Below are 57671 nucleotides of genomic sequence, written 5' to 3' on the forward strand. Positions count from 1 at the left end.
GAGCGCGGGTGGCCATCTCGGGCCGTCACGCCGATGCCCTGCGCGAGACCGTGGCGGAGTTTCCGGTCGACTCGACACTCGTGCTCGAGGGCGACATGGCGGTACGCTCCGACGTCGAGGAGTGCGTTGCGGCCGCCGCCGCGGTCTGGGGTGGCATCGACATCGTCGTCGCCAACGCGGGGCTCTCCGAAGCCGGCACGATCGACGAACTCACGGACGAGTCGTGGCAGCGCATGCGCTCGCTCAACGTCGACGGCATGATCTACCTGGCCCGGGCATCCGTTCGCTGGCTTCGTGAATCGCGCGGCTCGTTCACCGCGATCTCGTCGATCGGCGGACTCGGCGGAGACTGGCGTCAGGTGGGCTACAACGCCACCAAGGGTGCCGTGAATACGCTCGTGCAGAGTCTGGCGCTCGACCTCGGTCGTGACGGGGTGCGAGTCAACGCGATCGCGCCGGCGTTCACCGCAACGCGCCAGACCCAAGAACGGCTGGATGACCCGGTCTTCTGGTCGGCGTTGCGCGATCGCCTAGCGCTCGACCGCCCCGCGACCCCCGACGACGTGGCCCGCGCCGCCCTCTTCTTGGCGAGCCCCGATGCCGCCTACATCACCGGAGTCATCCTCCCCGTCGACGGCGGCACCACCGCCTCGTCGGGAACCCCGCGCCCCCTCGGCTACTGATGGGTCAGGGAGCCGTCACCGGAGTGAGGGAGGCGGTGAGAGCGGCGTCGGCCTCGAGCAGAACCGCGGCGGCGACCTCGAGGCCCTCGATGCGGCCGAGTTCGACGTCTTCGTGTTCGATGTTGACGAGCATGTCGGGGTCGACCTCGTGCAGGGCGCGCAAGAACTCGGTCCAGTAGGCCACGTCGTGGCCCTTGCCGAGAGCGACGAAGTCCCAGGCGGCCGGCTTCGGCCACTCGTTCGCCCACTCGTCACCGCCGAGGTTGGTGCGCGGTTCGTCGGGGGAGAGGCGGCGAAAGCGGTTGTCGAGCACGCCGTACAGGGCCGCCGTCTCGGGGTTCATGCGAACATCCTTCGCCGCGGCGTGAAAGATCAGCGGGCCGAGATGACGGATGACCGCGACCGGATCCATCTGCTGCCAGAACAGGTGCGAGGCGTCGAGCTCGACGCCGACGTTGGTGGCGCCGGTGAGTTCGACGAGCTTCACGATGTCGGCTGAGTTGAACACGATGTTCTGCGGGTGCAACTCGAGCGCGACTTTGACGTCGTGGTCGGCGGCGAGCCGGTCTGTTTCGCGCCAGAACTCGGCCGCGACGCCCCATTGGTAGTCGAGCACGTCGAGGGCCGCGGAGTTCCAGGCGTTGACGATCCAGGTGGGTTGGGCCGCGCCCGGCTCACCGCCCGGCAGACCCGACATAGTGATGACGCGGTGTTGGCCGAGACGGTGGGCGAGACGGATGCTACGGCGAATGTCTTCGGCGTGCTTCTCGCCGATCGCGCGGGTCGGGTGCAGGGGGTTGCCGTTGCAGTTCAGCCCGGCGATGCTCACGCCAGTTGCCTCGAACAGGCCGAGAAAGTCGTCGCGCGCTGCGTCGGAGACCAGAATGTCGTCGAAGGTCGGAATGTGCGTCGCAGGGAGAAACCCGCCTGAGTTCAGTTCGATACCGGTGAGGCCGAGGTCCGAGATGACCGTCAGGGCTTCGGGCAGGCTCCGGTCGTGCAAGATCGCGTTGTAGACACCGAGCTTCATCGTGATTTCTCCTCGTCATTGAAGGGTGAGACTATGTAAGAATTACTATGTAAGAATGTAAAGACAAACTGTCCGACCCGGAGGTCAACCCCATGCCACTCGTTCGCATCGACCACAGCGACGCCCGCACCAACTCCGCCGAGATCGCCGGCGCGATCCACGAGGCGATCGTCGCTGTCTACGGCATTCCCGTTCGCGACCGCTTTCAGGTGATCACGTCGCGCGGGGCGGCGACGATCGTCGCCGAAGACGCCGGGCTCGGATTCGACCGCACAGACCCGGTGATCATCCAGATCTTCACTCAGCGTGGCCGTACCGATGAAGCGAAGCAGGCCCTCTACGCCGAGATCGCCACGCGACTGGGTGCTGTCGGCGTCGCGCCCGAAGACGTGTTCATCGGCTACGTCGAGAACGGGCCGCAGGACTGGTCGTTCGGATTCGGCCGCGCGCAGTATCTGACCGGCGAGCTGGCCGTTCCCGCGGCGCCGGTCTCGGTCTAGCGTCTGCGCGGCCACTGGCGCCGTGAACGACGCGATCAACGAGGTCACCGACATCGTCACCGACGCCGTGCCGGCTGCACGTCGATGGTACTGATCGCCTGGGTGCGAAAGTCGTTCTCGATCTCTTCGAGTGAGCGCCCCTTCGTTTCGGGCACGGCCCGTGTCACGAAGATCAGCGAGATGATGTTGATCAGCACAAAGAGAGCGAACGTGCCGGTCGAGCCGAGGGCCGCGTTCACAATCGGGAACGCGAAGGAGATCGCGGCGTTGACGGTCCAGAGCACGAAGACCGCGATGCCCATGGCGAAGCCGCGAATGGCCAGCGGAAAGATCTCGCTGAGCAGAAGCCAGACACACGTGCCGATGAAGCACTGCACGAACGCGACGAACAGCATCATGCAGGCCAGAATCAGATAGCTGACGGCATCGGATTGCGGCAGGGTGAAGGCGAGCGCGAGCAGCGCCTGCGCACCGACGACTCCCGAGAATCCGATGATGAGCATCTTCTTGCGCCCGACGAAGCCGAGCAGCCAGATACCCAGGATGGTCGTCACAACGCTGGTCGCACCGACGCCGATCGTCGCGACGAGGGCCGCACTCACGCCCAATCCGCTGGACTCCAGGATGGTCGGGGCATAGTAGTTCACGGTGTTGATGCCGGTCGCCTGCTGCACGATGGCCAGCCCGCAGCCCACGTAGAGCAGACGGCGCATCCAGCGGTTGTTCTTGAGGTCGCGCCAGGCCTGGCCTTTTTCGCGTTCGGCCTCTTTGCTGCTGCGCACGATCTCGTTGAACTCGCGCTCGGCCTCGTCGGCGCTGCGGCTCAGCTCGAGAATCTTGCGCGACTGCGCCCAGCGCTCTTTGATGGCCAGAAAGCGCGGGGATTCCGGCAGAACGAGCATTCCGATCAGCAGCGCGATCGCGGGAATGGTTGCGACACCGAGCATGACGCGCCAGACCGAGGGGTCGTGGATGAGCGCGTCGAGCGCGGCGTTGATCGCGAAGGCGAGCAGCTGGCCGGTGACGATCATCAGCTCGTTGATCGTGACCATACGCCCGCGCAGGTGGGTGGGGGCCATCTCGGCGAGATAGAGCGGGCAGGTCACCGCGGCGGCGCCGACGCCCAGGCCGAGCACGATGCGCGCGATGATCATGATGGTGACGGTCGGGGCGAGCGCGCAGCCGAGGGCGCCGACGAGAAAGGTGATGGCGCAGGCGATCAGTGTGCCGCGCCGGCCGATCTTGTCGGCGAGGCGTCCGCCGATGAGCGCGCCGCCCGCGGCTCCCGGAAAGAGCAGGGCAGAGACGACGAGTGCCTCCTGCAGGGCATCCATCTGCAGGGCGTCTTTCATGTAGAGCAGGGCGCCCGAGATGACGCCGGTGTCGTAGCCGAAAAGCAGGCCGCCCAGGGTCGAGATGATGGTCAGTTTGACGAGATAGCCCCGGTGGGCCCCGCCGACTCCGACTGAAGCGAGTGGTGATGCTGACATGTCGATGAACCTCTCCGTTGAGATGAATCGGGCGCCGCAGAGCCCATTCTCATAAGTCCTAATGTATTGACATAGTACTCTTTTTCGGGCGGGCTGTGGCGCCGGGGCGGGCGCGACGGGGTCGGACGCTCAGCTGCCGAGGATGCGCAGCAGCTGGCGGTGGTCGGAGATCGTGTGATCGGGAACGCAGTCGCGGTAGTGTTTGGTGCCCTGATCGGATTCGAATAAGACCGTTCTCATGCCCGCTTCACGGGCACCGAAGATGTCGCGGTGCATGTCGTTGCCCACGTAGAGAGCGTGTTCGGGCGCCACGCCGACGGCGTCGAGCGCCGCGTGAAAGAGCCGGGCGTCTGGCTTGCGGTATCCGTGGTCGCCCGAGATCACAATGGAACGAAAGTACTGCGCGATGCCGACCTTGTGCAGCTCGCCGCGGGCGTAGCTCGATTGGCCGTCGGTGACGATCACCAGCTCGTACCGCCCCGCGAGCTGCTGCAGCACCTTTCGCACGTGCGGGTAGAGCTTCAGCCGACGGCGGCTCACCCCGCGGTAGCATTCCGCCAGCAGCAGCGGCAGCTGTGCCAGCTTCTCGGGCGGCAGACCGCGGGTGAAATCGGTCGCGGTCATTTCGATGAGCGTTCGCCAGACCTGAGCGGCGTCGAATTCGGGGTAGGTCTCTGCACTGCTGCGCTGCTGCGCCTTGAGAATGCGGAAGTAGAGTTCGCGTACTTCATGCCGCCGCAGGTCGATGCCCTGGTACGTCAGCAGATGCCCGACGGCACGAAAGGCGTCGTCGGAGTGGTCGTCAGTGTGAATGCGCACGAGGGTGCCGTTGACGTCGAAGGCGATCGCACGAACATCCACTGCTCACCCCTTTCTCGAGCGGCTCGAGAGCACCATCAATCTAACGCGCGTGCAATCTAACGCGCGTGCAACAGGCGTTTGGCCTGCGCGAACAGCCTGCCACGGTAGCCATCGGCGATGTAGTCGTTGCGCGCGATGCGCAGCAGGTTGAGACCCATGTAGAAGGGCAGCCGAGACGTGAGGGATTCGAATGTCGCGCACTGATCGGGGAAGTGGCGGGCGTACTCCCAGAGAAAGTGGCCGATGAAGGGTTCGGCCCGGCGTTGGTCTCCGGTAGCCGACATGAAGGCGTGCTGCAGTTCGCCTGCCACGCGGCCGACGTCGAACATGCGGTCGCCCCGTGTCATACGCTCGAGGTCGATCGCTGCGACGTCGAGACCGTTGCCGAACAAGAAGTTGGCGGGCGTAGCATCGCCGTGCAGCCAGACCTGGCGATCGCACCACATGCGCGGGCGTTCGAGCCACAGGTCGCGCAGCCAGAGCAGCTCGTCTGCATCCCAATTTCCGATACGGTTCTGCCGGCGCATTCGCTCGATGAGGCTCTCGAAATAGCGGCTGTCGATGCTGAAGTCGACGGTGCTTCCGTTGGCCGTGCGGTTGTGCAGAGTGGCGAGAAAGTAGGCGAGCGCCTTCAGCCGCCAGTACAGATGCGCGTCGTCGCCGTTCTGCGTGCAGCGCCGGATGGCCTGGCTGAACTGTTCGCCGTCGTAATACTCCACGGCGAGCACGCCGTTCGTGTCACGATCGACCGCGAGCGGCCGGATCACGTGGTGGGGTGACCCCACGAGGTTGTATTCGCGCAGCCGGTGCAGGCTGTCGAACTCGCGTGACGCGGTGCGAGCGGCCTTGTCACGATCCCAGCCGTACTTCGTGCCGTAGAACTTGCAGATGACGCGAGTTCCGGTGAATTTCTCCTCGTAGCCGTAGACCTCGTTGCTGCCGGTGAGGCGGAACGCGCGAAAGGCGGGCTGGTCGACCCGAACGCCCAGCTGGTCGTGCATGATGGCGTCGAGAAAGCCGTGCAGGCGGTCGTCGCCGCTCACGAACCCCACATACGTGCCGATCATGTGCTACTCCCACGGCCCGGCTCGGCCGGTGCGTCAGCAGAATGTTCACTCAGTATTCATAGGGTAGACGCCAAGGGTTTCCGCGGCGTTTCTGAGAGGTCACAGCTGTGCGCCGGGTAGCGGATGCCCGGGCTGGCATTCGCCGCCGAGCGCACCTGGGTTTATGTCATATTGCTCTATGAAATAGCAAGAATTCACGGAATTCGCGGGCATCAGTCGATCTGCGCCGTAGCGACGATGACTGCGCGGCCGAGTTCGTGACCGAACATCGAGAAGCCCAAGAAGGCGGGGCTGGCGTCGGCGCCCACACCGAGGTCGGCCACGTCGAGGGCGTGCACCACCACGAAATACCGGTGCGCACCGTGGCCGGCCGGCGGAGCGCCACCGATGTACCGGGCCGCACCGCCGTCGTTGCGCAGCTGCACGGCCGACGCCGGCAGCGCAGAACCCGTGTCGTCGCCGGCGCCCTCGGGCAGCTCGGTGACGTCGGCGGGGAGGCCGGTGACAGCCCAGTGCCAGAACCCCGACCCGGTCGGAGCATCGGGGTCGTACATCGTGACGGCATAGCTGAGGGTGCCCTCGGGGGCGCCCGACCAGCTCAGCTGGGGAGAGGCGTCGTGGCCACCGGGAACGCCGAAGATGCCCGACATCTGGGCCGACGGAAGAGGCTCGCCGTCGCTGATCGAAGAACTGGTGACGGTGAACGCGGCGACCTCGGGCAGTCGCGCAAAGGGATCGTTAGTCATGACTCCAGTATCGTCTGCGGGCCGCTTCGGTGAGACCTCTTGCGGCGCGGGCCGTATCGTGTGAGCCCGGTACCCGGTGAGCCGGTGCCCCGTGGGCGCGGTGCCTCGTGCGCGCGTTACTGCGTGAGCCGGTCGGCGAACCACTCGGCCGTCAGCCGCACTGCCGCGCGGGCCGGCGCGGGGTCGGTCTCGAGAGCCCGGAAGATGTGATCGCCGCCCGCGAGCATCCGCAGTTCGATGTCGCGCGAGCCTGCGCGGGCGATGAGATCGAGCGAGGCCTGCGGGGGTACGACGTCGTCGTCTGAGCCGACCACGGCGAGAAGCGGATGCCCGTACCTGCCGATCGCGTCGCCGAGGTTCAGGCTGCTCGCCCCGCCCGGGTCGCCCGGCCCGCCAACCTCGCCCGGGTCGCCCAGCTCGCTCGGCTCGTTCAACGCGCTCGCCTCGCGCCACCACTCGCGTGAGAACGTGAAAGTCGTGTAGCCGAGGTCGATCGTGACGGCCTCGCCGCTGTTGTTCTCGAAATACGGCGCGAACGAGGTGAAGGCGCCGCCGGGTACGATTCCCGACGACCAGAGGGTGAGCGCCGCGACCTCCTCGGGGGCCCTGCCGGCCAGCAGAGTCGCGATCATGCCACCTTGAGAGAACCCGAGCACGGCGATGCGGGCGGCATCGACCCGGGCATCCTGAGTCAGCCAGGCGAGTGCGGCGCGCGCGTCGTCGAGCTGGCTGGTGACGGTGAACTCGGTCTGCGGCCGAGTGCTCGCGCCGCAGCCGGCGAAGTCGATGCGCAGCGAGGAGACTCCGCGTGAGGCTAACGCGTCTGCCAGCTGCACGAAGAGGCCGGCGACTTCGTCGCGGGAGCTCGCTGTTCCGTGCAGCAGGAGCACGGCCGGGGCTCCGGGGCTCGCGATGCTGAGAGTGGCCGGAATCGGGCGGGCTCCGCTGATGGTCAGCTGCTCGGTCTGCACGGTGCGGGGCCTCTCGGTCGGTTCTGGGTTGGTGCTCGGTGGGTTCTCGGTGAGTTCTCGGTGAGTGATGCCGTGTTCGATCGATGCTACCGAGGGTGATGCGGTGCGCGCCCCGTGCGCGGGGGGCACTCGGGGAGGGGCACCCGCGCAGGGGGCCCTCGCACTGGGACAAGCCGTCGGGCGGGTGCAGCCAATAGCCTGGACGCGACTCGAGATGTATGCCTCGACCACCTCACCCCGACGAAGGTATTCGCTGCCATGAGCTCAGACAACTCCGAACCCGAATCCGGCAGTGCAGGCGCCCACAGCGACGCCACCGATGGCACGGCCAAGACGAAGCGCGGCATCACGCGCCGCGAAGTGATGACGGCCTCGGCGTGGGCGGCACCCGTGGCGGCGCTCGCCATGGCGTCGAACTGACCCCGCGGGCCTAGGCCGCGAGCCTGGATGCCCGGGCGCAAGCCCTAGGTTCCTGACGCGCGGCTGGTAACTTGGGGGTCTATGGCGAAAGTTGCACCCTGGCGCTTCGACCCGAACCGCCGACGAGTCGGTCGTGTCGTTGCGATCGCTGCGGCCGCTGCCGCATTCGCGCTGCTCGCCGTCACCTCGCTCGCGCCGCCGCCGCTGCCCGTCAGTCAGACGTACGCCTTCGCCAGCAGTCAGGGCACGGTGCAGGTCATCGCTGTGCCGGGCTCGGCTTCCGGGGTGATCGTCACGCGCGACGACTATGCGTCGACGCCGGGGCTGCAGACCTACGAATCCGGTTCGACGAACCGCGATTGGGCGACCCTGGTGATGTTTCTGGCGGGTTTTCCGACGACCGACTCGAACGTCACCGTCATGATGCGCTGGATGCGGCAGGAGAACGGGCCCAACGACTGGTGGAACCGTAATAATCCGCTCAACAACGGCTGGGGATCCGGCGGCGGCAGCGGATTCGGCAGCTACGACAACCTCGTCACCGCGGCCGTGAACTGCGCCGAAGCTCTGCACAGCGTGGGCGGCTACTCGGGCATCGTGGCGGGCTTTCAGGCCAGTGCTCCCACGGCGCAGATCGAGTCGGCCATCTGGGCCTCGCCCTGGGCGGCCAGCCATTACGCCAACGGATCGCACTGGTCGTACGCGCCCGTCCCCGTCTACGCCTCGCCGGCCGGTACCTGGGGCTGAAGCGGTGGGCGCGCGGTAGTTCGGCGCAGGCGCGGTCGTTCGGCGCTTGGGCGGTAGTTCGAACCACCGCGCGAGCGCCGAAGCACCGCAGATCGTCGCGAGAGCGTGAGGGCGGGCATCCGCTCGCCGCCCGACCGTGGTGGGATTGCTACAAATGCTCAGGTCGATATTTGGCCGGTCGACGGGGCTCGCTGCTCGATGCCGAATGTTTCAGTTGAGGGAGTACACAAAGGAGAACCGTGAAGCCTCTACTGAACCGAACCGTCGCCGTGACCGGAATCGGCGTCGTCACACCTGCCGGCGTCGGCGTCGACGCGTTCTGGCAGAGCTTGTTCGAGCCGGGCAGCGACGAGGCCGTGCGCCGCGTCGACGAGGGGTCCCTGAACGTGCGCCGCGTGATGACGCACAAGGCAGCCAAGAACTCCGACGTCAACGTGCACTTCGCGGTGGTCGCGGCCGACGAGGCCCTGCGCGATGCGGGGCTGCTGGCGGATGCCCGTGGTGAGGGTCCGGCCGAATCCGACGAGCAGGCGCTCGTCGACACCGTCGACCTCGACCGTGCGGCCGTGTCGATGGGAACGGGCATCGGCGGTATCCAGACCTTCGCCGCGCAGGCCGACGTTCTGCGCGACCGCGGGGAGCGGCTCGTGTCGCCGCACACTGTGCCGATGGTGATGCCGAACGCTGCGGCGGGGGCATTGAGCATCCGCTTCGGTATGCGGGGCACCGCAACCACGGTCACGACCGCCTGCGCTGCCGGCACCGACGCCATCGCGAACGGCGCTCGCCTCATTGCGCAAGGCGTAGCCGACGTGGTGCTCGCCGGAGGAACCGACTCGAGCCTGACGCCCGTGTGCATCGCGGGGTTCGGCAACATGAGGGCGCTGTCGAAGTCGGGCATCTCCCGCCCATTCGATCGTGACCGCGACGGCCTCGCCGCGTCAGAAGGCTGCGGGATGCTCGTGCTCGAGCCGCTCGACCAGGCTCTGGCCCGGGGTGCGCACGTGTACATGACGATCGAGGGTGCGGCGTCTACCGCCGACGCCTACCACGTCACCGCGCCGGCGCCCGAGGGCCGTGGGGCCGAGCGCACCATGCGGCTCGCGCTCGACGACGCGGGGCTGAAGCCCGAAGACATCACGCATATCAACGCGCACGGAACCTCGACCGGTCTGAACGACGCCGCCGAGAGCCAGGCCGTTTCGCGCCTCTTCGGGGCATCGCGGCCGGTGCTCACGAGCATCAAGGGCGTGACCGGGCACTCGTTCGGTGCGGCCGGCGCCATCGAGGCCGTGGCTGTTGCGCTGACGATCGCGAACTCGACGGTTCCGCCGACGGCGGGGCTGGTGAACCAAGACGAGGCGATCGACCTCGACATTCCGACCGAGGCGCGCCCCTGGCAGCCCGGCCCGGTGCTCTCGAACAGCTTCGGTTTCGGTGGTCACAACGGCAGCCTGGTGTTCGTGCCTGTGCTTGTCTAGTGCGCCGCCGCCTCTGCGGCGCACGGTGCGGGTGGTCGTTCGGGGCTCCGTATTGGCCGCTACCAACGCTGAAAGCGACGAGCGCGGTCGCCGCTTCCAGCCGACCTCGTTTGGTGCGCCGCCGCCTCTGCGGCGCACGGTGCGGGTGGTCGTTCGGGGCTCCGTATTGGCCGCTCCCGACGCTGGAAGCGACGAGCGCGGTCGCCGCTTTCAGCCGACCTCGTTTGGTGCGCCGCCGCCTCTGCGGCGCACGGTGCGACGGGAAGTTCGCGCCGAGGTCTTGGCCGCTACCAACGCTAGAAGTGGGGCGACCGCTGAGCGGTCCAGACCCAGGTCCAGGTCCAGGCCCGGCGCAGTGCCGGCAGTTGTCGTGCGTCAGCGGGCGACGCCGGCCGCGGCGTAGATGGCGTCGATGAGGCGCATGTTCGCGATGGGGTCGGCGCCCTCCGTGGGCAGCGGGGCGCCAGAGGCGAGCGCGTCGACGACGGCGGCGAGCTGGTGGTCGTAGGTGGTGAGGCCCGCGATGGTCGAGACATAGTCCAGGCCGTCGAGGGTGAGCGTGATGCTGTGTCCGGCCGAGGGAAACACGACGTTGTCCACGTGCAGGCGGCCCAGGGTGCCCTCGACGTCGAGGGATGAATTGAGTCCGACGCCCTCGGCCATGCTCGAGGTGACCTGGGCAACGACGCCCGACGGGAAGAGCAGCCGGGCATCCATCGTCAGATCGGCGCCGAGCGGATTCAGGGTGGCTTCGGCCGAGGTTACCGTCGGCTCTTCGCCGAGCAGGGTGCGCACCCAGTGCACGGGGTAGCAGCCGAGATCCATCAGCGATCCGCCGCCGACGGCGGGGTCGTGCCGAATCGAGCGCGGGTCGTATGGGTTCGAACCCGAGAAATCGGCCCGCACCGAGACGATGTCGCCGAGGGCACCGGATGCCCGGATGCGCCCGATCTCCGCGCTCAGCGGGTGGTACCGGTCGTGAAAGGCCTCGATGAGGCGCAGCCCGGTCGCGGCGGCGACCCCGGTCATCCGTTCGGCCTCGGCCTCGCTCATGGCGAACGGCTTCTCGCACAGCACGTGTTTGCCGGCCTCGAGCGCGGCGATCGACCACGGCATGTGCTCCGATGGCGGCAGCGCGTTGTACACGAGGTCGATGTCGGGGTCGGCGAGCAGCTCGGCGTACCCGCCATACGAGCGGGCGATGCCGTGCGTCTCGGCGTACTCGGCGGCAGCGGATGCCCGGCGTGACGCCACGGCCAGAATCACCGTGTCGGGCCGGCGCCGGGCGGGGCGGATGATCGCAGACGGAGCGATACCGGCGGCGCCGAGGATTCCGATGCGGAGCGGGGTGGATTCGGCCATGGGTCAATCGTGTCAGATGCGGGTCAGACCGGTCGCCCGTCGGTGACCGGGATGGTGACGGTGGCGTCTTCTGCAGAGATGGTCGCGGTCGTCACGGAGTCGGGAACGTCTGTGGGGTTCTTGTTCGCGAAGCCTTCGTCGCCATAGGTGGTTGCCGTGTAGATGAGGCTGCCGGGGTTCAGGGTCCAGGTGACGACGACATCGTCGACCGGAGTGATGCCCTGGCGAACGTACGCCTCGAGGGTGAAGACGCCGTCGGTGCCCCAGCCGGCGTGCGGTTGATAGATCGAGTAGACGGGAGTCGCTGAGGCGGCGGCCGCGGCTGGAGCGGAAACCGCGAGGGCGACGACGGGGGTCGACCAGGCGGCGGCTTTCAGGGCGGTGCGGCGGGTGATTTCAGTCATAGGCGCCAAGCTTACGTGCACCGTGTGACTCGATCGGGGGGTGCAGCAATCGAGGGCGCGGTCGTCTACGATGTGCGCATGGAAGCCGAAACCGGGGCCGCAGCCGAAGCCGGGGCCGCAGCCGAAGCCGTAGCCGGTGCCGCGGCCTCCGACGAAGCGGTGCAGCGCGATGTGGTGCTTGCCGACGGCCGAGCGTTGCGCGTGTACGAGACGGATGCCGGTGATGGGTCTCGTCGATTTCGCCTCACTGTGCTGTGGCAGCACGGATCGCCGCAAACAGGTGCGCTGCTCGAACCACTTGTAGCGGCGGCGGCGCTGCGGGGCATCCGTTTGGTGTCGTACGGTCGACCGTCGTACGGGGGCTCGACGCCGAACCCGGGTCGCACCGTGTTCTCGGCTGCCGCCGATGTGGAGCAGCTGGCCGACGCCCTCGCGCTCGAGAGGTTTGCCGTGATGGGTGCGTCGGGCGGCGGCCCGCACGCTCTCGCGTGTGCCGCCGGGATGCCCGAGCGTATCGTCGGTGTGGCGACTCTCGCCGGTATCGCCCCCAGCGACGCCGGCGGGCTCGACTTCTTCGAGGGCATGGCAGATTCCTCCGGCCTGCGCGCCGCCCAGCGCGGACGGGATGCCCGGCAGCAGTACGAGCTCACTGCCGAGTTCGACCCCTCGTCGTTCGTCGACCGCGACTACGCAGCACTGAACGGTTCGTGGGCCAGTCTCGGCGCCGATGTCGGGCGCGCGACGGCAGACGGGCCGGCCGGGCTCGGGGGACTCGTCGACGATGACGTCGCGTTCGCGCACGCGTGGGGTTTCGACCTCTCTCAGGTAATCGCGCCCGTTCTGCTCGTTCAGGGTGGTCTCGACCGGGTTGTTCCGCCGACGCACGCCGAGTGGATGCTCGCACACCTGCCGCACGCCGAACTCTGGTTGAGGCCGCTCGACGGCCACATCTCGGTGCTTGAAGCGTGCCCCGTGGTGATGGACTGGCTGCTGGCGCTCGGTGGTTGACCGTACTCGGTTGCCCCCCGCGGCCAATCCGCGGAGTTATGCACAGAACCTTTCAGTGCGCCCTTCTGGCTGGTGGCCGAATGATATTTTTCTACCTCCAAACCAATCGGAGGTAGAATTATGCTCATGGGTCTCAACCTGAAAGACGACGAAACCGTTGCACTCGTTTCAGAGGTCGCCAGGCGTCTCGGTCTGACGAAGACCGGCGCCGTGCGCGAGTTGGCGCGAGCCAAGCTGGCCGATCTCGACGCGCAGAGCGCCCTCAAGAGCTCCACTCTGCTTCGATATCTCGAGTCAGAGGTGTGGCCGCACACCGTCGGCGCACCTGTGTCGAAGACCGAGCGCGAGAGCATTGTCGGTTATGACGAAATGCTCTCGGTGTGATTCTCGACACGTCGGCTGTGATCCTCGACACGTCGGCTGTGGTCCTCGACACGTCGGCTGTGATCGCGCTGGTCAACCGAGAGCCCGAGTGGCGCGCGGTGTTCGATCGCATCGATGGTGCAGGCGAGGTACGGATGAGCTCCGTGAGTCTCTTGGAGTTGTCTATCGTGCTCGGTTCTCCGCGATTCGGCATGAGCCGAAGCGAGGTCGCGGCCCTTCTTGAATCGATGGGCGTGGCGACCGTTGCGTTCACCCCAGACCACGCCGTGCTGGCTGCCGAGGCCTACGCCCGCTACGGCAAGGGCAACCATCCGGCCCGGCTGGACTTCGGCGATTGTGCGGCGTATGCGACGGCCGTGCTCGACGGCGGCAGTCTGCTGTTCGTCGGCGAGGATTTCGTCCAGACCGACGTGCGCTCGGCGCTCGGCGAGTAAGGCGCCGAGCTATTCGGCGAGAAACGCGTCGAGGGCGGCGAAGGTCGGGTCGGGCTGCTCGAGGTGGGGCAGGTGACCTGCTTCGTCGATGATGGTGAGCCGGGCATCCGGTATCGCGCCGGCGAAGGCCGCGCCATAGGCCGGAGTCACGATGCGATCGCTCTCGCCCCAGATGACGAGCGTGGGAACGGTGATCTGTGCAAGCCTGCCCAGCAGCGTCGGGTCGATCATGCCGTTCGCCGTCAAAGAGGCCATCGTCGCCATGTTGCCGCGCTGCGCAGCCTGCTGGGCGGCGGGCATTGTGGCCGGGTCGACGTAATACCGCTCGGAGTCGTGCCAGGCGTATTCGGCGACCCCGCGCGCGTCGAGGCCGAAGAAGTCGCGGATCGGCGCCTCGGGTGCCTCGATGCCGACCGCGTCGATGAGCACTAGTGCGCTGATGCGGTGGTCGGTGTCGCGGGTTGCCATGTCGGCGCCGATCCAGCCGCCGAGCGATGATCCGACGACGAGAACGTCGTGCAGATCGTGCTCGGCGAGGTAGTCGAGGTACAAGGTGGTGAGGTCGGCGACGGTCGAAATGGATTCAGCACGCGGGGTGCCGTTCCATCCAGGGTGCGTCGGCGCGGTGACGTCGAAGTTCATGCCCGTCAGATGCTCGGCGAGCGACGCGACGGTGAACGGGCCGCCACCACCGTGCAGAACCAGGGCGGGGCGAGGAGTGGTGGAGGTCATGATGCTGCCTTTCGTCGATATCAGCGGGCGTTGGCCCCGCTGTGATCTACCGTAAATCAATATGCTTATATACGCAACCTTATATGTTGTGTTAGCGTCGCTTTATGGCCACTGATCTTGAAGCCCTCGGGCGCGCCGTGAAGGTCGCCCAGTATCGGCACCACCGGGCGATGGATGCTCGGCTCTCCACCGTCGGAACGACCCTTGTTCAGTGGGACGCCCTGCGCGCCATCGGTCGTGCGCCCGGCGCCTCGGCGCACGATCTGGCCCTCACCACGTTTCAGAGTGACCAGTCGTTCGGCACCCTCGCCACGCGGCTCGTCGCGCAGGGTCTCATCGATCGTGTGCCCGGTCGCGGGCGGCGCATCGAGCACCACCTGACCGACGCAGGGCGCGCCATGCTCGCCGCCGGCGCGACCGTCGCCGACGGCATGCTCGCCCAGTCGTTCGCGCCCCTCACCGAGCCCGAGCGCGCGACCCTGCTCGACCTGCTGGGCCGCCTCTCGCCCGACGCCTGAGTGGGATCTCGCCGTGCCCTACTATTGTCGGGACATCCCTACTATTATCGGGATTCTCGCTCCGGTATGCCCAGGCTGACGCCGCCCGCGGATCCGACGGATAATATGATAGAGTGTCAATAAGCGGCGCGGGTAGCTCGTCTGAAGGAGAATCTCTTTCACACTGGTGAGGCGTTATGCCCCAGATGTCTATGGACTGCCTGGGGCTGCTTTCGTTAATCGGCAGGGGGCTGCACACACCGGGGGAGCCCTATCGACACAGCCCTTTGTCGGCTCTACGAAGCCAACTCGCAACCCGTCGGGTTTGTTGACGAGAGCTATGAGACTGGCGCCGGTTCGTTTTACGTGGTCGCCGTCGCGGTGGTTGAATCGCAGCGACTGCACGATACGCGCCTCGCACTGAGGGATTTCTATCACGGCGAGGCACTGCACGCAGCTCCGATGTTCGCGCGGGGTGAGAAAGAGAGTCTGCGGCAGGGAGTCAAACTGGTCTCCGAGTCGAACGATGGTGTTGATGTGATCGTCTGCTCACCCATCGGAGTGGACGAATCGCGTGATGGGGCACGAGACCGCTGCCTCAGAGCCGCAGCATGCAAGGTGCAACGAGATTTCGGGGTTCGGCTTTTCGTCGTCGATTCCTTAGGCACACCAAGTGAGAACTCGAGAGATCTGCGAACATTTCGCGACCTTCGTCGTCTGGCACACGGGAGCTTGCATCGTGACACGGTGGCGTATCACTGCCGCCCGTCGCAGGAGATCTTGCTGGGACTTCCTGATGTTGTCGCCTGGTCTTACCGCCAGGTCTTGACGCGAAGCGACTATTCGTGGTTCCAACACATGCAATCGTTCACCGAAGTCACGATCCTCTAGAAAGTCAGGGGCGGGAGGCGGCGTAGAGGTCGGCGAAGTGGGTGAAGGTGGTGGCGACGCGGTCGACGAGTTCGTGTGGGCCGATGAGGCCGGCGAGGTGGGCGGTCAGAGGGGCTTCCCAGATGCTGCGTCCGATGGCGAAGCCGCGAAAGCCGTCGACGCCGGCGGCGACGCTCAGCCAGTGGTCGAGCCGGTCGGCGGGGGCATCGCGGCCGAGCACGATGCACGAAACGGATGCCCGACCATCCTGCCTGGCCGTAGCCACGACCTGCTCGGCGGCCTCGCGGGTCTCGAGCCCCTCGATCTTCCAGATGTCGGGTTCGACGCCCGCGTGCTGCAACTCCGTGATCACCTGGGTCGTCAGAGCGGGGCGTACGTCGCGATCGTAGCGCAGAGCATCCTGATCGACGGCGGCGAGCTGCGCCGGGGGTGCCGGAATGAGCAGCTCGATGAGAAAAGTGCGCCCGGACTCGCGCAAGACCTGGCCGACGGCTGCGAGGTGAGCCATCTGCAGCGCCCGATCGCTTGCGGCGAATTCGGGGTTGTCGCGCACAAGAACCTTCACCTGTTCAGGGTCGAAGGTCTCGACGTGCGTGAGCCACTCGGTTGTGGTGAAGTCGCCGTATTCGAGGGTGAAGAAGTCCTGACCGCTTTTCTCGATGGGCATGGCGAGGTCGATGCCGGCGGCTTTCGCCTTCTCGGCGACGGATGTTCCGTACCGTTCATCGACGAGCACCCCCACGGTCGCCGGGTCGATGCCGCGGGCGACCGCCTCGAGCAGTCCCTCGAAGATGAGCGTCTTGCCGGCACTGATCTGCTCGATCTGGGCGGGGGAGGGTTCGCCGTCGATGCCGTAGACGTGCTTCGCAAGCGAGTCGCGGTGATCCATGGCGAGCAGCAGCAGCTCCCTGCCGTCGGCGTGGATGCTCGGCTTGCCGCTATCGCTCATGATTCGCTCCACGTGATCGGGTACCTCGACCGTACGACGCCGCGGCGATTTAGCCTAGGGCTGGGCGGTGGAGAATTCACGCCAGCCGGGGTCGGGCGTCAGCGGCGTCGGCCGAGGGCGCGGTATCGAACGAAGAGTGCCGCGCCGCCCGCGGCGAGCAGGGCGGCGATCGCGATCAGTGCGCCGCCGACCGCGAGGCCCGTCGAACTGAGGTTGGGCGCGCCGTTCGGTCCCTTCTGCGGGCCGGATGCCGCAACGGCACACGGGTCGGTGGAGGCTGCCTGGGCGGCGGACTGGTGCAGATCGGCTGCTGCTAACGAATCTGCTTGCGAACCTGCCGGGGCCTGCGCGACTGTCGCCTGTGCCCGACCGGCCACGTGTGCGATGTCGTCGACGAGTACCAGGCGCGTCGCCTCACGGAAGGAGGGCAGGAACACGAGAGACGTCGTGTCGGTGGTCGAGGTCGTGCTGTCGGTGCTGCCAGTCGACTCGGTGGTGCTCGAGGTGGTGTCGGTGGTGTCGGTCGACTCAGTGGTGCTGGTCGTCGTCGAGTCGGTGGTGCTCTCTGTTGTGCTCGAGGTCGAGGTGGTGCTGTCGGTGGTCGAGGTCGACGACGTGGTCGAGGTGGTCGACGTCGGTTCGGTGGTTGTAGTGGTGGTCGAGGTCGACGTTGGTTCGGTGGTTGTGGTGGTTGTCGATGTGGATGTGGTGGGTTCTGTCGTGGTCGTCGTCGACGTGGTGGGTTCTGTTGTGGTCGTGGTCGAGGTGGTAGACGTGGTCGAGGTCGGCTCGGTCGTGGTTGTGGTCGTACTCGTCGGCACGGTGGAGGTTGTCGTGGTAGACGTCGTCGAGGTGGTCGAGGTCGGAACCGTCGACGTGGTCGATGTGGGCACCGTCGATGTTGTGCTTGTGGTGCCGCCCGAAGTCGACGAGGAGGCCGCCGAAGTCGTCATCGCACCCGAACTCGACGAGCTCGCGGAGGTGGGGCAGGTGGAGCTCGCCGCCGACACGGATTCGGCCTGCGCCTGCGCGGGCAGCAGAAGCGCCACGGCGAGCGGCAGGGCGAGAAGAGCGGTCGCGACGGGGCGAGGTAGCCTCATAGCAAGATCATAGCCAAAGTCTTGTGGGGGGTGAAGAGGGCGGTGAGCAGCGATTCTGCGGGAGCCGCGCCGCGCTCGACCGCCCCGCCGCAGTCGGACTCGCACGCCGCGACGAGCCAACCGCCTCAAACAGGCCCCGCCCCCACGCGCCTCGACCGCCTCTGGGGCCGAGCGCTCGGCACGCCGGCCCGCCTGCGCGCCTGGGAGATCGGCGCCCCGGCCGCCGTCGTGCTGCTCGCCGCCGTGCTGCGGTTCGTGAACCTCGGCTGGCCGAACTCGCTCGTGTTCGACGAGTCGTACTACGTGAAGGATGCCCTGGCGATGTCCGGGCTCGGATACGAAGCCACGTGGCCCGACGGCGCCAACGATCAGGTGAATGCGGGTGTGACGAGCGGGTACTTGACTGAGCCCGAATTCGCCGTGCATCCGCCGCTCGGCAAGTGGATCATCTCGCTCGGCTTTCTCGTGTGGGGCCGCGCGGATCCGTTCGGCTGGCGATTCGCGGTGGCGGTGTGCGGGGTGCTCGTTGTGCTGCTGACCTACCTCATTGCGCGGCACCTGTTCGGCTCGGTGGTGCTCGCCGCGATCGCGGGGCTGCTGCTGGCGGTCGACGGGCAGGCGATCACCATCAGCCGCACGGCGATTCTCGACGGCCCGCTGACGCTGTTCTGCCTTGCCGGGGTGGGCGCGGTGCTTCTCGACCGACGCTGGCTGCGGCGACGGTGGGGCGAACGGATGCCCGGGGGCCCGTATCCGCGGCCGTGGGCCCGCCCGTGGCTGATCTCCGCGGCCGTGCTCTTCGGGCTGGCCTGCGGCATCAAGTGGTCGGGGGTGTGGTTTCTGCTCGGGTTCACGTTCTTCGTGGTGTTCACCGAGGTGCGCGCGCGGCGACGTCGCGCGAAAGAGGTCGTCGAGCCCGTGGGGGTGGGCGAGCGCGCGGGGCTGGTCGAGCGCGCCGACGGGGTGGGGCGGGTCGCGGTGGGCGGCATCCTCACGGCAGCGCTCATGTTCGTGGTGGCGGGCGTGGCGTACCTCAGCACGTGGGCGGGGTGGTTCGCCACCAGCGGCGGCAGTGACCGCAGCTGGGCACAGCAGCCCGGAAACGCCTGGACGGCGCCGTTCGCGTGGGTGCCGGCGGTCATCCAGAGCTTCGTTCACCACCATATCGCGATGTACCAGTTCAACGTGGGGCTGTCGATTCCGCACGGCTATCAAGCCAACCCGCTCACGTGGCTGCTGTACACGCAGCCGCTCAGCATGTACACGCGCACCACGTCGGTGAGCGGCGGCGGTGTCGGCGCGTGCGGTGCTTCGGTGTGTCACGAGACGGCGTGGCTGATGGCGAACCCTGTCATCTGGTGGGCGTCGGTTGCAGCTCTCGTGGTGGTGCTGGTGCGGTTCGTGCTGCGGCGCGACTGGCGGCTCGGCGTGATTCTGCTCGGAGTCGCCGCGGGGTACCTGCCGTGGCTGCTGTTCTTGAACCGCACCGTCTTTCAGTTCTATTCGATCGTGTTCGAGCCGTATCTGGTGCTCGGGCTGGCGCTCGTGCTGGGCATGATTCTGGGTCGGCGCACCGATCCGCCGAGAGTGCGGATGTTCGGGGTGGGGGCCGTGGGGGTGTTTCTGCTGCTCTGTCTCGCCGTCAGTGCGTTCTTCTATCCGCTCTGGGTGGCGGCGCCGGCGGTGACCGACGGATTCATCGACCTGCACCTGTGGCTGACGTCGTGGCGCTGGGAGTGAGCGGCGCGGTCGGGCGCGGCCTTACTGGTGAGGCACGAGCTCTCGCGGCTCGCTCAGCAGTACTCGAGCGAGAAAATCGAGAATCAGAGCCGACTCGGCTTCGAGCTGAGACTCGAGCAAGAAGTGTCCGCCGTTGAGCAGGTGAATCTCGGCATTCGGCAGATCACGCCGAAACGCCTCCGCTCCGGCCGGCACGAAGACCTCGTCGTTTTTTCCCCACACGATGAGCGCCGCAACCTGGCTGTCGCGAAAGTACTGTTGCACGCTCGGATACAGCTCGACGTTGGTGTGGTAGTCGGCGAAGAGCGTCAGGGCCACCTCGACGTCGCCGGGGCGCTGCAGGTTCGCGTAGTCGCTCTGCCAGGTATCGGGGCTGATCGTCGACGGGTCGGCGGCGCCGGCGAGGTATTGCTCGCGCAGGGATTCCGGCGTGAGCGCCGCACGTAGGGGTTTCGCGTTCTCGGAGGTGGGGTCGGCGGTGTATGTCGTGACGTCGGGCCAGAAGATCTGGCCGAATCCCTCGGAGTAGGCGTTGCCGTTCTGGCTGATGATGGCGGTGATGCGTTCGGGGTGGGCGAGGGCCAGGCGCCACGCGACGGGTGCTCCGTAGTCTTGCGCGTACACCGCGTAGCGGTCGAGGCCGAGCCGCTCCGTCAGTTGGTCGACTATGCCCGCCAGTGCGTCGAAGCTGTAGGCGAACTCGTCGACGGTGGGGGAGTCGGAATGGCCGAATCCGAGGTAGTCGGGCGCGATCACGTGGTAACGGTCTGCGAGCAGCGGGATCAGCTCGCGGAACATGAACGAACTCGCCGGTGCGCCGTGCAGGAGAAGAACGGTGGGCGATGCGGGGTCGCCCGCCTCGCGGTAGAACACGTCATGCCCGTCGATGGAAACGGTGTGATAGCTCACGTGGGTCACGATAACTTCCTTTGGTCGGTTTGATGGTTAGGTCCAATATAGGCTGACATAACTGGCAAAAGCAAGTAAGATGGTTACATGATGTGGATGACCAACTCGATGGTCGCTGACGAAGACCTGCTGCTCGCGCTGCTGAACACGACGCCCGTCGTCGACGGCGAGCCGACGGATGTGCTGGCCGACGCCGGCGCGGCCGCCGAGTGGATCGCGGCGCGGGCCGGCCGGCCTGATGCTGGTGCGGGTTCGCCCCGGGCATCCATCTCGCCCGCGACGGCCGACCTGCGCGACCTGCGCGACTTACGCGACGAGCTGCAGCACGTGGTTCGCGGAGAGCTCGGCGCCGAGCACGTCAACACGCGACTGGCCGATGTGAAGCTCGTGCCAGCGATCGACTCCTCGGGCGCCGTTCGGTGGCGGCTCGACGACACTTCGGGCGACGCTTCGGGCACCGCCAATGGCGTCGTGGGCCGCGCGCTGCTGGGCTGGCTGGCGGTCGTCGAGAAGGGGCCGTCACGGCTGAGGGCGTGCGCCAACGACGAGTGTCACCTGTTTCTGCTCGATCGCAGCAAGTCGAACACGGCTCGCTGGTGCTCGATGGCGACCTGCGGAAATCGCCTCAAAGCGCGTCGGCACCAGGCTCGGCTGCAAGCTGCGCCGCACGCACCTGCCGTGGCCGCGTCGTGACGACGAGCGTCGCGACGATGACAATCAACAGCACCGACGTCGCTCCCTCGGGCCAGGGCAGAACGGCGCTCAGGGCGATCAGCACCCCGCAGATCGGAATGATTACGTTCGCGACCGTGCTCGCACCCCGGCGGATGACGAGCGCCCACACCGCCAGCACGAACACCGCTACGGGCACGGTGAGAGTCGCGGCCGCCTCGATGGCCGGCAGCTCGGTTTCGCCCGAATGCAGCGAAACCGCCACCTCGATGCCCGCGGAGACCGCTCCGGCGGCGGCGAAGATGATGTAATGCGTGTATCCGGTGGTGAGCGACTGCCGCAGATTCGCGAAATTGTCGTGCTGCGGCACGGCGAAGTAGATCCACCACATGCCGGCCGTGATGATGAGGCCGCACGCCGCCAGAAGTGCCAGCGGTAGAACGTGGTCGGCATCCTGCAGCCCGTCGATGATGGCGTTGGCAGAGCCGAGCAGCCCTTCGCCGAGCACGACGAGGGTGAAGAGCCCGTAGCGTTCGGCGATGTGGTGGTTGTGCCAGGGCGTCACGTTCTTCTGCTCGGCCCAGATGGGTATGAGCACCTCGCACGCCGCGAGCACGATGAAGCTCACGACGCCGAGCGACTCCGGCAGCAGCAAGCGCAGCACCCAGGCGAGTTGCACCACGGTGACGCCGCCGGCGTAACGCAGGGCGGTCGTGCGATATTCGGGCGAATTGACCGCCACGCGAATCCACTGGCTCACCATGGCGAGCCGCATGATGACGTAGCCGAAGGTGACCGCGGCGAAGTCGCCGTTCTGCATGGCGCCCGCGACGCCGGCCGCCAGAACCAGCACGCCGGCCATCTGAACGATTGTCGTGATGCGGTAGAGCCAGTCGTCGTTGTCGAAGGCGGTCGCGAACCAGGTGAAGTTCATCCAGGCCCACCAGATGGCGAAGAACACCATGAGGTACGCCCCCACGCCGGCCGCGACGTGGCCCTCGACCTCGAGGTGATGCAGGGTCGTCGCCGCGGCCGACACCGCGATCACGAACACCAGGTCGAAGAAGAGCTCGAGGCTCGAGGCGACGCGGTGTCTCTCGCCCTTATCGCGGGGTCGTATCGGCAGCAGGTCGAGGCGGTTCAGGATGCTCGGCATGCTCCATTCTCGTACGAATCAGCCCTCGCCCGTTTGTCCCCCGTCGCGCAGCGTCGGGCCGCTCGCTGCCGCTGCCGCTGCTGTGGGCGCCTGGTGCCTGACGGTCGACGCCGAAAATCACCGTGTACTCGCCAGAGCGACGATAGTCACACCGAAAGGAAGCACGAGGGCGATGCTCGCCAGCGTTACCCGAGGTGGCAGTACCGGCCGCTCGTGCGGTCGTCTTACGAAGCCTTGGAGAAGGGTTGTAAGACCACCTGATGCACGTGGGTCTGCGACGTCGTGTGGCCCGAATCGCGAGCGAAAGCCACATAGGCGGTCACGGTCGACAGATAGATCACGATGCAGGTGACCACGGCGCGGCGCTCGAATCGTTTCACTCGATCGCGAGGGTGACAGGCCATCAGGCAACTTCTCTCCTGAACTCATCCAGCTCGAGCAGATCGCGAAGGGCACCGACCGGACTGCTCGTCTCACGTACCGCGTCGAGAATCGCCTCGGCGAAAGCTCTCTCGACGGTCTCGCTGACGAACGCTTGAACGGGGGCCACACCGAATCCACCCGCTGTCACGCTGTGCTTCGTGGGTATCTGATCGTCGAGTAGTGGATGCGAAAGTCTTCGCAGCAGCACGACCACGACGACATCACGATTGGCCTGCATTGCCGAGAGGTAAGCCACGCGTACGCTGTCGGGCTTCGCCTCACTGATCACTCGATTGTGCTGTGGGCGGTCAGGTAGCAGGTCGGAAGGAGCGGCCAGTTCGCACCGATCGCCTCCGACGCGCACGTAGGAGAAGGCCTGTCTTTGCGTGTCGTATGTGACGTGATCGGTGTTCATCGCGCCGTGCCCCTTCGTCGATTCGCGAAATCGTGCTGACTCGCGAGGTTGCTCTACAGAGCAAGACTTCGAACGGGGCGTTTCATTACGGCAGTTGAGAAAACAGCGGAGATTTCGACACGGTGGGGCCATATGGCGCTTGCGGTGTCGAAATCTCCGCTGTTTCTGCGATGGAGAGGGGTGGGGCTTGGCGCTAGGGGTGCGGCACCCGCACCGGGGGCGCGGGGCGCGACGGGCGTCAGTGGGCGAGGGCCGGCTCGGCGTGGCGGGCGTGGGCGGGGTCGTGGGGAGCATCCAACTCGACCGGCAGGCTGCGAATCACGCGCTGGTTGCGGAAGTGGCCCGCGATCATGCCGACGACACCGAGAAGCGTCCAGCCGGCCAGCACCAGCCACGGGAACACGCTGCTCGCGTCGGGAAAGTACGAGAGGTCGCGGATGAGCGTGGCCGACGATCCGGGAACGAACCACTGCCCCACCGCACCCCACGGCCCGACGGTGAACTGCAGCGGCTGCGCGGCCGACGAGAGCGGGTTTCCGATGAGCATCGTGATTACGGATCCCACGGCGATACCCGCGCGCCCGAGCAAGGCGTTGGCGCCGACGACGAACGAGGAGGTAGCGGCCATGGCGAGCACGACGGCGAGGGCGTTGACGATGAACGAGCCCTGCAGAATTCCGAACAGCGGCTGCATCACCACGGTCACGACGATGCCGGCGGTGACGGCGTAGACGAGCACGCTGGTGAGCCGACGCCAGACGCCGGTGATGAGCAGCGAGATGAGCACTCCGCCGAGAATTCCGCCGAGCACGAGCGGGAAGGCGGCTGCCGTGAGGCCGAGGCCACGGGCATCCGTCGACGCCAGCGGCACCACGTCGGTCACCGTCACGGTGATGGCGGGTGCGGTGGTGCCCGCGGGTGCGGCCCCCGAGGCGACCGCAGCCGAGACGGCGGCCTGTGCGGCGGCGTTCGCCTGCGCCTGGATGGGCGTAGCGAGCTGGTTCAGCACTTGGCTGACGGCGGCGCCGTTGGCCGAGGCGGTGAGGATCTCGGGGCCGGTGGCGGCACCGGCCGAGGCGCTCGCGTCGCCCAAGACGATGGCTCCGTACACGTCTCGGGTGTTGATGAGGTCGACGGCGGCGGACCGGTCGGCGACCGCCGTGACGGCGAACGCACCTTCGGCTTGCGTGTTCAGCGCGTCGGTGACGGCGCTGACCTGCTGCGACGTTCCTGCTACGGCGATCGGAATGTTCTTGACGCTCGACGTGACCGTCGGCCAGACGAAGGCGAGAACGATCAGCGCGACGACGACCGCGGCGCCGACGGCGATGCCGATGGCCCGGCCCCACGCGGTGTGCGGGCGAACGGATGCTGGTGGTGCCGTGTTTACGGTGCTCATGGCGGGTGCTCCTGCGTGCTGCTTGTTCGAATCTGCGTGTAAAAAGAATGTTCGTTTTATATTGTGAATGCGCCGAGTCGGCTTGTCAAGAACGATCGTTCTTTTTAGAGTGGACCCATGCCCAAGGTCACCGACGAATACCGCGAAGCCCGCCGCCACGAGATCGCCCGGGCCGCGCTGCGCCTCTTTGCGCACAAGGGCTTTCAGGCCACGTCGATGGCCGACATCATTGCCGAGAGCGGGCTCTCGGCCGGCGCGATCTACGGTCACTACAAGAGCAAAGACGAGCTGATTCACAAGGCGATCGCCGACATCGTTCAGTTCCGCCTCGATGCCGTCGGGTCGCTCGACGCCGAGACGCCCCTGGAACCGGGGGAGCTGTTGCGCCGTTTCGTGTCGATCATGTCCGACGAGGTCGGTGACCTGGGGCTGCTGCTTCAGGTCTGGGCGCAGGCCGCGCTCGACCCGACCAGTCGACAGGCGACCGACAGCATCGGCATGCATCTGCGCCGCGTGTTCGAGTCGTTTCTGGCCGATTGGTACACCCGCGGGCTCGGTGTGCCCGAAGCGGATGCCCGGGCCGACGCCGCACTCTTCGCCCCCTTGTATGTGAGCCTCGTGCAGGGTTACGTCATCCAGACCACCATCTTCGAGAGCTTCGATCGCGAGGCGTATTTCGCCGCCGCTTCAGCCCTCCAGCCTGCTGCTGCGGTAAACTTGAGTCGGCAGAGCGCAACTTTTTCGCCCTGAGCGATATCGCGGGAATAACCCACCCTCCCGGGCGTTAACTTGAGTCGAGGGTACTCAAGTTTCACCCAGGAGGACATTTTGCCTAACAACTCAAACCCCGAGAACTCCGGCGCGAACTCGTTCGACGAGTTTCTCGCCCGCTACCTCGAGGGTGAGCGTTCTGCTCAGCAGGGCGCCCGTTCCATCGACATCAGCCGGTTCTTGAGCCGCCGCACCCACGAGGTGCTCGCCGAGGCCGGCAAGTACGCACTCGAGCACGGTCAGTCCGAGCTCGATGCACTCCACATTCTTCGCACCATCGCCGAGAAAGAACCCGCAGCCGAGGCCATTCGCCGCGTCGGCGCAAGCCCGCGCGCCATCGCGGAGGCCGCCGAGCAGCGTCTGCCGCAAGCGTCCGCTGAGCGTGCCGACGTCGCGCCTTCGCTCACACAGTCGGCCACGCGCACGTTGTTCCACGCGTACCAGGTCGCCCGGGCATCCGGTTCGACCTACATCGACCCTGAGCACCTGTTCTTCGCGCTCGTCATCAACCAAGACTCGCCCGCGGGCGCTGTTCTGGCTGCCGCCGGCGTGACTCCGGATGCTCTGCAGGCCGGCATGCGCGAAACCGTCGGCGCGGGGGCAACGGCCTCTGCCGAATCCGGCGAGACGGCTGAGACCGAATCCGACACCCCCACACTGGACAAGTTCGGCACCGACCTCACCGAGATGGCCCGCGAGGGCGACCTCGACCCCGTGATCGGCCGGCTCGACGAGATCGAGCAGACCATCGAGATTCTGTCGCGCCGCACCAAGAACAACCCCGTGCTGATCGGCGAGGCGGGCGTGGGTAAGACCGCGATCGTCGCGGGCCTCGCTCAGGCCATCGTCGACGGCGGCGTTCCCGAGCAGCTGCGTGACAAGCGCGTCGTTTCGCTCGACCTGCCCGCAATGCTCGCCGGCACCAAGTACCGTGGCGACTTCGAAGAGCGGCTGACCAAGCTGATGGACGAGATCACGGCTCACAAGAGCGAGCTGATCGTGTTCATCGACGAGATCCACACCGTGGTCGGCGCCGGAGGTTCGGGCGAAGGCGGAATGGATGCCGGAAACATCCTCAAGCCCCGCCTGGCCCGCGGCGATCTGCACCTCGTGGGTGCCACCACGCTGAAGGAGTACCGCGGAATCGAGAAGGATCCGGCGCTCGAACGCCGCTTCCAGCCCGTCACCGTCGGTGAGCCGAGCATCGAAGACGCCGTGCTGATTCTCGCCGGGCTCGCCCCGGCATACGAGGAGCACCACGCCGTGACGTACACGCCGGAGGCCATCCGGGCATCTGTCGAGCTCTCGGCCCGCTACATCAGCGACCGCTTCTTGCCCGACAAGGCCATCGACCTGATCGACCAGGCCGGCGCTCGGCTGCGGTTGCGTCTCGGTAAGAAGGTCGACGCGTCTGCGCTGCTCTCTCAGCTCGGCGAACTCGAAGCCTCGAAGAACTCGGCCGTCGCGGCTGAGCACTACGAGGAGGCGTCGCGTCTGCGTGACGAGATCGAGGCCGTGCAGGCCAAGCTCGCAAACGTGAAGTCGACAGACATCGCGGATGTCGCGGCTGTCGTCGACGAGCCCGAGATCGCTGCCGTCATTTCGCGGGCCACGGGCATCCCGGCCAACCGGCTGACCCAGGTCGACCGTGAGCGCCTCGCGCTGCTCGAAGAGGAATTGCACGCCCGAGTCATCGGGCAAGACGACGCCGTGACGGTCGTCGCCAAGGCCGTACGGCGCAACCGTACCGGCATGGGCGACCGCAACCGGCCGGTCGGCAGCTTCCTCTTCCTCGGCCCGACCGGTGTAGGCAAGACCGAGCTGGCGAAGACCCTCGCGGGCTCGCTGTTCGGTGACGAGAAGTCCATGCTGCGCTTCGACATGAGCGAGTACGGCGAGCGGCACACCGTGTCGCGGCTCGTCGGTGCCCCTCCCGGATACGTCGGGTACGACGAGGCCGGCCAGCTCACCGAGCGTGTTCGCCGTAACCCGTACTCGGTCATCCTGTTCGACGAGATCGAGAAGGCGCACCCCGACGTGTTCAACCTGCTGCTGCAGGTGCTCGACGACGGTCGCCTGACCGACGGTCAGGGTCGCACGGTCGACTTCCGCAACACGGTGGTCATCATGACCTCGAACCTCGGTTCGGAGTTCTTGGCGAGCCGCAGCGGTGGCATCGGATTCGTGGCCGACCACTCGGCCGGCGGCGGATTCGGCTCCGACAAGGCGTTGCGCGACCGCGTGATGGGCAAGCTGCGCGAGGCCATGCGGCCCGAGTTCTTGAACCGCATCGACGAGATCGTGCTGTTCCAGAAGCTCGAGAAGCCGCAGTTGCGCGAGATCGTGTCGCTGCTGCTGGGTGCCTCGCGTGCGCGGCTCGCGGCTCGCTCGATCACGCTCGACGTCGACGCCTCTGGCATCGACTGGATCGCCGACAACGGCTACGAGCCCGAGTACGGTGCTCGGCCCCTGCGCCGCGTGATCCAGCGGTCGGTGGATGATCGTATCGCCGACCTGCTCGTCTCCGGCGCCCTGACCGACGGCGGTACTGTGACTGTCTCCGCCTCGGCGGGCGACCTCACCGTGACCGCCGCCGCCCCTGCCCCTGCAGAGGACGTGGCCTTCGCGGCCTAACCGCGCAGCCCGTTCCGAAAGGCCCGCCCCCCTCCCGGGGAGCGGGCCTTTCGCGTGCCCGCTCGCCCTGGGGCGTACCCCCGTGTCTCGCGGCGCCCCATGGTGGCCCGCTCCCGTCACGCTCAGCCGCGCCTCCGTGTCTTGGTGCGCCGCACACTTCGGGGCATCCGCGCCTGCTCGAGCAGTAGCGGACGCTCCGAACTGCGCGCGCGCCAGGTGTGGCGTGAGCTGCAGGCTACTCATCAACGCCGGAGGGGTACTCCGGCGTTGAGCAGGAAAGCGCGGAGCCGCGCCGGGTCGACTGCGCAATGCCAATCCCAGCGCGAGACCTTCTTCGGCAGCGCTCGAAACCGGTCTTCGCGAAGCTTCTCTTCGTAAACAACCTGCCCGGGGCTGCGGCCGTGCAGGTATTCGGGTTTGAAATACTTCTGCTTGCCGTCGACTTCGCCCAGATGGTCGCACAGCCGCCAATCGAAATCAGCTGCGCCGATGAACCCGTCAGCGTCTGAATATTCCGACTGCAGAACCGGCATGACGAATCCGCTGACCAACATGTTCACGCGGCTCACCGATTCTGCCGGCGAGTCGGCCAGCTCGGTCGAGAACTCCAGAATGCGTGCGACCCGAGCGTGATTCTTGAGTGGTTTCGCCGCAGCGAGTGCCTCGTACAGCTCTGATTTCGAAAGATGCCCTTCTCGTCTACGGCTCAAGGCGAAGTCTGCGGCTGTCACCGCTGAAAGCTGTGAACTCGCAGCAGCCAGATCGATCACGGTGCGAGCAGCAGACGTGACGAGAATCCCATCGATTTCGACGACATCAACTGTGTCGAGTCGAGCAGGATGCGCGATGACACCGTTTCGGGACCGCCCGCCCGACCCTCGTTCGACCAACCGGTGCACCATTTGTGGCCACCCGCCAATCACGGGAATGCCGTGAACCACGGCGGCCGACCAGTGCGACAGGATCGGGCGGCTACCCTTCGAGTCGCACTCGGCTCGGCACCGTAGAAGGTACCGCTGGTCGGCATCGAGGCGCGACCACCTGTCGTAGGAGACGTAAACCCCGCGCCGGATGCGATGTGCGGCACCACGAGTGACGGCGCGAGCGAGCGCGTGCCGGTCGCCGCCATTACGTTCCGTTGCGCGGGTGGTGATCATTCCATGGTCATCGGTCATGCGTTTGATCGTGGCATCGAGCGACGGCCCGAATGGCAGTGATGCCGGATCGGGGGAGAACTACGGCTCTCGCGGGTTGTGGAAACGCTGCACGCGCGGTTTGGAGCATCCGCTGGCGCTCGACGAGGCGCGGATGCTCCGAAATGCGCGAGCGGGCGCGCGGACGAGCTGAAGCCGCATATGTATACACAGATGGTTGCCAAAGCGGCTGGGCGCGGTTAGAGTAGCGTCAATGTATACACAAAGCGCAACGGTGAGCGAAGGCGGGGCATCCGATGGCCCGCGCTAGCGACAGCGCTTACGAGCAGTTGCGCGCCGAGATCGTGAGCTGGCGGCTGGAGCCCGGCACGGTGCTGGCCGAGGTGGAGCTGAGCTCGAGGCTCGGCATTTCGCGCACCCCGGTGCGGGAAGCGCTGGCACGACTCGTGGCCGACGGGCTCGCCGAACCGCAGGGTGGGCGCGGGCTGGTGGTCACCCAGGTGAGCGCCGAGAACGTGACCGAGCTGTTCGAACTGCGCCAGGCGCTCGAGCAGCAGGCGGCAGCGCTCGCGGCAGCCCGCCGCGATGCGAGCGTTTTCGTGAAGCTGCAAGACGAGCTGCGCGAAGTGCCGGCACTGCTGGCCGAAGCGGATGCCGCGGCGGATCCCTCGCGCCTGGCCTACTACGACCTCGTGAGCCGTTTCGACGACGCGGTCGACGAGGCCGTTCGCAACCCGTACCTCGTCGGCGCGCTGAACGGAGTGCGCACGCACCTCTCGCGCATCCGGCGCCTCTCGCACGACAACCCCGCGCGGCTGCTCGAAGCGGCGCGCGAGCACCTGATGATCGTCGATGCGATCGTCGCGGGGGATGCTCGGCTGGCCGAAGACGCCACCCGCGTGCACCTCTACCGAAGCCTGCAGTCCACGCTCGGCTCGCTCACGACTCCCCTCACCGCTCAGCCACTCACCGCTCAGCCCCTCACCCCTCCGTCCGCCACGAAACAACAGAAAGACGTGCCCACCAGATGAAGCTTCACGACGTTCGAGCGCACCCCAGCGCCGACAACCTCGCCCGCGAAGACCAGCTCGCCTACGCCATCGCCGAGGTCGCCGCCGACCCGGTAGCGGTCACGGAAGAAGTCACTGAAATGGTCATCAACCGGATGATCGACAATGCCGCCGTGGCAACGGCGAGCCTCACCCGTGGCCCCGCCGTCGCGGCCCGCGCGCAGGCGCTCGACCACCCGCACACTCCGGGGTCGACGGTGTTCGGCGAGGCCCAAGAGACCCGTGTCAGCCCCGAGTGGGCGGCCTGGGCGAACGGCGTCGCTGTGCGTGAACTCGACTACCACGACACGTTCCTGGCGGCCGAGTACTCGCACCCCGGCGACAACATCCCCCCGATCCTCGCCGTCGCCCAGCAGGCCGGCAGCACGGGCGCAGACCTCGTGCGCGGCATCGCGACCGGCTACGAGATTCAGGTCGACCTCGTGAAGGCGATCAGCCTGCACGCGCACAAGATCGACCACGTCGCCCACCTCGGCCCGTCGGCCGCGGCCGGCATCGGAACCCTGCTCGGCCTCGACGTCGAGACCATCTTCCAGGCCGTCGGCCAGGCGCTGCACACCACCACAGCCACGCGCCAGTCGCGCAAGGGCGAGATCAGCACGTGGAAGGCGCACGCCCCCGCGTTCGCCGGCAAGATGGCCGTCGAGGCCGTCGACCGTGCCATGCGCGGCCAGACCAGCCCGACTCCCATCTACGAAGGCGAAGACGGCGTCATCGCGTGGCTGCTCGACGGGAAGGATGCGCACTACGAGGTTCCTCTTCCGGAAAAGGGTGAGGCCAAGCGCGCGATACTCGACACGTACACGAAAGAGCACTCGGCCGAGTACCAGGCTCAGGCGTGGATCGACATGGCCCGAAAGCTCCACAACGAGCATCCGGAAGTCACCGCCGACAGCGTTGCGAGCATCGTCATCTACACGAGCCACCACACGCACTACGTGATCGGATCGGGCGCGAACGACCCGCAGAAGTACGACCCGAAGGCCAGCCGCGAGACGCTCGACCACTCGGTTCCGTTCATCTTCGCCGTCGCCCTGCAAGACGGCGAGTGGAACCACGAGCGTTCGTATGCCCCCGAGCGCGCCGGCCGGCCCGACACGGTGAAGCTGTGGAACAACATCACGACCGAAGAAGACCCCGAGTGGACCCGCCGGTACCACTCCAACGACCCGGCCGAGAAGGCGTTCGGCGGCCGCGTGGAGATCACGCTGACCGACGGAACCCGCCTCGTGGACGAGATCGCGGTCGCCGACGCGCATCCGCTCGGTGCCCGGCCGTTCGCCCGCGAGCAGTACATCGAGAAGTTCCGCACGCTCGCCGACGGCGTGCTCGAGCCCGCCGAGGTCGAGCGTTTTCTCGCACTCGTGCAGCGCTTGCCGGAGCTCGAGCCGCACGAGCTCGCCGGCCTGACCGTCACCGCACGGCCCGGTCTGTTCACCCCCGAAACCAACCCGAAGGGTCTGTTCTAAATGTTGTATTCCTCTGTGACCGCGGCCGATAAGCGCGCCGCGCTGCGGGCCGCGCTCGCGACCGGCGAACTGCTGCGCTTTCCCGGCGCGTTCAACCCGTTGAGCGCCAAGCTCATCGAAGACAAGGGCTTCGAGGGGGTCTACATCTCTGGTGCCGTGCTCGCCGCCGACCTCGGGCTGCCCGACATCGGCCTCACCACGCTCACCGAGGTGGCGGGGCGCTCGCAGCAGATCGCTCGCATGACGAACCTGCCCGCGATCGTCGACGCCGACACCGGATTCGGTGAGCCGATGAACGTCGCTCGCACGATTCAGACGCTCGAAGACGCCGGCGTCGCTGGTCTGCACATCGAAGACCAGGTGAACCCCAAGCGCTGCGGGCACCTCGACGGCAAGGCCGTCGTCGACGTCACGACGGCTACGAAGCGCCTGCGGGCGGCGGCGGATGCCCGGCGCGACCCGAATCTGCTGCTGATGGCCCGCACGGACATCCGTGCAATCGACGGCCTCGACGCCGCGATCGACCGCGCGAAGGCGCTCGTCGATGCCGGAGCCGACGCGATCTTCCCCGAGGCGATGCGCGACCTCAGCGAGTTCGAGGCCGTGCGTAAGGCCGTCGACGTGCCGATTCTGGCCAATATGACCGAGTTCGGCAAGAGCGAGCTGTTCAGCAACCAGCAGCTGGCCGACGTCGGCGTGAACATCGTGATCTACCCCGTCTCGCTGCTGCGCCTCGCCATGGGCGCCGCCGAGCGCGGGCTCGACACGATCGTCGCTGAAGGTTCACTGAACAGCCAGGTGCAGAACATGCAGACCCGCGCGAGACTGTATGAACTGCTCGACTACGAGGCGTACAACGCCTTCGACACGTCGGTGTTCAACTTCGAGATTCCGAGCGCCCGCTAGGCCGCCGGCCGAGCGGGCGCAGACCAAGCAACAGTCAAGTACCTCACGAGGGAGTGAAAATGAGCATCACCGATACACCCACCGAAGAAGTGAAGATCTACAAGGGCCTCGCGGGCGTGGTCGTCGACTACACCGCGGTGTCGAAAGTCAATCCTGAGACGAATTCGCTGCTGTACCGCGGCTACCCGGTGCAAGAGCTGGCGGCGAACTGCTCGTTCGAGCAGGTCGCGTACCTGCTCTGGCACGGTGAACTGCCTGACGCCGCGCAGCTCGAGTCGTTCATCCGGTCGGAGCGTTCGCAGCGCGCACTGGATGCCCCGGTCAAACGTGTGATCGACGACCTGCCGCTCACGGCTCACCCCATGGACGTCGTGCGCACCGCCGTCAGCGTGATCGGCGCCCTCGACCCGACGACGGATGATTCGTCGCCCGAGTCGAACCTCGCAAAATCGATCACGCTGCTGGCCAAGCTGCCGGCGATCGTGTCGTACGACCAGCGCCGTCGTCGTGGCCTCGATGTGGTCGAGCCGCGTGACGACCTCGCGTACTCGGCGAACTTTCTGAACATGACGTTCGGAGAGGTGCCTTCGAAGGTCGTGGTCGACGCGTTCGACGTGTCGATGATCCTCTACGCCGAGCACTCGTTCAACGCCTCGACGTTCACCGCACGGGTGATCACCAGCACGCTGTCAGACCTCTATTCGGCTGTCGTCGGGGCGATCGGGGCGCTCAAGGGGCCCCTGCACGGCGGAGCGAACGAGGCCGTCATGCACATCTTCGACGAGATCGGCACGGCAGACAAGGCAGAAGCCTGGCTGAACCAGGCGCTCGCCGAGAAGCGCAAAATCATGGGATTCGGCCACCGCGTCTACAAGAACGGCGACTCGCGGGTGCCCACCATGAAGGCGGCGCTCGACACGCTGATCGAGGAGTACAACGCCCCCGAGTTGCTCGAGCTCTACGTGGCGCTGGATGACGCGATGCAGTCGCACAAGGCCATCAAGCCGAACCTCGACTACCCGTCGGGCCCGGCCTACCACCTGATCGGCTACGACACCGAGATGTTCACGCCGCTTTTCGTGGCTTCGCGCATCACAGGCTGGACGGCCCACATTATGGAGCAGCTCGCCTCGAACGCGCTCATCCGTCCGCTCAGCGCCTACAACGGCCCCGACGAACGGCACGTCGCGACGCTGCTCTGACGGGCATCCGCCCCGCGCCCCGCGCCCTGCCCTGCTCGCGCCCCTCTGCCTGCTCGGCACCCGCTTCGCGCGGCGCCGAGTTTGCGCAAAAGCACCTAAACCCGACGGTTTGGGTGCTTTTGCGCAAAGTGGGCGGGATGGGGCGCGGTGGTGGGGGTACGGGGAACGGATGCCCGGGGTCCGGGTGCCCCGGGGCCAGGCGCTGCGGGGCGGGGGAGGTTCGCTAGGTAGGCGAGCGCGCCGGGGTGGGGGGCGAGCGAGACGATGAGGGCGTCGAGCACGGCGGCGGAGGGCGGGCCGACGACGGCGCGGGCGAGGCGGCTCAGCTGGTCATCCCGCAGCGTGGTGACGGTGCGAAGCTGACCGCGGGTATCGATGCCGAAGGCCAGCGCCGAGCCGAAGACGACCGCGGTTCCGCCGAGGGTGTGGGCGATGATGGTGGCCCAGCCGTTGAGGGTCGAAACGCCTCGTGCGGCGTCTTCGTCGACGAGCAGGGCGATGCCGCTCTCGAGCGTGACGCTGCGGTACCCCGTGCCCGCGATGCCGTCGTGATGCGCGGCGAGCAGCCGCAACTCGTCGAGGTGCACGAGTTCGGCGGATTCGGGCTCGATTCGAAGCGCGCGCAGGCTCGGAGTCGCGGATCGCATCGGGGGCGGCAGGGGCATCGGAGGCGGCGGGGGAGGCATCGTTCGAAAACACTAGGGGTAGAGGCGCTGTCGTATGACAGCAATTCAGCTTTGTGCACCGCTGGTTCACCCGACCTTCATCTGGGGTCGGTCGGCCGTGCGCCCGGCCATGCGGCGTACACGTCTGCTTAAGCCGACGGATGTTCACCGTCAATGTTGCACCGTCACAGTACTGACGAAAAATAACCTTTGTACCGACTATGAAGAGGCACAGTGACGAGCGGCCCGAGCATCCTGTTCACCGAGTTCGCCACCCGAACCGATCCGGTTCTGCGCGGCTGGGCCGACTTCCGGGCGCAGGTTCTGGCCGGGGCGCGCACGGCGCAGGGCCGAACGGATGCCCGTGGGGCCGCCGAACCGACGTCGGAGCCCCGGACGCGGCGCACTGATGCCGCAGCGCCCGGAATTCGTTCGGGCATCTGGCGGCTCGTCGCACCGAATCATCGTGAGGTCGCCCGCAGCCTGTATCTCTACGAGTCGCTGTCGCAGGCGAAAGACCACGTGCGAGACCTGCAAGACGGCGATCGGGTGGTGACCGTTCGACTGGTGAAAGGCCCCTTCGCCGGGCAGCACGGGTGGGTGGCCTCGGTAGACGATGTCGCGATCATGTCGTGCGGCCGGTGGTACAGCGCGTCGAGTCTGGGGCGCGAGTCGGCGCAGTACTCGCTCGAAGCCCTGAAATCGGCACGGCTTGCGGAGACGTCGCGCGCCACGAGCAGAGTGGCGTCGCCGAATCGCGCGGCGGTTCGGTCGGGGGCCCAGAAGGAACCGGCGTGGTGAGTGCACGGGCCGTGCTGAAAACGGGGCTGGCCGTGCTCGCGATATCGTTCATCGGTTACGTGGCGGTCAACGCGGCTCCGGCTTTCGGCGCGAGCGGCGGCGGCCGGGTCGTGGCGGGCGAGGCCGGCGCGGTCGGAGTCGCCGGCGATGGCGGCGTGGCGGGCGACTCCGGCGCGGCAGGCGTGGCCGGATTCTCTGGTAACGCCGTTGGGGCATCGGCGGCGAGCGGGTCGGCCCCGCAAACGGAGTCGACCTCAACAGAGGCGGCCCGACCCGAATCGACGCCGGCCGCAGCACCCGCAGCCCTTGCGGAGCCGACGTCGCCCGCGGCACCCGCAGACCGATCGGAGCCGACGTCGCCTGCGGCACCCGGGCCGCACCCGGCCTCCGCAGCGCCCCTGCCGCCGGGCGGAAACGCCGGCCGAGTCGACGGAGCCTGGGCGGCCCAGGTGGCACTGCGCACCGGGATTCCCGCTCGGGCGGTACTCGGCTACGCCGGGGCCGCCCTGGCGCTCGGCGCGGAGCAGCCTTCGTGCCACCTCGGCTGGAACACGCTCGCCGCGCTCGGTGACATCGAATCCGGGCACGGAACCCACGCCGGTTCGAGCCTGAACGCTGCGGGAATCGACACTCCCGGAGTCTTCGGCCCCGCGCTCGACGGCGGCGCCTATGCCCGAGTCGCCGATTCCGACGCCGGTGCACTCGACGGCAGTTCGAGCGGCGATCGGGCCGTCGGGCCGCTGCAGTTCATCCCGTCGACCTGGGCGCAGTGGGGTGCCGACGGAAACGGCGACGGGCGCGACGATCCGCAGCAGATCGACGATGCCGCACTCGCGGCGGGCCGGTACCTCTGCAGCTACGGCGATCTGTCGTCGGCACAGGGCTGGCGGGCATCCGTGTTCGCGTACAACCACGTCGACTCGTATGTCGATGCCGTTGCGAGCACTGCGAACGCCTACGCGGCTGCCGCGGCAGGATGACCGGGGCGGCCGGATGATCGAGCCAGCACGATGACCGAGCCCGACGACGACCTCGGGCTCATCTCGGGGCGCTACCGGCTGGGCGAGTTGCTCGGCACGGGCGGTTCGGCGTCGGTGTTCGAAGCCGTCGATACGCAGGCCGTCGATACGCAGGCCGTCGATACGCAGGCCGTCGACACGCAGGCCGCCGACACGCAGGCGCCGGGTGGCGCGGGGGCGCCCTCGGCCGATGCCGCACCGGCGATCGTGGCGCTGAAGATCTTGCATCCGCATCTGTCGCACTCCGCGAGCGCGCGCGAGGCGTTTTTCGTCGAAGCGTGGGCCGCGTCGACGCTTCGCCACCCGAACATCGCCGGGGTGCTCGGCGTGGGGTTGCACGATTCGGCGGGGGAGCAGCGCGCCTGGATCGCGATGCAGCGGGCCGAGGGCACAAGCCTCGCGGAGTTCGTCGAGGCGCACGGCGCCCTCACTGTGGTGCAGGCGCTCGACCTCGCCGACGGTGTGCTGCAAGCTCTTGAAGCGGCGCACGCCCAGGGGCTGGTTCATCGTGATATCTCCCCGGCGAACATCATGATCGCGGCAACGGCAACGGCAACGGCGACGGCAGCGGCAACGGCGACGGCAGCGACGACGACGACGGCAGCGAATGCAACGACAAGCTCAAGCACGCCCGGCGCCCGGCTGAGCTCGGTGCAGGTCGTCGACTTCGGCCTGGCCGACGCGGCGGGGCGCCCCGCGCTCGGCTTCGACATTCTGCGCAGCGCCTCGAGCAACGTATCGGGCAGAACGTCGAACAGAACGTCGAGCAGAACGTCGCGGTCGCGTGCCGCACAAGGCGTTCTCGGCAGCGCCAACTACATGGCGCCCGAACAGGCCCTCGGGCTCGCCGTCGACGAGCGCGGCGACCTCTACCAGCTCGGTGCGGTGCTCTACTTCGCCGTGACGGGTCAGCCCCCGTTCATCCGCGACTCCACGTCTGCGGTCATGCGAGCTCACGTCACCGCCCCGCCGCCCATCGCGTCGGTCAGACGGCCGGGTCTCGACCGACGGTTCGACCGGATGATCGCGCGGGTCATGCTCAAAGACCCCGCCCTGCGGCCGCAGTCGGCTTCCGCGTTCCGCGCGCAGGTGACCGAACTCGCAGCTGCGCTCGACCGCGGCCATCCAGACGAACGGGTGACCGCTGCTCACACGGCACACCGGATGCTCGGCACGGCGACGACGGCAGACACCGTGCGGATGCCCTCGGTGTCACAGCCGACCACGACCACGCGGTTACCGCCCGCAGTGACTGCCGCGCCGTCGGCAACCGTCGCTGCAACCGTCGCCGGCTCTGCTGCGGCATCAGGCACGGCGCCCGCCGCGGCCTCAGCCCGGCACTCGGCCCCGGGCGCGGCCCGCACCCGCGCGCGCTCGGGCGGCGCGATCTGGCTGGCCGCCATTCTCACGGCGACCGTCATTGCCGTCGTCTGGGTGCTCGGCTCCAACGCGTCGAGCTCTTCCTCCATCGCGGCACCCACCACGGCCACCACCGGGCAGCCGTCGGCAGCGACGCCGACCGGTTCTGCCACGGCGCCCGGGCCGAGCGCGTCAGCCACGCCGTCGCCGACAGCGACTGTTGCGCCGACCGCGACCGTTGCACCGGCACCGACCGTCTCGCCGGGCGTCGGCGCGGCCCTCAGCTCGACCCTCGTGAGCGTGCCACCGCTCTCACGAATGAGCCTCGCGGATGCCCGGCTCGCCGCCCAGGCCCTGTCACTCACGATCGGCGCAGTGACCCCGCAGGACTCCGCCCTGCCCGCCGACACCGTGCTCGCCAGCGACCCTGCGTTCGGCGCGGCGGTACCGACCGGGTCGCCCGTGAACCTGACCGTGGCATCGGGCAGCAACCTGGTTCCGCCGATCGTCTCTCTCAGCCAAGCCGAGGCGATCGCCGCAGTGCAGGCTGCCGGGCTGAGTGCGGTCGTGACGTTGTTGCCCTCGTCGACTCGACCGGCGGGAACCGTTTCGAGCACCAGCCCAGCTGTCGGCACGCGCGTCGCCCGGGGCTCGTCGGTGACGATCGCGGTCGCCCAGCCCTCCGTTACGGTGCCCACGCCGAGCGCCACCCCCGGCGTACCGGTGCCCAGCACGAGCCCGACGGCCAGCCGGTGACGACGCGAACCGCTTCATCACGGCCACGCAACGTCTGCTTCACGCGCGATTGGCCTGCCGTTCATCCGTCGCCCGCACCATCAGGCATGTGGTGAACAGCCTGCCCGAGGCGTGCCCCGAGGAGGTGCGCTGTGGCTAAGAGACGAACGTTCGAGTCACTGACCGACGTGCACAGCCTCCTCACCGACAAGACCAGCGTGAAAGAACCTGTCGAACGAGTCTTCGCCGACGAGATCGAGGGATCAGGCGTCGAACGTCTCGACGACTCGCCCGAGACCATCGGCGGTACGACACGAATCCGTCGTGAGCCGGCGAATTACGGTGCAGGCGACAGGCGGTCGCTCGTCTCGACACCGTCACGCTCGGACTCGGTTTTTAAGGTCATCTCGTTCACCGCCGGCGCCACGACGGTGGGAATCATGCTCGCCGTCGGACTCTTTCTCTCGGTGCGCGCGAACGACGCGCTGCAGGTCGAGGGCATCAACTTTCTCTTCGAACAGCAGTGGTCGCCCGACACGCACGAGTTCGGCATCGCGGCCGTCATCTTCGGCACCTTCACCATCGCGATCATCGCGATGTTCGTCGGAGTACCGCTCGCCGTCGGCACCGCGCTGCTGCTCTCTGAGGTCGTGAGGGGGCCCTTGAGGGGGTTCTTGGTGTCGCTGGTCGACCTCATGGCTGCGGTTCCCAGCGTGGTGTTCGGCCTCTGGGGACTGTTCTTTCTGCAGGCCAACGTCATTCCGGTGTCGAAGTGGATCTCGACCTATTTCAGCTGGATTCCGATTTTCGCTGTGCAAGACTCCTCGACCGGCCAGACCCTCACCGAAGCGAGCGCTTTCACGTCGTCGGCCTTCATCGCCGGCATCGTCGTCGGGCTCATGGTCGTGCCCACCCAGACCTCGGTGATGCGTGAGGCCTTCTCGCAGGCTCCCGTCGGAGAGCGCGAGGCGGCTTTTGCGCTCGGCTCCACCCGATGGGGCATGATCCGAACGGTGGTGCTGCCGTTCGGCCGGGGCGGGATGATCGGGGGCGTGATGCTGGGCCTAGGACGGGCCCTGGGCGAGACCATCGCGGTGTACCTGATCATCTCGCCTATTTTCACCATCAACTGGGAGGTGCTGAAGACGGGTACGAACTCCGTCTCGGCGCTCATCGCCCTGCGTTACGGAGAGGCCACACAATTCGGCCTCTCCGCCCTGATGGCCGCGGGCCTCGTGCTGTTCTTGATCACGCTGATCGTGAACTTCACGGCCTCGTCGATCGTCGCCCGATCGCGCTCCGGCGCCCAAACGAATTGACCCAGGCACACGGATGACCGACGTCACCACCTTCGAGCGCCCCGTCGCCGACGACCTCGAGCCGGGCCCCGTGCCCGGCGTCGGTCAGACGGCGCCCCCGACGGTCATCCCGAACCCGGCAGATACCCCGATCGGCCCGCGCCGCGGGGTGCGCGAGTCGACACTGGATGAACGGTTCAACATCATCGGGGCCCTGCTGGCGGGCCCGGCCATCGCCACCGTACTGTTCGGCTGGCTGACCCCGCTGACCGGCCCGGTGGGCTGGGTGGTCATCGCCTATCTCGCGTTCATCGGCATCTACGTGCTGCTGGTGTCGCTGCGCGCCGACCGCGAAGAGGTTAAAGACCGGGTACTCAGTGTGCTGCTGATCAGCGCCGGGGTGGTTCTGTTCAGCGCGCTCGTGTTCGTGGTGGTCTACACCGTCAGCCGCGGTTTTGAGGCGCTGCTGCACGTGAACTTCTTCACCCAGACCATGCAGCTCGCGGGGCCGCTCGACGGGCTCGATGTCGGCGGAATCTCGCACGCGATCGTGGGCACGCTCATCCAGATCTCCATCGCGCTGATCATCACCGTGCCTCTCGGAATCACGACCGCGGTGTTCTTGAACGAGATCGGCGGACGGTTCGCCCGGTTCGTGCGCACCATCTCTGACGCAATGACCGCGCTGCCGTCGATCGTGGCGGGGCTGTTCGTGTACGCGGCGGTCATTCAGCTCATCACCCACCAGCGTTCGGGGTTCGCGGCGGCGCTGGCGATCTCGGTGATGATGCTGCCCATCATGATCCGGGCATCCGACGTGGTGTTGCGACTGGTGCCGGGAAACCTGCGCGAGGCGTCGTACGCGCTCGGCTCGACACGCTGGCACACGGTGTGGTCTGTGGTGCTGCCGACCGCTCGCTCGGGCATCGTCACCGCGGTGATTCTGGCGACCGCGCGCGGAATCGGCGAGACCTCCCCGGTGCTGCTCACGTCGGGCATCACCGCTGTGATGAATGTGAACCCGTTCGAGGGACCGATGATCTCGTTGCCCCTGCAGGTGTTCGACTTCGTGAAGTCGCCTGAGCCGGCCCTCATCGTTCGCGGGTTCGGCACGGCGGCCGTGCTCATTCTGCTCGTGTTGTTGTTGTTCGTGATCGCTCGCATCATCGGCGGCAAGGGGCCAGGGCAGCTCTCTGATGCTCAACGTCGCCGGGCGTCGCAACGGTCGATGGATGATCTGCAGCGCATCACCACGAAGAACTACGCGCTGCCTGCCCCGACACCCGCCCCGATAGACACCGAGGAGCCGACACCGTGACGCCGCGCATCCGCCTCATCCGCTTTCTCACCGCCGCCGCGGCCCTCATCGTGCTGGTATTCAGCACGGTCGGCGGGGTCGCCGTGCAGAGCGCGTCGGCCGACACCTACGTACCCATCAGCGGCAGCGGCTCGACCTGGTCGCAGAACGCGCTCGACCAATGGCGCAAGAACGTCGCGGCGAACTACGGCATGACGGTGAACTACTCGGGCACCGGATCATCCGCCGGGCGGCAGGACTTCATCAACGGTGCGGTCGACTTCGCCGTGAGCGAGATTCCGTTCCAGGCTCAGCCCGAAGACGGCTCCGCTCCCGAGAAGCCGAGCACAGCGTATGCGTACATGCCGATCGTCGCCGGTGGCACGTCGTTCATGTACAACCTGAAGATCGGCGGTAAACGGGTCACCAACCTGCGCCTCGACGGCGATGTGATCACCAAGATCTTCACCGGGGTCATCACGAACTGGAACGACCCGGCCATCCAGTCGGACAACCCGGGGCTCGCCATGCCCGACAAGCCCATCGTGCCGGTGCTGCGGTCTGACGGATCGGGTTCGACGGCCCAGTTCACGCTGTGGATGTCGAAGCAGCACTCCGACCTGTGGAACGCCTTCTGCAAGTCGGTCGGCCGCGCGACCCCCTGCGGACTCACCTCGCAGTACCCCGGTTTCGGCAATGCCAAGCTGCAGAACGGCTCGCTCGGGGTCGCCGGCTACGTGAGCCAGGATTACGGCGAAGGCGCCATCACGTACGTGGAGTACTCCTACGCCCTCAAGTCGGGCTTTCCCGTAGCGAAGGTGCTCAACAACGCGGGCTACTACATCGAGCCGACCGCTCCCTCCGTGGCCGTCGCGCTCGTCGGAGCCACGATCAACTCGGATCTCACCCAGGAGCTGAGCGGGGTGTACAACAATGCCGACCCGCGCACGTATCCGCTGTCGAGTTATTCGTACATGATCATCCCGACAGAGGTGAAGGGAATCTTCACGACGGAAAAAGGCAAGACACTGGGTGCGTTCACCAGTTATCTGCTCTGTGAGGGCCAGCAGCAGGCTGCCGCACTCGGATATTCGCCCCTGCCGCTGAACCTCGTACAGGCCGCCTCCGATCAGGTCAAACGCATACCGGGGGGCCCGGCGGGCGGCGTGGATCTGGCGAACTGCAACAACCCGGCGCTCACCATTCTCAACTCGGCGCCGCAGCCGGCGGCCTGCGACCAGCAGGGGCCGAATCAGTGCACGACCGGAACGGCCGGCGCCGTGACCGATACGCCCGTGACCGGGTCGGGGTCTGGCGGCGCGGCGGCGAACGCTCCGGCGGGCTCCGCAGGCACGCCCGGTTCAGCTGCGGCGGCCGGTGGTGCTGCGGCCGGAGGCGGTGCGGCGGCGGCGAGCACGGCGGCGGCAGCGGATCCCGCGGCGGCAGCAGCCGCCTCGAACACAGCCGTCTACGACGCGAATGGCGCCGTCGTGAGCGGGTCTGCCGCGGCAGGTGCGGCGGTCGCCGTCTCTAAACCGCTGTCGCTCGACGACTCGGCGTTCGGAGCGCAACAGATCGTGATGATCGCGGCGGGCGTGCTTCTGCTGCTGGCGATCGTGCTGCCGCCTTTTCTCTCCCGGCGTCTTCGACGGGATCGTTAGGCCCGTCACGCGGCTACCGGATGACCGTTTCGAACCTCTGCGTTCGGCGGTCATCCGGCGTGCCTTTCACCCCTCGGAACGCGGGTGGGACTGCTCGGAGCGCCTACCCCAGCACGCAATCTCTGAAGCCGGGCTCGTTCGTGATTCGTTCATCTGAGCGACACGAACCGACCCTACTTTGATGCCGTTCCCCTCGAAAATCGCTGAATTTCAGCTTGGAGTCTGCCTGTGTTCTCTTCGCCTCGTCACAGACTGAGGAAGCGTCGCACCGTCGCGAACTCCGCGATGGTGGGCGTGGTCGTCGGCCTGGCCGTCGGGGCGATCGTGGCATTCACCGGAATCGCCGTCACTCCGCAGACCGCGCGAGCCGACGCCTCCTCTGCCGTCACCGTGACAGCGGCGTCGCAAGACACCGATCTCGCTACCGCGCCGTTTCCGAAGCTCTCGGTGACTGTGTCGCAGACACGTGACCTCACCTCGCAGGGCATCCAGGTCTCGTGGACCGGCGCCGCGAAGTCGGAGGTGCCAAGCGGCCAGACCGGCGGCACGAACTTCTTTCAGATCGCGCAGTGCTGGGGCGCGGACAACGACACCCAGCCCGACCGAACGAAGTGCCAGTACGGCGCGTTCGGAACGCCGGGTGACTCGCGCGACTCGCTGTTCTCAGACGCCAGCCCGGCCACCGAAGATGTGGCGTACACGGCGCCCTCGAGAGACCTGTTCAACCCCGCCTACACTGCTATTCCGTTTCTGTCGGCCACCGGCGTCACGGTGAGTTCCATCAAAGACGGCGTCAAAGACGTCAACGTGAACGTGAACAGCAACCAGTTCTTCACGCAGCAGACGACCAACGAGGTGTCGTGGGCCGGCTCTGGCACCGATGGCACCGGCTCGGCGAAATTCGAAGTGCAGACCGCGGCGCAGTCGCCCGGGCTCGGCTGTGGGGCCCGCGTCGTCGCTGCCGATGGAACGGCGACCGGAACGTCGTGCTGGCTGGTGCTCATTCCCCGCGGCACCGCCGACGCCGGCGGCAAGAACATCACCGGTTCCGGGCTGTTCTACGATGCCTGGAAGCACCGCATCGCCGTGAAGCTGTCGTTCAAGCCGCTCGGCGTCAGCTGCACCATCGGTGCTGCCGAGCGTCAGCTCTCGGGCAGTGAGCTGATCGCGGGCGCGGTCGCCTCCTGGCAGCCTGCGCTCTGCGGGGCGGCGGGCGGTTCGGCGTACACCATGCTCTCGGGCAGCGAATCCGATGCGGCGCTCGCCGCGAACGGCACCGACGTGCAGCCCCTGGCGCTGACATCGCGCGCCCTCTCGATTGCCGACGTGCCCGACAAGCTGGAATACGCTCCGGTGGCATTGACCGGGGTGTCGATCGGATTCGCCATCGACCGTGAGCCGAGCGCGTTCGGCGACATTCCGGCGAGCGCGCAAGACAGCGCCCGGCTTCCGTTCACGTCGCTCAACCTGACCCCGCGGTTGGTGGCGAAGCTGCTCACGAACTCGTATCTCGACTCGTTGCCGACCGGTGCCGACAAGTCGGAACTGGGGTATAAGAGCCCGACCGACCCCGGCAAGAACGCCAGAAACCTGACACTGGACCCCGATTTTCTGGCCGTGAACGACAAGGAATGGCAATACCAGAACATCACTTCCCCGTCGCTCGCCGATCTGCTCGAGCCGCAGGGGCGCTCCGATGCGGCGTACGCCCTGTGGAGCTACGTGCTCTCCGATGCAGAGGCGGTGAAATTCTTGCAGGGTCAGCCCGACCCGTACGGAATGATCGTCAACCCGTGGAGCTCGACCGACGCCACGGTGAACCCGAGTAAGACCGGGCTGTCTCTGCCGCGAGACAATTTTCCCAAGGCGGATCCGGTGGAGCAGCCGAAAGACCCGGCCGGCCCCGCCGCGGTCAACCTCGTCACGTGGCGCCCCTACACGAACGATTTCGATACCAGCGCCTACCTGATTCTGCGCGGCGACGGCCAGATTCTCGGTGCGTGGGACGGCCTGGCCGCAACACCCAAATACACGAAGGCGGCACGGGCCCTGGCCGGCCTGCAGCGCGTCGTCGGAGTGACCGACACCGCCTCTGCCGCGAAGTATCAGGTCTTCTCGGCCTCGCTGCAGAACGCAGCCGGAAAGTTCGTCGCCCCCACCACCGCGAGTCTCACCGCGGCGGCGAGTGCGATGACCGTCGACCAGAACCAGACGCAGGTCTCTGAGATGGATTCCACCTCGGCCCAGGCGAAGGCGGCCGCAGGCGCGTATCCGCTGGCGATGCCGGTCTACGCGGCTGTGAACCCGGCGCTGAGCGACGCGCCTCTGCGGGCCGACTACGCCGCGTTCATCCGGTACGCCGCCGGGGCGGGGCAGGAATCGGGTACGGGTCTCGGGCAGCTGCCCGATGGATATGCGCCGATTCCCGATTCCTGGAAGAAACAGGCTCTCGCTGCGGCAGACGTGATCGAGGCCGGGCCGCAACCCGTGCCGACTCCGACGCCCTCGGCCTCGTCGGTCGCTGCACCCGCGGCTGCAGCGCCGGCGGCCACCACGACGTACAACGCCCCTGCCTACAGCGTGCCGCAGAGCGCCGCCCAGCAGGCCCCGGCCGCCGCGGGGGCTGCCGCCGCCACGCCGGCCGACCCGAGCGCCAGCGGTGCCGCAGCGGCACCGCCGCTGGGCGATGCGACCCCTGCCGACAACACGAGCGCCGCCATTTCGGCTGCCGTGCCCGCGAGCATTCTCGCCGGGCTCGGTGCCGCATTCGCCGTGCCGTTCGTCGGCCGCTTCAGAAGGCGATTCTGATGCCCACATTCTTGGCCCGAGCAACGACGGCAGACCTCTGTCGGCGCTGCCCCAAGTCGATGCGTTCGCACTTGCGGATGGTCGGTCACCCTCCCGAAAGGAATTCACCACAGTGAAGATCAAGAAGATTGCCGCCATCGGCGCGGCAATTGGCGTCGTCGTCGCCGGTATTGCCTTCGCGGCACCGGCCAACGCTGAGCCCGTCTCGAACAGCTATGTTCTCGTCGGCTCAGACACCCTGCAGGATTCGGTCAACGCGCTGACCAACGGCACCTCGGTCGGTGGCGCGTCGCTGCGCGTGACCGCCGGCGGCGCCAGCGTCGGTTCGTTCGACGCATTCGGCAGCACCTCCATTCAGACCAAGCCGGGCGGACCCTACTTCGGTCGCCCGTCGGGTTCGGGTGCCGGCGTGACTGCTCTTCGGGCATCCATCAACGGTGCACCGACCACGTACTCGGGCAACGCTGCGGTTCCCGCAAAGGTGATCGGCGGCCAGGTCGACATCGCTCGTTCGTCGAGCGGACCCGGCGCGAACGCGAACTCGGCAGGCAAGCTGGTGTACGTTCCCTACGCGCGTGACGCCGTCGCGTACGCCTACAACGGTTCGAGTGCCGACCTCGGCGCGCTGAGCAAGGCGCAGCTCAAGCAGATCTACGAATCCAACACGCCCGTGACGATCGGTGGCACCGTGGTGCACCCCGTCATTCCGCAGGCTTCGTCGGGTACACGCTCGTTCTTCCTCTCGTCGATCGGTGTCACCACCCTCGGCAGCACGGTCAACGACGTGAACAACACCACCCCCGAGAACGACGCTTCGGTGCTTCCCGCCGACTCGATCATCCCGTTCTCGGCCGCCAGCTGGATCGCCCAGTCGAACGGCGTCACCGGCGTCAGCACCATCGGCTCGACCGGCGTCAAGCTCGGTAGCCCCGACGGCGTTGCTCCCTTCACCGGCACCACCACCCTCGCCGCCAACTCGGCGTTCTACGGCAGCAGCTACGGCCGCGACACCTACCTGGTCGTCGAATTCGCCCGTGTCGACTCCTCGAGCGCGACCTACGACAAGAAGCTCGCCGACCTGGTCGACTCGACCAAGGCGCAAAGCCTGACGAACTTCGGCACCTTCTCGAGCACCTCGGGTGCCGTCAAGGCCAAGTTCGGCTTCCTCGCTCCGTCCAGCACCGCGCCGATCCGCGCGTTCGCCACCATCTAATCCCTCACTCTCCATTCGCATCTGAAAGGCATTACAAAGACATGTTGAAATCAGCAGCCATTCGCGTGGCAGCAGTGGGCGTCGTCGCCGCTGCACTCATCGGAGGCACGTCCTCCCTCGCCCAGGCGGCGACCCCGGTGGATCCCACCGTCGGTTCGGCCGGCCCGGTTTACGTCGGTGACGCCAACGACGGTTCGCGCATCGCAGACGGTGCGACTCTCGACTTCGACTACGCGGTCATCGCGCTGGCCGACCCGAGCGACCTGAGCGCCGTCTACACCGGCTCGGCCGACGCGACCTCGGTCGAGACCTTCATCTCGCCGCGTGGTTCGGAGTCGGACCCGTCGGCCTGGACCGCCTGGTCGACAAGCGGATTCCTCGACGGCACGAAGAACGTTCAATACCCCACCATCACGCCTGGTTCGCAGATCAACGGCAACCAGAATGCGGTTCGTGCCGGCGGTAACTGGAGCATCGGGTTCGCCTTCTTGAAAGACAACAACCTGCACATCGCCGGCGGTGGTGTCTACTTCACCAACATCACGGTCGCCGCAGGTGGCAACTACCAGTTCGCCACCCCGACGACGGTGACGCCGCCTGCTCCGGCGAGCGGTTCGTTCGACCAGAACCTCTCGGCCACGACCATCGACGCGCAAGACGGAACGCTGAACCTGGTTGCTCCGGCCAACGCGACGACCACGCTGGGTGCGGCGACCCTGGTGAACAACCTGTCGACCTCGACCGGTAACATCGGCAAGTTCACGGTGCAAGACGGCCGTGTCGTCACGCACAAGGGCTGGGATCTCACCACCTCGGTGACCGACTTCACCAACTCGGCTGACAGCAGCAAGACCATCGACAAGAAGAACCTCGGCGTCGCAGCTGTCGCTGCCGCCGGAACCACCCTTCCCGCCGGTGTCACCCTTGCCGCCGCACAGATCGCCGGATCGGCCGTCAACCCGGCGCCGTTCGCCAGCGCCGCAGCCGGAACCGCGATTGCAGCGACCGACCTGGATGCCGCTCTGACGCTCGTCGCGCCGGCGAACACCCCGGCCGGAACCTACACCGCGAAGCTCACCGTCACGCTCGCTTCGAAGTAGTCGTTCGCCTCACCGTATGAAACCGGGGGAGGGGTCGCTCAGGCGGCCCCTCCTTCTTTTCGATCTTCGTGCGACCTCTGACGGACCGAGGCCAACTCACTACCTCTCGTTCACCCCCTAGCCAGCTTCTCGACCGACTGCCGCCAACTGAGTTTGGATAAATGTACTGTGCCCGATCTCGCAGCTCTCTTCCCCCGGTTCAAGCGCCTCGTCGCTCTCGTTCTTGCGGTGGCTTTCGTCAGCGTTCTGATGGTTTCGCTGCAAGCAGCAGGCAGCGCGCGAGCCGATGACACCGCCGGTATTTCAGGCGCGCCCTCGAACGGTACGGGCACCGACACACGATCGCGGTTCAGCTACCAGCTCGCCCCGGGACAGCACATCGACGATGCCTACCAGGTGAAGAACACGGGCACCGTGCCGCAGACCATGAAGGTCTTCGCGACCGACGCCTACAACACCGACGACGGTTCGTACGGACTGCTCGACACCGACGCCACGCCCACCGATGCGGGCAACTGGATCACCTTCGCCGGCGGTGCGAAGCAGCTGTCGATTCCGCTCGACCCCGGTGCCTCGCAGATCGTTCCCTTCAGCCTCGATGTGCCGGCGGATGCCTCGCCCGGCGACCACGCGGCCGGAATCGTGATCTCGGTGCTCACTCCCGACGGTCAGGTGCTCGTCGATCGGCGCGTCGCCACCCGTTTGTACGCCCGGGTCGAGGGAGACCTGCAGGCCGCGCTCACCATCAGCAGCATCTCCGCCTCCTACGATTCGCAGTTCAATCCGTTCGACGGTGCGGCGACGGTGACCTACACGATCCGCAACAACGGCAACGTCGCCCTCAGCGCGAACACCGTAACGGGGGTGAACACGTACTTCGGAATCGGGGCCGCGGGGCAGGTGCGCGGAGAGGTCGCCGAGATGCTGCCCGGCAGCACACGAACGGTGTCGGTCACCGTGCCCGGCGTCGCGCAGCTCGGGTACCTGAATCCCTACGTCAGTCTTGCGCCGACGGTCGACCCGGATGCCCTGAACCCGGGTCAGCTCACCACCGTCAACCGCGACACTGTGCTGATCGCGATGCCGTGGTGGCTGGTGATCCTTCTCGTCATCGCCGCCATCGTGCTTCTCATCACGCGCATTCGTCGTCGTCGCGACGAGAAGAACGCGCTCGCCTGGGCGGCATACACCGAGGCAGAGGCGCATCGCAAGGCGGCCGAAGACCTGGTCGGTTCCGGCGCCGCGTCGGGCGATTCGCCCGGTCGGACTCGCTAGCGTGGTGAAATCGAGAAAAACCGCGATCGCGGCGCGGGTCGCAGCGACGCTGCTGTTGTGCGGCGTGGCGACCACGGTGATGGGCGCGAGCTCCGCGCTCGCCGAGGGCGGCAGCGGGGGAATCGGCATCACGGTGTCGGTGACGGCACCGCCCGGGGCATCCACTGCGCCGGTCGGAAGCACGCAGCTCGGGTCGGGCGGGTCGGGAGCGGCCGGATCCGGCTCTGGCTTTGGATCGGGCTCGGGCTCGGCCGTCAACGGTTCCGGTTCGACGGTCGTCACGCCAACGTCGCCCAACGCACCGAATGCGGCGGCCGACGAATTCGACCTCGGCGGCATTCTCTTTCTGAGCGGAGTCTCGTCTGACTACGGCTGGAGCATCAATCCGCTGGCCGGCGATACGAGCGAGCACTTCACCGTGCACAACGTGTCGCAAGAGACCATCGACCTCACCGCGAATTTCAGCATCGTCGGCCCGTTCGGCAATGAGATCGCTCGCGTCGACGCCGTGCCGATCACAGCGCTGAAACCCGACGAATCGCGCGTCATCGAGGCGAAGCTCTCGGGCGTGGGCCAGTGGGCGTTCATCACCGCCCATGCAACTCTTGTTCCTCCCGCGTCGGTTGCGGGCACCCCGCTCACTCCGGTGACCCGAGACGGCTTTCTGTTCGTGCTGCCGTGGTTCATCGTGGTTCTGCTCATTCTCGGCGTCGGAGCATACTCCGTCGTGAGGCTGGTGCGCGGGGCGGAACTCACCGCCCTCGGCGTGCCAGCCGGCGCCGGTGTGAGTGCCGGTGCCAGCGCGGGTGCCGGCGAGCCGGGCGCGCTGGCGGGGGGAGCCGCGTGACAGACACGCTCGAGCGACCAGCGGGCGAAGCGTCAGAGGCTCCCGTGGGCGGGCCGACGACTGACGGGCATCCGGATGCCCGGCCACCGAAACCCCCGAAAGTACCCCGGCCGCCCAAGCCGCCCCGCAGGCCGCCCGCGTCGGCGATGCCAGCCGAACCGCTCGGCCCGATCCAGACCGTACTGCGCGGAGTTCTGTTGCTCGTTGCGGCCATGCTCTTCGCCTTCGCGGCGAACCTCACGATTCTGAGCCACGTGCAGCACTTCGTCGCCCAGCAGCAGCAGCTGAACGAGCTGCGCGTCGAGGCCGCCGCGGGCACTCTGCCGGTCAGTGAGGCGACCTTCGACGAGAAGCTTGTGCCCGACGGCGCGCCGGTGGGGTTCATCGACATTCCCTCGATCAACGTGCACGAGGTGATCTCCGAAGGCACGTCGGGTGATGTGCTGAAAAGCGGGCCCGGGCATCGGCGCGACTCGGTGCTGCCCGGGCAGGCCGGCATCAGTACCGTCATGGGCCGGGCGGCAGCGTTCGGGGGCCCGTTCTCGCGCATTCAAGAGCTGGCGCCGGGCGACACGTTCACGGTGGTCACCGGTCAGGGCACACAGCGGTTCGCGGTGATCGGCGTGCGGTATTCCGGTGACCCCGTTCCCACCTTCCGAGGCGGAACCAGCAGGCTGACTCTCATCACCGCACGCGGAGTCGCCTACGTTCCCACCGCCGTGGCCTATGTCGACGCCGAGCTCACCAGCCAGGTGCAACCGGCCGGCGCGCGGCAGACGACGTTTCTTGCGTTGCCGGCGCGCGACACCACGATGGCGACCGATACCTCGACCCTCTGGGCGCTCGTGTTCGCGCTGCAGTTCTTGCTCGCGGTCGAGATCGGGGCGGTCTGGGCATTCCGGCGCATCGGGGCACAGAAGACGTGGGTCGTGTTCGCTCCGCTGTCGATTCTCGCTGCGCTGTATGTGTCGAACCAGATGATCCTGTTGTTGCCGAATCTGCTCTGAGCGAGCAGCGAATCCCTGTGAAGAAAGCCTCATGACGTCACCAGAACCCGACGACGACCGTACTCAGGTACTGCCCCCCGTGTCGCGCCGCGATCAGCGTGCCGCGGCTCGGCCGCCGAAGCTGCCCAAGGCGCCGAGAGCGCCCAAACCGCCCAAGGCCGAGAAGCCGCCCAAATCGTTCGCCTTCGCCGAGCCGACGATCGCCGAGCGGGCCGTCGAGGCCGACGGAACCATGCTCGCTCCCGCCCGATCTTGGTCATCGATCGCTCCCGCGGTGGTCGAGCCGCTGCCGCTGGCCAGTCTCGAAGCGCGCAACATCTCGGCATGGTTCGGAGACCACCAGGTGCTCGACCGGGTCTCGCTGAGCATGCCTGCCGGGGTGATCACCTCGCTGATCGGGCCGTCGGGGTGCGGCAAGTCGACGTTCTTGCGCATCCTGAACCGGATGCACGAACTCGTGCCCTCGGCCAGCCTCGCCGGTGAGGTACTCATCGACGACCGCGACATCTACAGCGCCGACCGCAAACTGGTGGATGCCCGAAAGAGCATCGGAATGGTCTTTCAGAAGCCGAACCCGTTCCCGGCCATGTCGATCTACGACAATGTGGTGTCGGGGCTCAAGCTCACCGGAACGCGCGCGAGCAAAGACCACCGCGACTACCTCGTCGAGAGCTGTCTGACCAAGGCCGGGTTGTGGAAAGAGGTACGCGATCGGCTCCGATCGCCGGGCGGCGGCCTCTCGGGAGGACAGCAGCAGCGCCTGTGCATTGCGCGGTCGCTTGCGGTGAAACCGCGCGTTCTGCTGATGGACGAACCGTGCTCGGCGCTCGACCCCACGTCGACCCGGGTGATCGAAGAGACCATGCTCGAGCTGGTGAACGACGTGACGATCGTGATCGTGACGCACAACATGCAGCAGGCGCAGCGCGTCTCGACGCAGTGCGCGTTCTTTCTGGCCACCCAGGGCAAGCCCGGCGGCATCGTCGAATTCGGCGACACCGAGGCCATGTTCTCCGAGCCCATCGACCCGCGCACCTACGACTACGTCAACGGCGTCTTCGGCTGAGTCGTACGAAGGCTGAGTCGTACGAAATCGCCGGGCGGGTCAGACGTCGCTGAGTTAGACGTCGCTGAGTCAGACGTCGCTGAGTTCGGCAGAGAGGTTCGCCGGCACGGGCCCTTCGGCAGCAGCGGGCTCCACCGTCGTGACGGCGGCCGTGTCGGTGTGCATGTACTTGCCGCCCGCGAAGAACGACGCGATCGCACCGAAGACCGAGAGTGCGGCAGCAACCGTGAACACGATGATGAGCCCGGAATGGAACGGGCCGCTGATCAGCTGCGGAAAGAACTCCTGGCCGGTCAGGGCGGCCGCGTTCGCCGGTGACAGGGACTTCAGCACGCCGAGGGGGCCGAGAATCGACTCGATGGGGTTGTAGCCGAGGAAGGCCGCGAACAGGCTGCCGACCGGGGGCGTGGCCGCGACCTGATTGGCGACGTCTGTTGCGACGCCGTGTGCCGTCAGCCCGCTGAACAGGGCGTTCGGCAGCGTGGCGGCGAGGCCCGCGATCATCAGCGAGAAGAAGATGCCGATCGAGAGCGAGTTTCCGGCGTTCTGGAACGTTCCCGTCATACCGGATGCCGCACCGCGCTGGTTCGCCGGCACGCTGTTCATGATGGCGGTGCGGTTCGGGGCGGCGAACATGCCCGAGCCGATGCCGTTCAAGAATGTCAGCACCGCGAAGATGCCGTAGTTGAAGTTGACCGGAATCAGCAGCAGAGCGACGAAGGTGGCTGCCACCAGCAGCAACCCGCTCACCGCGAAGGTGCGAGCGCCGAACTTGTCGCTCAAGGTGCCCGAGATGGGGCCCGACACGAGGAACCCGATGGTGAGCGGCAGCAGGTAGATACCGGCCCAGAGCGGAGTGTCTTCGTAGGAGAACCCGTGCAGGGGCAGCCAGATGCCCTGCAGCCAGATGATGAGCATGAACTGCAGCCCACCACGGCTGATCGAGGCCATCAGGCCGGCGATGTTACCCCAGGCGAACGCCTTGATGGCGAACAGTCGCACGTTGAAGAGCGGGTCTTTGTGGTGCAGTTCGACGAACACAAAGACAACCAGCAGGGCGATTCCGCCGATGATCGAGCCATACACCCAGGGGTTGGTCCACCCCATCGACTCGGTGCCGTAGGGCTGGATTCCGTAGGTGATTCCGGTGAGCAGCGTGACGAGTCCGACGGCGAACAGTACGTTACCGGGAATGTCGACCTTGCCGGGGTTGCGCTGGCCGACCTCGTGCAGCGACTTGATCGACCAGATGGCGCCGAGAACTCCGAAAGGCACGGTCACCGCGAAGATGAAGTGCCAATCGATGCTGGCCAGCACTCCGCCGATCAGCAGGCCGAGGAACGACCCGGCGATGGCCGCGATCTGGTTGATGCCGATGGCCATACCGCGCTTGTTCGACGGGAAGGCGTCGGTCAGAATCGCCGTCGAGTTGGCGAAGATCATGGCCCCGCCGACGGCTTGCACGACTCGCCAGCCGATCAGCCACAAAGCGCCTTGGCCAGAGAGGAACGGGTCGAACACCAGCGCGACGGCGGCGACCGCGAAGATGATGAAGCCCATGTTGTAGATCTTCACGCGACCGTAGATGTCGCCGAGCCGGCCGAACGTCATCGTCAGAACGGCGGTGACGAGAATGAAGCCCATGAGCATCCACAGCAGGTAACTCACGTTGCCGGGCTCGAGCGGGTTCAGCTGAATGCCCTTGAAGATGGCGGGCAGCGAAATGAGCACGATGGAGCTGTTGATGGTCACCATGAGCATGCCCAGTGTGGTGTTGCTCAGCGCTACCCATTTGTACCTGGGGTGGTCTTTGCTGAACATCAGTGTTCGTTCTCGGGTAGCTTTCTCAGCCACGATTCCTCCGTCGCAGGGACTCGCCGTTGAGCTCCAGAAAATAGTTGTTGTGTGGCAACTATATCTCAGCCGAACGCGCCGCGATAGCGCGCTGCCGGATGCCGGTCGTTCAGCCGATCGGATCCGAACAATTTGGCGCGCAGAGTTCCGGGCCGGTACTCGGTCTGGGCCAGGCCGCGCTCACGCAGCACCGGCATCACGAGCTCGGCGAACTCTTCGTACGAACCAGAAAGCCGCCAGTTGTTCACGTTGATGCCGTCGACACCCGCCGCTTGCCATTTCTCGAGCTCGTCAGCGATGTGCTCGGGTGTTCCCACCACCCGCGCCCGCTGAGCGACGATCTGGCCGAGGTCGGCGACCGTCGGTTCACGATCGGTGACGCTGCGCCGCAGCCACTCGAGCATGCCCTGACGTTCGTTGGTCGAAATCGAGGCGAGTGGCGTTTCGGGCGGGTACGCCGAGCCGTCGGGCCTGGTGCCGAAATTCATGTGCGCGAGGTAACCGTCGAGGCTCGCATACGCATCGATGTCGGCCTCCTTCGCGCGCGCTTCGGCCTCGGTGCGCCCGACAACGAACGACAGCCCCTGAAAGAACAAGATGTCGCCAGGCTCCCGCCCCGCGGCCACCGCCAGTGCGCGCGTCTCGGCGATGCCCTCGGCTGCGATCTCGGGTGTCGGGGCGGCGATGAAGACGGCTTCGGCGTTTGCGGCGGCGAACGCCTTTCCGGCTCCGGATGCGCCTGCCTGAAACAGAACCGGCGTGCGCTGCGGCGACGGCGACGAGAGATGCGGGCCCTCGACGGCGTAGCGAGGCCCGCGATGGTCGATCTTGTGGATCTTCGACGGGTCTGCGAATAGGCCCGTCGCGCGGTCGCGCACGAGGGCGCCGTCTTCCCACGAGCCCTCCCACAGCTTGTAGGTCACGTCGACGTACTCCTCGGCCCAGGCGTACCGCTCGTCGTGCTCGGCCAGGCGGTCGTAACCGAAGTTGCGCGCCGCATTCTCTGACGAACTCGTGACGATATTCCAGGCGATGCGCCCCTTCGAAATATGGTCGAGCGTCGACACGTGCCGGGCGAAGGTGAACGGATGCTCCTGCAGAATGCTGCTCGTGAACGCGAGCCCGAGGTGCTCGGTGTGCACGGCCAGTGCCGAGAGCAGCACCGACGGATCGTTGCTCGGCAGCTGCAGCCCCTCTCGTGCGTTCACATCGTAGGCGCTCCCCGCCGCGCCGTACAGCCCCACGACGTCGGCGAAGAACACCGCGTCGAACTTCGCCGCCTCGAGGGTCTTCACCAGGTCGACCCACACCTCGACGTCGTTAAAATCGGCCTGCCGGGCATCCGGGTGCCGCCACTGCCCGTGCTGAATGTGCGACCCCGTGTTCATCACAAAGGCATTAAAACGCAGTGGCGTACTCACCGCCCCATTCTCCGCCCCCAGCCCCCCTTTCCGAGCGAGCGCGACCTTTTCGGACGAAAGCGACCGCCGCGGCGGCTCATCTCGTCCGACAAAGTCACTCTCGCGGCCGATACTTCAGCGCACGATGTCGTACTCAGCGGGGTCGAAGTGGCGAAGGGTGCGCTTGAAGGCGGCGGCGCGGTGCGGCCAGAGCGTGGTGTTGCGGCCACCTTCGTCGAAGTAGTAGCTCGTGCATCCGCCGGTCGACCAGACCGACCTGCGCAGGGAGGACTGAACCCTGCGGTTGTAGCTGGCCTGGGCATGGGGCGTCGGCTCGAGCGAACGGGCGCCGAGCTCGGTCATGCCCTGCAGAGCCATCAGCACGTAGTCGATCTGGGCTTCGATCATGTAGACGATGCTGTTGTGCCCGAGCACCGTGTTCGGCCCGACGAGCAGAAAGAGGTTCGGAAAGTCGGCGACCGTAGTGCCGCGCAGCGCGTTCATGTGCGGCTCCCACTTCTCAGCGAGGGTCTCGCCGTAGCGTCCGACGATGTGCGCGGCCACGGGCGGATGCGTCGCGTTGAAGCCTGTCGCAGCGATGAGCACGTCGAAGGTGCGGCGCTCGCCGTCGGCCGTCACCACGTCGTTGCCCTCGACCCCCGAGATGGCCGAGGTGGCGAGGTCGACGTTGGGCTGCGTCAGCGCGCGGTAGTAGTCCGATGAAATGAGAATGCGCTTGCAGCCGATGCGAAAGTCGGGCGTCAGCGCGGCCCGCAACTCGGGGTCGCTGACTTGAGAGGCCAGAAACCGCGCCGCGAACGCCTGAAATGCAGCTCCGACCGCACGAGAGCGAAAGCCGGCGAACCGGGTCTCCGCCTGCGCGAAGACCAGCCTGCGCGAGACACTCTGCAGTGCAGGGATGCGCCGGAAGGCCCGTCGCCGCAGCGCCGACGTCTCGTGGTCGTTGCGCGGAACGATCCACGGGGCCGACCGCTGAAAGACCGTGACGTGACCGGCGACCTTCCGCAGTTCGGGCACGAACTGGATGGCCGACGCGCCGGTGCCGATGACGCCGACGCGTTTCGCACGCAGGTCGACCACGTGATTCCAGTGCGCAGAATGAAACGCCGGCCCGCGAAAGGTATGCAGCCCCGGGATGCTCGGCCACACCGGGTCGATGAGCGGCCCCGCGCCCGAAACGAGCACGTCGGCGGTGAACGTCTGCTTGCTCGTCTGCACCCGCCAGACCCGCTCGGCCTCGATCCACTCGGCGCGCTCGAGCTCGTTGCCGAACGCGATGCGGTCGTACAGCTCGTACGCGGCGGCCACCCGGCGCAGATAGTCGAGAATCTCGGGCTGCCGGCCGTAGCTGTGCTCCCAATCGGGGTTCGGGGCGAACGAGAACGAGTAGAGGTCGCTTCGAATGTCGCACGCGGCCCCCGGATAGGTATTGTCGCGCCAGGTGCCCCCCACCTCGGCGGCGCGCTCGATCAGGAGAAAATCGTCGATGCCGTGCCGCACCAGCTGGCACGCCATTCCCACCCCGGCGAAACCCGCCCCGATGATGGCAACGCGCACGTGTCCGGTCATGGCGCGCCCTCCTTTCACCGCGGTGATGCCCTCAGTGTGCGGCGCGCAAACGCACGGCACAACCCCCTTTTGGGTTTACTTTCGGCAGTGACGCGCCTGCGAAACCAGCGCCGGCCGGCTTGGGGTGCGAAGCTAGTCGTATGACCGTGCTCGACTGGGATTTTTATGGCTTTCAGAACGAACTGACAAGCCGCGAGAACGAATCGATCGACGAGATCCGCGCCTTCTTCGAAGCCGAAGTACGCCCGATCGCGAACGATTACTGGGCGCGCGCCGAATTTCCGCATCAGCTCATCCCCGGCCTCGCCGGTCTCGGCCTGTTCGGCCCGGAATGGCCGGAGACCCGCCGTTTCGAGTCGAGCGCCGTCTACCAGGGCTGGTGTGCGCTCGAGATGGCACGGGTCGACCCCTCGATCTGCGGATTCGCCGCCGTGCAGAGCGGCCTCGCCATGGGCTCGATCGGTGTCGGCGGCTCACCCGCCCAGCGAGCCGAGTGGATGCCCGGCATGGCTTCTGGCGACATCATCGGCTCCTTCGGGCTCACCGAGCCGCTCTCGGGATCCGACTCGGCGCGGGGACTCCGCACCACGGCGACCCGCACGGGCGACACCTGGGTGCTGAACGGCTCGAAGCGCTGGATCGGCAACGCCACCTTCGCCGACATCGTCATCGTCTGGGCGCGCGACACCGCCGACGGGCAGGTCAAGGGGTTCATCGTTCCGACCACGACGCCCGGATTCACCGCCACCAAGATCGAGGGCAAGCTGAGCTTTCGGTTGATCCAGAACGCCGACATCGAGTTGGTCGATGTGCGCCTCGGAGACGAGTATCGGCTGCCGGGCATCCACTCGTTCGCCGACACGGCCATCGTGCTGCGCATGACGCGGGCGGGGGTCGGCTGGCTCGCGGTGGGCAATGCCATCGCGGCGTACGAGGCGGCGCTGGCCTACACGAAAGAGCGGCAGCAGTTCGGCAAGCCCATCGGCGCGCATCAGCTGG

The 57671-nt window shown here is 66.9% G+C and carries 53 protein-coding genes (2 of these 53 cut by a window edge); 32 read left to right on the forward strand and 21 right to left on the reverse strand.

What is annotated here, in order from left to right; all coding sequences use genetic code 11:
* A protein-coding gene (locus tag LQ955_RS19720; protein ID WP_231026162.1) for an SDR family NAD(P)-dependent oxidoreductase crosses the window boundary here: on the forward strand, positions 1-683 show its 3' portion. Its footprint begins 103 nt before the window's first position; only the last 683 of its 786 coding nucleotides appear in the window; the start codon falls outside the window, past its left edge; its stop codon occupies positions 681-683.
* A gap of 4 nt (positions 684-687) precedes the next feature.
* Here LQ955_RS19720 and LQ955_RS19725 read toward each other — a convergent pair whose 3' ends face one another.
* Entirely contained in the window at positions 688-1713 is a 1026-nt protein-coding gene (locus tag LQ955_RS19725) for a sugar phosphate isomerase/epimerase family protein (RefSeq protein WP_231026163.1), read from the reverse strand.
* 92 nt (positions 1714-1805) lie between these two features.
* On the opposite strand from LQ955_RS19725, the gene LQ955_RS19730 reads away from it, so the two are divergent.
* On the forward strand, positions 1806-2213 hold the full coding sequence (locus LQ955_RS19730; protein WP_231026164.1) for a tautomerase family protein: 408 nt from the start codon (positions 1806-1808) through the stop codon (positions 2211-2213).
* Between the two features lie 56 nt (positions 2214-2269).
* Here LQ955_RS19730 and LQ955_RS19735 read toward each other — a convergent pair whose 3' ends face one another.
* The 5 genes from LQ955_RS19735 to LQ955_RS19755 all read right to left on the reverse strand — a co-directional run bounded on the left by LQ955_RS19735 (position 2270) and on the right by LQ955_RS19755 (position 7477).
* On the reverse strand, positions 2270-3703 hold the full coding sequence (locus LQ955_RS19735; protein ID WP_231026165.1) for a sugar porter family MFS transporter: 1434 nt from the start codon (positions 3701-3703) through the stop codon (positions 2270-2272).
* 129 nt (positions 3704-3832) lie between these two features.
* Positions 3833-4564, reverse strand: coding sequence for an HAD family hydrolase (locus tag LQ955_RS19740; protein WP_231026166.1), 732 nt, complete (start codon positions 4562-4564; stop codon positions 3833-3835).
* Positions 4565-4620: 56 nt separating this feature from the next.
* On the reverse strand, positions 4621-5631 hold the full coding sequence (locus LQ955_RS19745) for a phosphotransferase family protein (protein WP_231026167.1): 1011 nt from the start codon (positions 5629-5631) through the stop codon (positions 4621-4623).
* Between the two features lie 212 nt (positions 5632-5843).
* A complete protein-coding gene (locus LQ955_RS19750; protein WP_231026168.1) occupies positions 5844-6377 on the reverse strand; it encodes a YbhB/YbcL family Raf kinase inhibitor-like protein in 534 nt (177 codons plus the stop codon).
* 116 nt (positions 6378-6493) lie between these two features.
* Positions 6494-7477, reverse strand: a complete 984-nt coding sequence (locus LQ955_RS19755) for an alpha/beta hydrolase family protein (protein WP_231026169.1) — start codon at positions 7475-7477, stop codon at positions 6494-6496.
* Between the two features lie 129 nt (positions 7478-7606).
* On the opposite strand from LQ955_RS19755, the gene LQ955_RS19760 reads away from it, so the two are divergent.
* The 3 genes from LQ955_RS19760 to LQ955_RS19770 all read left to right on the forward strand — a co-directional run bounded on the left by LQ955_RS19760 (position 7607) and on the right by LQ955_RS19770 (position 9996).
* Positions 7607-7768 carry a hypothetical protein gene (locus tag LQ955_RS19760; protein WP_231026170.1) on the forward strand — a complete coding sequence of 54 codons (162 nt, stop codon included), beginning with the start codon at positions 7607-7609 and terminating at the stop codon, positions 7766-7768.
* 81 nt (positions 7769-7849) lie between these two features.
* On the forward strand, positions 7850-8515 hold the full coding sequence (locus LQ955_RS19765) for a hypothetical protein (protein WP_231026171.1): 666 nt from the start codon (positions 7850-7852) through the stop codon (positions 8513-8515).
* Between the two features lie 239 nt (positions 8516-8754).
* Positions 8755-9996: a beta-ketoacyl-[acyl-carrier-protein] synthase family protein gene (locus tag LQ955_RS19770; RefSeq protein ID WP_231026172.1), complete on the forward strand. Its 1242-nt coding sequence runs from the start codon at positions 8755-8757 to the stop codon at positions 9994-9996.
* A 375-nt stretch (positions 9997-10371) separates the two neighbouring features.
* Here the strand turns inward: LQ955_RS19770 and LQ955_RS19775 are convergent, their stop codons facing one another.
* A complete protein-coding gene (locus tag LQ955_RS19775) occupies positions 10372-11358 on the reverse strand; it encodes a Gfo/Idh/MocA family protein (protein WP_231026173.1) in 987 nt (328 codons plus the stop codon).
* Between the two features lie 23 nt (positions 11359-11381).
* Positions 11382-11762, reverse strand: a complete 381-nt coding sequence (locus LQ955_RS19780; protein WP_231026174.1) for a hypothetical protein — start codon at positions 11760-11762, stop codon at positions 11382-11384.
* Positions 11763-11840: 78 nt separating this feature from the next.
* Here LQ955_RS19780 and LQ955_RS19785 point away from each other — a divergent pair, with 78 nt between their 5' ends.
* The 3 genes from LQ955_RS19785 (at position 11841) to LQ955_RS19795 (ending at position 13588) form a co-directional block, all read left to right on the forward strand.
* Positions 11841-12770, forward strand: coding sequence for an alpha/beta fold hydrolase (locus LQ955_RS19785; RefSeq protein WP_231026175.1), 930 nt, complete (start codon positions 11841-11843; stop codon positions 12768-12770).
* Positions 12771-12896: 126 nt separating this feature from the next.
* Positions 12897-13154: a type II toxin-antitoxin system VapB family antitoxin gene (locus tag LQ955_RS19790; protein ID WP_231026176.1), complete on the forward strand. Its 258-nt coding sequence runs from the start codon at positions 12897-12899 to the stop codon at positions 13152-13154.
* Complete coding sequence (locus LQ955_RS19795; RefSeq protein ID WP_231026177.1) at positions 13151-13588, forward strand: type II toxin-antitoxin system VapC family toxin; 438 nt, start codon at positions 13151-13153, stop codon at positions 13586-13588. The genes LQ955_RS19790 and LQ955_RS19795 overlap by 4 nt, the downstream gene beginning before the upstream one ends.
* Before the next feature lie 9 nt (positions 13589-13597).
* On the opposite strand, the gene LQ955_RS19800 is transcribed toward LQ955_RS19795, so the two are convergent.
* Positions 13598-14320: an alpha/beta fold hydrolase gene (locus LQ955_RS19800; RefSeq protein ID WP_231026178.1), complete on the reverse strand. Its 723-nt coding sequence runs from the start codon at positions 14318-14320 to the stop codon at positions 13598-13600.
* 104 nt (positions 14321-14424) lie between these two features.
* On the opposite strand from LQ955_RS19800, the gene LQ955_RS19805 reads away from it, so the two are divergent.
* On the forward strand, positions 14425-14838 hold the full coding sequence (locus LQ955_RS19805) for a MarR family winged helix-turn-helix transcriptional regulator (RefSeq protein WP_231026179.1): 414 nt from the start codon (positions 14425-14427) through the stop codon (positions 14836-14838).
* Positions 14839-15712: 874 nt separating this feature from the next.
* On the opposite strand, the gene LQ955_RS19810 is transcribed toward LQ955_RS19805, so the two are convergent.
* Together LQ955_RS19810 and LQ955_RS19815 are read right to left on the reverse strand one after the other, a co-directional pair.
* Positions 15713-16657, reverse strand: coding sequence for a 2-deoxy-5-keto-D-gluconate 6-phosphate aldolase domain-containing protein (locus LQ955_RS19810; protein WP_231026180.1), 945 nt, complete (start codon positions 16655-16657; stop codon positions 15713-15715).
* 98 nt (positions 16658-16755) lie between these two features.
* The gene (locus tag LQ955_RS19815; protein ID WP_231026181.1) at positions 16756-17094 is read right to left on the reverse strand and encodes a hypothetical protein; all 339 of its coding nucleotides are present in this window, start codon (positions 17092-17094) and stop codon (positions 16756-16758) included.
* 10 nt (positions 17095-17104) lie between these two features.
* Between LQ955_RS19815 and LQ955_RS19820 the strand changes: the two genes are divergently transcribed.
* Together LQ955_RS19820 and LQ955_RS19825 are read left to right on the forward strand one after the other, a co-directional pair.
* Positions 17105-17770: a hypothetical protein gene (locus LQ955_RS19820; protein ID WP_231026182.1), complete on the forward strand. Its 666-nt coding sequence runs from the start codon at positions 17105-17107 to the stop codon at positions 17768-17770.
* A gap of 29 nt (positions 17771-17799) precedes the next feature.
* On the forward strand, positions 17800-19497 hold the full coding sequence (locus LQ955_RS19825) for a dolichyl-phosphate-mannose--protein mannosyltransferase (RefSeq protein ID WP_231026183.1): 1698 nt from the start codon (positions 17800-17802) through the stop codon (positions 19495-19497).
* Positions 19498-19518: 21 nt separating this feature from the next.
* Here the strand turns inward: LQ955_RS19825 and LQ955_RS19830 are convergent, their stop codons facing one another.
* Positions 19519-20415 carry an alpha/beta fold hydrolase gene (locus tag LQ955_RS19830; RefSeq protein WP_231026184.1) on the reverse strand — a complete coding sequence of 299 codons (897 nt, stop codon included), beginning with the start codon at positions 20413-20415 and terminating at the stop codon, positions 19519-19521.
* Between the two features lie 78 nt (positions 20416-20493).
* Between LQ955_RS19830 and LQ955_RS19835 the strand changes: the two genes are divergently transcribed.
* Positions 20494-21099: a CGNR zinc finger domain-containing protein gene (locus LQ955_RS19835; RefSeq protein ID WP_231026185.1), complete on the forward strand. Its 606-nt coding sequence runs from the start codon at positions 20494-20496 to the stop codon at positions 21097-21099.
* Here the strand turns inward: LQ955_RS19835 and LQ955_RS19840 are convergent.
* The 4 genes from LQ955_RS19840 to LQ955_RS19855 form a co-directional block, all read right to left on the reverse strand.
* Positions 21032-22234, reverse strand: coding sequence for a low temperature requirement protein A (locus LQ955_RS19840; protein ID WP_231026186.1), 1203 nt, complete (start codon positions 22232-22234; stop codon positions 21032-21034). The two genes, LQ955_RS19835 and LQ955_RS19840, sit on opposite strands and share 68 nt — an antisense overlap.
* Before the next feature lie 224 nt (positions 22235-22458).
* Entirely contained in the window at positions 22459-22638 is a 180-nt protein-coding gene (locus LQ955_RS19845; protein ID WP_231026187.1) for a hypothetical protein, read from the reverse strand.
* Entirely contained in the window at positions 22638-22913 is a 276-nt protein-coding gene (locus LQ955_RS19850; RefSeq protein ID WP_231026188.1) for a hypothetical protein, read from the reverse strand. Before LQ955_RS19850 ends, LQ955_RS19845 begins: the two co-directional genes overlap by 1 nt.
* A gap of 397 nt (positions 22914-23310) precedes the next feature.
* Positions 23311-24471: an ABC transporter permease gene (locus LQ955_RS19855; protein ID WP_231026189.1), complete on the reverse strand. Its 1161-nt coding sequence runs from the start codon at positions 24469-24471 to the stop codon at positions 23311-23313.
* A gap of 117 nt (positions 24472-24588) precedes the next feature.
* Here LQ955_RS19855 and LQ955_RS19860 point away from each other — a divergent pair, with 117 nt between their 5' ends.
* Positions 24589-25221, forward strand: a complete 633-nt coding sequence (locus tag LQ955_RS19860) for a TetR/AcrR family transcriptional regulator (RefSeq protein ID WP_231026190.1) — start codon at positions 24589-24591, stop codon at positions 25219-25221.
* A gap of 78 nt (positions 25222-25299) precedes the next feature.
* Positions 25300-27876, forward strand: coding sequence for an ATP-dependent Clp protease ATP-binding subunit (locus tag LQ955_RS19865; protein WP_231026191.1), 2577 nt, complete (start codon positions 25300-25302; stop codon positions 27874-27876).
* A gap of 242 nt (positions 27877-28118) precedes the next feature.
* On the opposite strand, the gene LQ955_RS19870 is transcribed toward LQ955_RS19865, so the two are convergent.
* Entirely contained in the window at positions 28119-29051 is a 933-nt protein-coding gene (locus tag LQ955_RS19870; RefSeq protein ID WP_231026192.1) for a type IV toxin-antitoxin system AbiEi family antitoxin domain-containing protein, read from the reverse strand.
* Positions 29052-29326: 275 nt separating this feature from the next.
* Here LQ955_RS19870 and LQ955_RS19875 point away from each other — a divergent pair, with 275 nt between their 5' ends.
* The 4 genes from LQ955_RS19875 to LQ955_RS19890 are packed head-to-tail and all read left to right on the forward strand — an operon-like array spanning position 29327 to position 33677.
* Positions 29327-30061: a GntR family transcriptional regulator gene (locus LQ955_RS19875; RefSeq protein WP_231026193.1), complete on the forward strand. Its 735-nt coding sequence runs from the start codon at positions 29327-29329 to the stop codon at positions 30059-30061.
* On the forward strand, positions 30058-31569 hold the full coding sequence (locus tag LQ955_RS19880; protein ID WP_231026194.1) for an MmgE/PrpD family protein: 1512 nt from the start codon (positions 30058-30060) through the stop codon (positions 31567-31569). The genes LQ955_RS19875 and LQ955_RS19880 overlap by 4 nt, the downstream gene beginning before the upstream one ends.
* Complete coding sequence (gene prpB / locus LQ955_RS19885; RefSeq protein WP_231026195.1) at positions 31570-32475, forward strand: methylisocitrate lyase; 906 nt, start codon at positions 31570-31572, stop codon at positions 32473-32475.
* 59 nt (positions 32476-32534) lie between these two features.
* A complete protein-coding gene (locus LQ955_RS19890; protein WP_231026196.1) occupies positions 32535-33677 on the forward strand; it encodes a bifunctional 2-methylcitrate synthase/citrate synthase in 1143 nt (380 codons plus the stop codon).
* 95 nt (positions 33678-33772) lie between these two features.
* Here the strand turns inward: LQ955_RS19890 and LQ955_RS19895 are convergent, their stop codons facing one another.
* Complete coding sequence (locus LQ955_RS19895) at positions 33773-34324, reverse strand: hypothetical protein (protein ID WP_231026197.1); 552 nt, start codon at positions 34322-34324, stop codon at positions 33773-33775.
* 252 nt (positions 34325-34576) lie between these two features.
* Between LQ955_RS19895 and LQ955_RS19900 the strand changes: the two genes are divergently transcribed.
* From LQ955_RS19900 to LQ955_RS19960, 13 genes are all read left to right on the forward strand, one after another.
* The gene (locus tag LQ955_RS19900) at positions 34577-35143 is read left to right on the forward strand and encodes a hypothetical protein (protein ID WP_231026198.1); all 567 of its coding nucleotides are present in this window, start codon (positions 34577-34579) and stop codon (positions 35141-35143) included.
* Entirely contained in the window at positions 35137-36123 is a 987-nt protein-coding gene (locus LQ955_RS19905) for a lytic murein transglycosylase (RefSeq protein ID WP_231026199.1), read from the forward strand. The genes LQ955_RS19900 and LQ955_RS19905 overlap by 7 nt, the downstream gene beginning before the upstream one ends.
* A 30-nt stretch (positions 36124-36153) precedes the next feature.
* On the forward strand, positions 36154-38277 hold the full coding sequence (locus LQ955_RS19910; RefSeq protein WP_231026200.1) for a protein kinase domain-containing protein: 2124 nt from the start codon (positions 36154-36156) through the stop codon (positions 38275-38277).
* 131 nt (positions 38278-38408) lie between these two features.
* Complete coding sequence (gene pstC / locus LQ955_RS19915; RefSeq protein ID WP_231026201.1) at positions 38409-39575, forward strand: phosphate ABC transporter permease subunit PstC; 1167 nt, start codon at positions 38409-38411, stop codon at positions 39573-39575.
* 13 nt (positions 39576-39588) lie between these two features.
* Positions 39589-40872 (forward strand): phosphate ABC transporter permease PstA, encoded by a 1284-nt coding sequence (gene pstA / locus LQ955_RS19920; RefSeq protein ID WP_231026202.1) that lies wholly within the window; start codon positions 39589-39591, stop codon positions 40870-40872.
* Positions 40869-42512 (forward strand): phosphate ABC transporter substrate-binding protein PstS, encoded by a 1644-nt coding sequence (gene pstS, locus LQ955_RS19925; protein WP_231026203.1) that lies wholly within the window; start codon positions 40869-40871, stop codon positions 42510-42512. The genes pstA and pstS overlap by 4 nt, the downstream gene beginning before the upstream one ends.
* A gap of 285 nt (positions 42513-42797) precedes the next feature.
* Positions 42798-45320: a hypothetical protein gene (locus LQ955_RS19930; RefSeq protein WP_231026204.1), complete on the forward strand. Its 2523-nt coding sequence runs from the start codon at positions 42798-42800 to the stop codon at positions 45318-45320.
* Positions 45321-45432: 112 nt separating this feature from the next.
* On the forward strand, positions 45433-46533 hold the full coding sequence (locus tag LQ955_RS19935; protein ID WP_231026205.1) for a substrate-binding domain-containing protein: 1101 nt from the start codon (positions 45433-45435) through the stop codon (positions 46531-46533).
* Between the two features lie 41 nt (positions 46534-46574).
* The gene (locus LQ955_RS19940) at positions 46575-47633 is read left to right on the forward strand and encodes a hypothetical protein (RefSeq protein ID WP_231026206.1); all 1059 of its coding nucleotides are present in this window, start codon (positions 46575-46577) and stop codon (positions 47631-47633) included.
* Between the two features lie 168 nt (positions 47634-47801).
* Positions 47802-48908, forward strand: coding sequence for a WxL protein peptidoglycan domain-containing protein (locus LQ955_RS19945; RefSeq protein ID WP_231026207.1), 1107 nt, complete (start codon positions 47802-47804; stop codon positions 48906-48908).
* Between the two features lie 4 nt (positions 48909-48912).
* Complete coding sequence (locus LQ955_RS19950) at positions 48913-49755, forward strand: hypothetical protein (protein ID WP_231026208.1); 843 nt, start codon at positions 48913-48915, stop codon at positions 49753-49755.
* Positions 49752-50762: a sortase gene (locus tag LQ955_RS19955; RefSeq protein WP_231026209.1), complete on the forward strand. Its 1011-nt coding sequence runs from the start codon at positions 49752-49754 to the stop codon at positions 50760-50762. Before LQ955_RS19950 ends, LQ955_RS19955 begins: the two co-directional genes overlap by 4 nt.
* A gap of 232 nt (positions 50763-50994) precedes the next feature.
* Entirely contained in the window at positions 50995-51828 is an 834-nt protein-coding gene (locus LQ955_RS19960; protein ID WP_231028204.1) for a phosphate ABC transporter ATP-binding protein, read from the forward strand.
* Positions 51829-51897: 69 nt separating this feature from the next.
* Here LQ955_RS19960 and LQ955_RS19965 read toward each other — a convergent pair whose 3' ends face one another.
* From LQ955_RS19965 to LQ955_RS19975, 3 genes are all read right to left on the reverse strand, one after another.
* Entirely contained in the window at positions 51898-53682 is a 1785-nt protein-coding gene (locus LQ955_RS19965) for an MFS transporter (protein ID WP_231026210.1), read from the reverse strand.
* 65 nt (positions 53683-53747) lie between these two features.
* Positions 53748-55103 (reverse strand): LLM class flavin-dependent oxidoreductase, encoded by a 1356-nt coding sequence (locus tag LQ955_RS19970; protein WP_255713665.1) that lies wholly within the window; start codon positions 55101-55103, stop codon positions 53748-53750.
* 114 nt (positions 55104-55217) lie between these two features.
* The gene (locus tag LQ955_RS19975) at positions 55218-56672 is read right to left on the reverse strand and encodes a flavin-containing monooxygenase (protein WP_231026211.1); all 1455 of its coding nucleotides are present in this window, start codon (positions 56670-56672) and stop codon (positions 55218-55220) included.
* Between the two features lie 140 nt (positions 56673-56812).
* Between LQ955_RS19975 and LQ955_RS19980 the strand changes: the two genes are divergently transcribed.
* Positions 56813-57671 carry the 5' portion of an acyl-CoA dehydrogenase family protein gene (locus LQ955_RS19980; RefSeq protein WP_231026212.1) on the forward strand. It continues 314 nt past the right edge of the window, so the window shows 859 of its 1173 coding nt (coding positions 1-859); its start codon is at positions 56813-56815; its stop codon lies off the right edge, out of view.

The sequence above is a fragment of the Subtercola endophyticus genome (genome assembly GCF_021044565.1).
GTDB classification, from domain to species: Bacteria; Actinomycetota; Actinomycetes; order Actinomycetales; family Microbacteriaceae; genus Subtercola; species Subtercola endophyticus.

What these genes read in the sequence shown, in the direction of transcription:
- LQ955_RS19725 (WP_231026163.1), bottom strand. Translation starts at nt 1,713, where the DNA reads ATGAAGCTCGGTGTCTACAACGCGATCTTGCACGACCGGAGCCTGCCC.
- LQ955_RS19730 (WP_231026164.1), top strand. Translation starts at nt 1,806, where the DNA reads ATGCCACTCGTTCGCATCGACCACAGCGACGCCCGCACCAACTCCGCC.
- LQ955_RS19735 (WP_231026165.1), bottom strand. Translation starts at nt 3,703, where the DNA reads ATGTCAGCATCACCACTCGCTTCAGTCGGAGTCGGCGGGGCCCACCGG.
- LQ955_RS19745 (WP_231026167.1), bottom strand. Translation starts at nt 5,631, where the DNA reads ATGATCGGCACGTATGTGGGGTTCGTGAGCGGCGACGACCGCCTGCAC.
- LQ955_RS19750 (WP_231026168.1), bottom strand. Translation starts at nt 6,377, where the DNA reads ATGACTAACGATCCCTTTGCGCGACTGCCCGAGGTCGCCGCGTTCACC.
- LQ955_RS19760 (WP_231026170.1), top strand. Translation starts at nt 7,607, where the DNA reads ATGAGCTCAGACAACTCCGAACCCGAATCCGGCAGTGCAGGCGCCCAC.
- LQ955_RS19765 (WP_231026171.1), top strand. Translation starts at nt 7,850, where the DNA reads ATGGCGAAAGTTGCACCCTGGCGCTTCGACCCGAACCGCCGACGAGTC.
- LQ955_RS19775 (WP_231026173.1), bottom strand. Translation starts at nt 11,358, where the DNA reads ATGGCCGAATCCACCCCGCTCCGCATCGGAATCCTCGGCGCCGCCGGT.
- LQ955_RS19780 (WP_231026174.1), bottom strand. Translation starts at nt 11,762, where the DNA reads ATGACTGAAATCACCCGCCGCACCGCCCTGAAAGCCGCCGCCTGGTCG.
- LQ955_RS19785 (WP_231026175.1), top strand. Translation starts at nt 11,841, where the DNA reads ATGGAAGCCGAAACCGGGGCCGCAGCCGAAGCCGGGGCCGCAGCCGAA.
- LQ955_RS19790 (WP_231026176.1), top strand. Translation starts at nt 12,897, where the DNA reads ATGGGTCTCAACCTGAAAGACGACGAAACCGTTGCACTCGTTTCAGAG.
- LQ955_RS19800 (WP_231026178.1), bottom strand. Translation starts at nt 14,320, where the DNA reads ATGACCTCCACCACTCCTCGCCCCGCCCTGGTTCTGCACGGTGGTGGC.
- LQ955_RS19805 (WP_231026179.1), top strand. Translation starts at nt 14,425, where the DNA reads ATGGCCACTGATCTTGAAGCCCTCGGGCGCGCCGTGAAGGTCGCCCAG.
- LQ955_RS19810 (WP_231026180.1), bottom strand. Translation starts at nt 16,657, where the DNA reads ATGAGCGATAGCGGCAAGCCGAGCATCCACGCCGACGGCAGGGAGCTG.
- LQ955_RS19835 (WP_231026185.1), top strand. Translation starts at nt 20,494, where the DNA reads ATGATGTGGATGACCAACTCGATGGTCGCTGACGAAGACCTGCTGCTC.
- LQ955_RS19840 (WP_231026186.1), bottom strand. Translation starts at nt 22,234, where the DNA reads ATGCCGAGCATCCTGAACCGCCTCGACCTGCTGCCGATACGACCCCGC.
- LQ955_RS19845 (WP_231026187.1), bottom strand. Translation starts at nt 22,638, where the DNA reads ATGGCCTGTCACCCTCGCGATCGAGTGAAACGATTCGAGCGCCGCGCC.
- LQ955_RS19855 (WP_231026189.1), bottom strand. Translation starts at nt 24,471, where the DNA reads ATGAGCACCGTAAACACGGCACCACCAGCATCCGTTCGCCCGCACACC.
- LQ955_RS19860 (WP_231026190.1), top strand. Translation starts at nt 24,589, where the DNA reads ATGCCCAAGGTCACCGACGAATACCGCGAAGCCCGCCGCCACGAGATC.
- LQ955_RS19870 (WP_231026192.1), bottom strand. Translation starts at nt 29,051, where the DNA reads ATGACCGATGACCATGGAATGATCACCACCCGCGCAACGGAACGTAAT.
- LQ955_RS19875 (WP_231026193.1), top strand. Translation starts at nt 29,327, where the DNA reads ATGGCCCGCGCTAGCGACAGCGCTTACGAGCAGTTGCGCGCCGAGATC.
- LQ955_RS19880 (WP_231026194.1), top strand. Translation starts at nt 30,058, where the DNA reads ATGAAGCTTCACGACGTTCGAGCGCACCCCAGCGCCGACAACCTCGCC.
- prpB (WP_231026195.1), top strand. Translation starts at nt 31,570, where the DNA reads ATGTTGTATTCCTCTGTGACCGCGGCCGATAAGCGCGCCGCGCTGCGG.
- LQ955_RS19890 (WP_231026196.1), top strand. Translation starts at nt 32,535, where the DNA reads ATGAGCATCACCGATACACCCACCGAAGAAGTGAAGATCTACAAGGGC.
- LQ955_RS19895 (WP_231026197.1), bottom strand. Translation starts at nt 34,324, where the DNA reads ATGCGATCCGCGACTCCGAGCCTGCGCGCGCTTCGAATCGAGCCCGAA.
- LQ955_RS19910 (WP_231026200.1), top strand. Translation starts at nt 36,154, where the DNA reads ATGACCGAGCCCGACGACGACCTCGGGCTCATCTCGGGGCGCTACCGG.
- pstA (WP_231026202.1), top strand. Translation starts at nt 39,589, where the DNA reads ATGACCGACGTCACCACCTTCGAGCGCCCCGTCGCCGACGACCTCGAG.
- LQ955_RS19930 (WP_231026204.1), top strand. Translation starts at nt 42,798, where the DNA reads ATGGTGGGCGTGGTCGTCGGCCTGGCCGTCGGGGCGATCGTGGCATTC.
- LQ955_RS19940 (WP_231026206.1), top strand. Translation starts at nt 46,575, where the DNA reads ATGTTGAAATCAGCAGCCATTCGCGTGGCAGCAGTGGGCGTCGTCGCC.
- LQ955_RS19960 (WP_231028204.1), top strand. Translation starts at nt 50,995, where the DNA reads ATGCTCGCTCCCGCCCGATCTTGGTCATCGATCGCTCCCGCGGTGGTC.
- LQ955_RS19975 (WP_231026211.1), bottom strand. Translation starts at nt 56,672, where the DNA reads ATGACCGGACACGTGCGCGTTGCCATCATCGGGGCGGGTTTCGCCGGG.